The organism is Flavobacterium sp. AED, assembly GCF_000812945.1.
In the GTDB taxonomy this organism is placed as follows: Bacteria; Bacteroidota; Bacteroidia; order Flavobacteriales; family Flavobacteriaceae; genus Flavobacterium.
Genome location: NZ_JSYM01000002.1, coordinates 519,043 through 576,713, shown reverse-complemented (window position 1 = coordinate 576,713; position 57,671 = coordinate 519,043). Strand labels below are relative to the sequence as shown.

At 31.7% G+C, this 57,671-nt stretch carries 48 protein-coding genes and 1 other RNA gene (2 of these 49 only partly in view); 18 read left to right on the top strand and 31 right to left on the bottom strand.

Annotated features, from left to right (window positions below):
• The 4 genes from OA85_RS11635 to OA85_RS11620 form a co-directional block, all read left to right on the top strand.
• On the top strand, positions 1–125 hold part of the coding region annotated (locus OA85_RS11635) for a gliding motility-associated C-terminal domain-containing protein (protein WP_039109901.1) (this coding region is incomplete at its 5' end). Its footprint begins 980 nt before the window's first position; 125 of 1,105 annotated nt are visible.
• Between the two features lie 151 nt (positions 126–276).
• Positions 277–1,185, top strand: a complete 909-nt coding sequence (locus OA85_RS11630; RefSeq protein WP_039109900.1) for a type IX secretion system membrane protein PorP/SprF — start codon at positions 277–279, stop codon at positions 1,183–1,185.
• A gap of 11 nt (positions 1,186–1,196) precedes the next feature.
• The gene (locus tag OA85_RS11625) at positions 1,197–1,601 is read left to right on the top strand and encodes a hypothetical protein (protein ID WP_039109899.1); all 405 of its coding nucleotides are present in this window, start codon (positions 1,197–1,199) and stop codon (positions 1,599–1,601) included.
• Between the two features lie 36 nt (positions 1,602–1,637).
• The gene (locus OA85_RS11620; protein WP_039109898.1) at positions 1,638–3,578 is read left to right on the top strand and encodes an OmpA family protein; all 1,941 of its coding nucleotides are present in this window, start codon (positions 1,638–1,640) and stop codon (positions 3,576–3,578) included.
• 333 nt (positions 3,579–3,911) lie between these two features.
• Here OA85_RS11620 and OA85_RS11615 read toward each other — a convergent pair whose 3' ends face one another.
• The 7 genes from OA85_RS11615 to OA85_RS11585 form a co-directional block, all read right to left on the bottom strand.
• Complete coding sequence (locus OA85_RS11615; RefSeq protein WP_039109897.1) at positions 3,912–4,418, bottom strand: CAP domain-containing protein; 507 nt, start codon at positions 4,416–4,418, stop codon at positions 3,912–3,914.
• Between the two features lie 166 nt (positions 4,419–4,584).
• A complete protein-coding gene (gene pdxH / locus OA85_RS11610) occupies positions 4,585–5,229 on the bottom strand; it encodes a pyridoxamine 5'-phosphate oxidase (protein ID WP_039109896.1) in 645 nt (214 codons plus the stop codon).
• 101 nt (positions 5,230–5,330) lie between these two features.
• The gene (locus tag OA85_RS11605) at positions 5,331–6,236 is read right to left on the bottom strand and encodes a ribonuclease Z (protein ID WP_039109895.1); all 906 of its coding nucleotides are present in this window, start codon (positions 6,234–6,236) and stop codon (positions 5,331–5,333) included.
• Positions 6,237–6,308: 72 nt separating this feature from the next.
• Complete coding sequence (locus tag OA85_RS11600; protein WP_039109894.1) at positions 6,309–6,641, bottom strand: hypothetical protein; 333 nt, start codon at positions 6,639–6,641, stop codon at positions 6,309–6,311.
• Positions 6,642–6,715: 74 nt separating this feature from the next.
• Positions 6,716–7,642 (bottom strand): aspartate carbamoyltransferase catalytic subunit, encoded by a 927-nt coding sequence (locus OA85_RS11595; RefSeq protein ID WP_039109893.1) that lies wholly within the window; start codon positions 7,640–7,642, stop codon positions 6,716–6,718.
• A 55-nt stretch (positions 7,643–7,697) separates the two neighbouring features.
• On the bottom strand, positions 7,698–8,237 hold the full coding sequence (gene pyrR, locus OA85_RS11590) for a bifunctional pyr operon transcriptional regulator/uracil phosphoribosyltransferase PyrR (protein WP_035672748.1): 540 nt from the start codon (positions 8,235–8,237) through the stop codon (positions 7,698–7,700).
• Positions 8,238–8,322: 85 nt separating this feature from the next.
• The gene (locus OA85_RS11585) at positions 8,323–9,507 is read right to left on the bottom strand and encodes a DUF418 domain-containing protein (protein ID WP_039109892.1); all 1,185 of its coding nucleotides are present in this window, start codon (positions 9,505–9,507) and stop codon (positions 8,323–8,325) included.
• Between the two features lie 211 nt (positions 9,508–9,718).
• Here OA85_RS11585 and OA85_RS17495 point away from each other — a divergent pair, with 211 nt between their 5' ends.
• Both OA85_RS17495 and OA85_RS11580 read left to right on the top strand, forming a co-directional pair.
• Positions 9,719–9,892 carry a hypothetical protein gene (locus tag OA85_RS17495; RefSeq protein WP_197056077.1) on the top strand — a complete coding sequence of 58 codons (174 nt, stop codon included), beginning with the start codon at positions 9,719–9,721 and terminating at the stop codon, positions 9,890–9,892.
• A 198-nt stretch (positions 9,893–10,090) separates the two neighbouring features.
• Positions 10,091–11,926: a T9SS type B sorting domain-containing protein gene (locus tag OA85_RS11580; protein WP_039109891.1), complete on the top strand. Its 1,836-nt coding sequence runs from the start codon at positions 10,091–10,093 to the stop codon at positions 11,924–11,926.
• Between the two features lie 68 nt (positions 11,927–11,994).
• Here OA85_RS11580 and OA85_RS11575 read toward each other — a convergent pair whose 3' ends face one another.
• The 5 genes from OA85_RS11575 to OA85_RS11555 all read right to left on the bottom strand — a co-directional run bounded on the left by OA85_RS11575 (position 11,995) and on the right by OA85_RS11555 (position 22,903).
• Positions 11,995–13,614 carry an ABC-F family ATP-binding cassette domain-containing protein gene (locus tag OA85_RS11575; RefSeq protein ID WP_039109890.1) on the bottom strand — a complete coding sequence of 540 codons (1,620 nt, stop codon included), beginning with the start codon at positions 13,612–13,614 and terminating at the stop codon, positions 11,995–11,997.
• A gap of 221 nt (positions 13,615–13,835) precedes the next feature.
• On the bottom strand, positions 13,836–15,902 hold the full coding sequence (locus tag OA85_RS11570) for a beta-N-acetylhexosaminidase (RefSeq protein ID WP_039109889.1): 2,067 nt from the start codon (positions 15,900–15,902) through the stop codon (positions 13,836–13,838).
• A 29-nt stretch (positions 15,903–15,931) separates the two neighbouring features.
• Entirely contained in the window at positions 15,932–17,869 is a 1,938-nt protein-coding gene (gene nagB / locus OA85_RS11565; protein WP_039109888.1) for a glucosamine-6-phosphate deaminase, read from the bottom strand.
• A gap of 413 nt (positions 17,870–18,282) precedes the next feature.
• Positions 18,283–19,863 (bottom strand): RagB/SusD family nutrient uptake outer membrane protein, encoded by a 1,581-nt coding sequence (locus OA85_RS11560; RefSeq protein WP_039109887.1) that lies wholly within the window; start codon positions 19,861–19,863, stop codon positions 18,283–18,285.
• A gap of 10 nt (positions 19,864–19,873) precedes the next feature.
• On the bottom strand, positions 19,874–22,903 hold the full coding sequence (locus tag OA85_RS11555; protein WP_039109886.1) for a SusC/RagA family TonB-linked outer membrane protein: 3,030 nt from the start codon (positions 22,901–22,903) through the stop codon (positions 19,874–19,876).
• Positions 22,904–23,179: 276 nt separating this feature from the next.
• On the opposite strand from OA85_RS11555, the gene OA85_RS11550 reads away from it, so the two are divergent.
• From OA85_RS11550 to OA85_RS11540, 3 genes are all read left to right on the top strand, one after another.
• The gene (locus OA85_RS11550; protein WP_039109885.1) at positions 23,180–24,232 is read left to right on the top strand and encodes a sensor histidine kinase; all 1,053 of its coding nucleotides are present in this window, start codon (positions 23,180–23,182) and stop codon (positions 24,230–24,232) included.
• Positions 24,222–24,923 (top strand): LytTR family DNA-binding domain-containing protein, encoded by a 702-nt coding sequence (locus tag OA85_RS11545; RefSeq protein ID WP_039109884.1) that lies wholly within the window; start codon positions 24,222–24,224, stop codon positions 24,921–24,923. Before OA85_RS11550 ends, OA85_RS11545 begins: the two co-directional genes overlap by 11 nt.
• A 194-nt stretch (positions 24,924–25,117) precedes the next feature.
• A complete protein-coding gene (locus OA85_RS11540; protein ID WP_039109883.1) occupies positions 25,118–26,779 on the top strand; it encodes a glucose transporter in 1,662 nt (553 codons plus the stop codon).
• Positions 26,780–26,898: 119 nt separating this feature from the next.
• Here the strand turns inward: OA85_RS11540 and fsa are convergent, their stop codons facing one another.
• The 3 genes from fsa to ffs form a co-directional block, all read right to left on the bottom strand.
• A complete protein-coding gene (gene fsa / locus OA85_RS11535) occupies positions 26,899–27,555 on the bottom strand; it encodes a fructose-6-phosphate aldolase (RefSeq protein ID WP_035672771.1) in 657 nt (218 codons plus the stop codon).
• Between the two features lie 165 nt (positions 27,556–27,720).
• A complete protein-coding gene (locus tag OA85_RS11530) occupies positions 27,721–28,524 on the bottom strand; it encodes an SDR family oxidoreductase (RefSeq protein ID WP_039109882.1) in 804 nt (267 codons plus the stop codon).
• Positions 28,525–28,635: 111 nt separating this feature from the next.
• Positions 28,636–28,733, bottom strand: an RNA gene (ffs, locus tag OA85_RS17230) — signal recognition particle sRNA small type.
• Positions 28,734–28,821: 88 nt separating this feature from the next.
• Here ffs and OA85_RS11525 point away from each other — a divergent pair.
• Together OA85_RS11525 and hutI are read left to right on the top strand one after the other, a co-directional pair.
• Complete coding sequence (locus OA85_RS11525; RefSeq protein ID WP_039109961.1) at positions 28,822–29,871, top strand: glutaminyl-peptide cyclotransferase; 1,050 nt, start codon at positions 28,822–28,824, stop codon at positions 29,869–29,871.
• Between the two features lie 7 nt (positions 29,872–29,878).
• The gene (gene hutI / locus OA85_RS11520) at positions 29,879–31,117 is read left to right on the top strand and encodes an imidazolonepropionase (protein WP_039109881.1); all 1,239 of its coding nucleotides are present in this window, start codon (positions 29,879–29,881) and stop codon (positions 31,115–31,117) included.
• Positions 31,118–31,165: 48 nt separating this feature from the next.
• On the opposite strand, the gene OA85_RS11515 is transcribed toward hutI, so the two are convergent.
• Positions 31,166–32,050: a hypothetical protein gene (locus OA85_RS11515; RefSeq protein ID WP_039109880.1), complete on the bottom strand. Its 885-nt coding sequence runs from the start codon at positions 32,048–32,050 to the stop codon at positions 31,166–31,168.
• Between the two features lie 105 nt (positions 32,051–32,155).
• Between OA85_RS11515 and OA85_RS11510 the strand changes: the two genes are divergently transcribed.
• From OA85_RS11510 to OA85_RS11495, 4 genes are all read left to right on the top strand, one after another.
• Positions 32,156–33,193: a formimidoylglutamase gene (locus OA85_RS11510; RefSeq protein ID WP_039109879.1), complete on the top strand. Its 1,038-nt coding sequence runs from the start codon at positions 32,156–32,158 to the stop codon at positions 33,191–33,193.
• Positions 33,194–33,305: 112 nt separating this feature from the next.
• Complete coding sequence (locus OA85_RS11505; RefSeq protein ID WP_039109878.1) at positions 33,306–34,559, top strand: DEAD/DEAH box helicase; 1,254 nt, start codon at positions 33,306–33,308, stop codon at positions 34,557–34,559.
• 179 nt (positions 34,560–34,738) lie between these two features.
• Positions 34,739–35,191: an Hsp20/alpha crystallin family protein gene (locus tag OA85_RS11500; protein WP_039109877.1), complete on the top strand. Its 453-nt coding sequence runs from the start codon at positions 34,739–34,741 to the stop codon at positions 35,189–35,191.
• Between the two features lie 154 nt (positions 35,192–35,345).
• The gene (locus OA85_RS11495) at positions 35,346–35,540 is read left to right on the top strand and encodes a hypothetical protein (RefSeq protein WP_039109876.1); all 195 of its coding nucleotides are present in this window, start codon (positions 35,346–35,348) and stop codon (positions 35,538–35,540) included.
• A 98-nt stretch (positions 35,541–35,638) separates the two neighbouring features.
• Here the strand turns inward: OA85_RS11495 and OA85_RS11490 are convergent, their stop codons facing one another.
• The 3 genes from OA85_RS11490 to aroC all read right to left on the bottom strand — a co-directional run bounded on the left by OA85_RS11490 (position 35,639) and on the right by aroC (position 40,460).
• Positions 35,639–37,843: a response regulator gene (locus tag OA85_RS11490; protein ID WP_039109875.1), complete on the bottom strand. Its 2,205-nt coding sequence runs from the start codon at positions 37,841–37,843 to the stop codon at positions 35,639–35,641.
• A gap of 200 nt (positions 37,844–38,043) precedes the next feature.
• The gene (locus OA85_RS11485; protein WP_039109874.1) at positions 38,044–39,327 is read right to left on the bottom strand and encodes a dicarboxylate/amino acid:cation symporter; all 1,284 of its coding nucleotides are present in this window, start codon (positions 39,325–39,327) and stop codon (positions 38,044–38,046) included.
• Between the two features lie 68 nt (positions 39,328–39,395).
• Positions 39,396–40,460 (bottom strand): chorismate synthase, encoded by a 1,065-nt coding sequence (gene aroC, locus OA85_RS11480; protein WP_039109872.1) that lies wholly within the window; start codon positions 40,458–40,460, stop codon positions 39,396–39,398.
• Between the two features lie 194 nt (positions 40,461–40,654).
• On the opposite strand from aroC, the gene OA85_RS11475 reads away from it, so the two are divergent.
• Positions 40,655–41,494, top strand: a complete 840-nt coding sequence (locus tag OA85_RS11475; protein ID WP_039109871.1) for a UDP-2,3-diacylglucosamine diphosphatase — start codon at positions 40,655–40,657, stop codon at positions 41,492–41,494.
• Positions 41,495–41,611: 117 nt separating this feature from the next.
• Positions 41,612–42,115: a hypothetical protein gene (locus OA85_RS11470; RefSeq protein WP_039109870.1), complete on the top strand. Its 504-nt coding sequence runs from the start codon at positions 41,612–41,614 to the stop codon at positions 42,113–42,115.
• A 53-nt stretch (positions 42,116–42,168) separates the two neighbouring features.
• Here the strand turns inward: OA85_RS11470 and OA85_RS11465 are convergent, their stop codons facing one another.
• The 12 genes from OA85_RS11465 to OA85_RS11410 form a co-directional block, all read right to left on the bottom strand.
• The gene (locus OA85_RS11465; RefSeq protein ID WP_039109869.1) at positions 42,169–42,597 is read right to left on the bottom strand and encodes a protease complex subunit PrcB family protein; all 429 of its coding nucleotides are present in this window, start codon (positions 42,595–42,597) and stop codon (positions 42,169–42,171) included.
• Between the two features lie 46 nt (positions 42,598–42,643).
• Positions 42,644–43,777, bottom strand: a complete 1,134-nt coding sequence (bshA, locus tag OA85_RS11460; protein WP_039109868.1) for an N-acetyl-alpha-D-glucosaminyl L-malate synthase BshA — start codon at positions 43,775–43,777, stop codon at positions 42,644–42,646.
• A gap of 76 nt (positions 43,778–43,853) precedes the next feature.
• Complete coding sequence (locus OA85_RS11455) at positions 43,854–45,860, bottom strand: heavy metal translocating P-type ATPase (RefSeq protein ID WP_039109867.1); 2,007 nt, start codon at positions 45,858–45,860, stop codon at positions 43,854–43,856.
• Positions 45,844–47,043: an MFS transporter gene (locus OA85_RS11450; protein ID WP_255350538.1), complete on the bottom strand. Its 1,200-nt coding sequence runs from the start codon at positions 47,041–47,043 to the stop codon at positions 45,844–45,846. Before OA85_RS11450 ends, OA85_RS11455 begins: the two co-directional genes overlap by 17 nt.
• Before the next feature lie 48 nt (positions 47,044–47,091).
• The gene (locus tag OA85_RS11445) at positions 47,092–47,712 is read right to left on the bottom strand and encodes a phosphatase PAP2 family protein (RefSeq protein WP_052257229.1); all 621 of its coding nucleotides are present in this window, start codon (positions 47,710–47,712) and stop codon (positions 47,092–47,094) included.
• 128 nt (positions 47,713–47,840) lie between these two features.
• Complete coding sequence (locus tag OA85_RS11440; RefSeq protein ID WP_039109866.1) at positions 47,841–50,837, bottom strand: glycoside hydrolase family 3 N-terminal domain-containing protein; 2,997 nt, start codon at positions 50,835–50,837, stop codon at positions 47,841–47,843.
• A 14-nt stretch (positions 50,838–50,851) separates the two neighbouring features.
• The gene (locus OA85_RS11435; protein WP_035672808.1) at positions 50,852–51,334 is read right to left on the bottom strand and encodes a hypothetical protein; all 483 of its coding nucleotides are present in this window, start codon (positions 51,332–51,334) and stop codon (positions 50,852–50,854) included.
• 33 nt (positions 51,335–51,367) lie between these two features.
• Entirely contained in the window at positions 51,368–52,087 is a 720-nt protein-coding gene (locus OA85_RS11430; protein ID WP_231557100.1) for a phosphatase PAP2 family protein, read from the bottom strand.
• An 87-nt stretch (positions 52,088–52,174) separates the two neighbouring features.
• Complete coding sequence (locus OA85_RS11425; RefSeq protein WP_039109865.1) at positions 52,175–52,966, bottom strand: (Fe-S)-binding protein; 792 nt, start codon at positions 52,964–52,966, stop codon at positions 52,175–52,177.
• A gap of 178 nt (positions 52,967–53,144) precedes the next feature.
• Complete coding sequence (locus tag OA85_RS11420; protein WP_039109864.1) at positions 53,145–54,476, bottom strand: (Fe-S)-binding protein; 1,332 nt, start codon at positions 54,474–54,476, stop codon at positions 53,145–53,147.
• Positions 54,477–54,480: 4 nt separating this feature from the next.
• Complete coding sequence (locus OA85_RS11415; RefSeq protein ID WP_039109957.1) at positions 54,481–55,446, bottom strand: MlaD family protein; 966 nt, start codon at positions 55,444–55,446, stop codon at positions 54,481–54,483.
• 48 nt (positions 55,447–55,494) lie between these two features.
• A complete protein-coding gene (locus tag OA85_RS11410) occupies positions 55,495–56,661 on the bottom strand; it encodes an N-acetylmuramoyl-L-alanine amidase (RefSeq protein ID WP_039109863.1) in 1,167 nt (388 codons plus the stop codon).
• Positions 56,662–56,744: 83 nt separating this feature from the next.
• Between OA85_RS11410 and OA85_RS11405 the strand changes: the two genes are divergently transcribed.
• Positions 56,745–57,671 carry the 5' portion of a putative LPS assembly protein LptD gene (locus tag OA85_RS11405; RefSeq protein WP_039109862.1) on the top strand. Its footprint extends 1,818 nt past the window's final position, so the window shows 927 of its 2,745 coding nt (coding positions 1–927); the start codon lies at positions 56,745–56,747; its stop codon lies off the right edge, out of view.

Here is a 57,671-nt window from a genome sequence, read left to right as displayed (position 1 = left end):
CTATTAGTCAATCGTCTGGCTTACCTACTGGAACCTATTTTTATATCTTAAATTATACTTCTATAGACGGTAATGGTAAAGTTCAAACTAATAAAAAAGACGGATATTTGTACCTTAATAAGTAAAAAAAATCCTGAGGACTCTTTATAGTCCTCGGGTTTAATGAAAATAGCAGCAACAGCCCTATTCTTGAGTGATAAACTCTAATCAAATTTATCAACTGACCTGCCGAACTCTTTGGAGTGCGATAGATAATTAAAATAATAAATATCTACTATGAAAACAAAATTATTTTCTTTCGTTTTGATGTTTACAGCCATTGTAAGTTTTGCGCAACAAGATGCACAATTTACTCAATACATGTACAACACAATCAATATTAATCCTGCTTATGCAGGATCTAGAGGTGCTCTTAGTATTTTTGCATTACATCGTACACAATGGGTGGGGCTTGACGGAGCACCAGTAACTAACGCTGTATCCATGAATACACCTCTCAACGGAAGTAATCTGGGATTGGGAGTATCAATTATAAATGATAAAATTGGCCCAACTCATGAGAATACGATTTCGGCTGATCTATCGTATACTATTCCTACTTCAGAGACTTTTAAACTTTCGTTTGGAATTAAAGCAACTGCAAACATATTTGATTTGGATGTCTCTCGCTTAAATCCTGTTGATGATGATCCAAGCTTGCATGATTTCAGTAATAAATTCACTCCAAATATTGGTGCAGGCGTATATTTGCATTCTAATAAAGCCTATGTAGGGTTTTCAATACCTAATTTCATAGAAAGCAATCGGTATGATGATAATGAAGTAGCTATTTTTAAAGAAAAAATTAATTATTACTTAATTGCAGGTTATGTATTTGATATGAATGATTACATAAAATTCAAACCCGCATTATTGACAAAAGTCGTAGGAGGTGCTCCACTTCAAGTTGATGTATCAGGAAATTTCATGTTCAATAACAAGTTTATAGTTGGAGTAGCTTATAGATGGAGTGCCGCAATAAGTGCCATGGCTGGATTTCAGGTTTCGGATGGAATGTATATAGGATACGGTTATGACCATGAAACAACCAATTTAAAACATTATAATTCTGGTTCGCATGAGATTTTCTTGCGCTATGAATTATTCAAAAATAACAATAAAATTACAACCCCAAGATTCTTTTAAAAATAAGTTTTATGAACAAAAACAGGTTTATTTACATAACAATTATAACTATTTTTTCTTTTAAAGGGTATGCACAAAATTCAAAATTTTATGTAACCGATAAAATAAATGACAAGTATGCTTACGTAGATGTCATAAAAACCTATGAAAGAGTCGCTGAAAAAGGATATAAATCAGTAGATCTATTTAAAAAACTGGGAGATTCATATTATCAGAATGCAGAGTTAGACAAAGCCGCTAAATGGTATTGTGAATTATTTGCCATGAACAACACGGATTTAGAACCTAAATATTATTATCAATATGCTATGTCTTTGAAATTTATTGGTCAAATTGACAAAGCCAATGAAATGTTAGTGAAACTAAAACAAAAATCAGAAGCGATAGCAGAGAAAAAAAATCAAAAACAACGATAAAATCACAACTCCAAAATTCTTCTAAAAATAATTATTATGAAAAATAATATACTCCTTTACTTAACAATAATAAGTATTTTTTCTTTTAATACTTATTCTCAAAAAGCAAAATTGGCTACAGCTGATAAAAAGTATGACAACTATGCCTATGTAGACGCTATAAAAACCTATGAAAGGGTTGCTGAAAAAGGGTATAAATCAGCTGATATGTTTAAAAAATTAGGGAACGCTTATTACTTTAATGCCGAGTTAGACAAAGCAGCTAAATGGTATGGAGAATTATTTGCCATGAATACCCCTGATTTAGAACCTGAATATTATTATCGTTATTCTCAGTCTTTGAGATCTATTGGTGAAAATGATAAAGCTAATGAAATGCTGGAATTATTCAATCAAAAACTAGGAAACGACAATAGAGGAAAACTTTTCAAAAAAAATACCAATTATTTAGAAGCGATTAAAGCCAATTCAGGAAGATATCAAGTGGAAGATGCGGGTATTAATTCTAAATACTCTGATTATGGAACAACGATCTATTTAAACAAAATAGTATTTGCTTCAGCAAGGGATACTGGAAGTTTAGGACATAGAAAACACACATGGACCAATCAATATTTTACTAATTTATATTCTGCTGATTTAGGCGATAACATGACTCCTAGCTCTCCTCACAAGTTTAGTGCAACTATAAATTCAAAATTTCATGAATCTACCCCAGCCTTTACAAATGATGGAAAAACCATGTATTTTACCCGAAACAATTATCTTGATGGTAAAAAAGGTAAAGATGGAAATGAAATTACTCTAGTAAAAATATATAAAGCCAGTTTAGAAAACGATAAATGGTCAAATATAACTGAATTACCTTTTGACAGTAACAATTACAGTACAGCACATCCTGCTTTAAGTCCTGATGGAAAAATATTATATTTTGCTTCAGATATGCCTGGAACATTAGGACAGTCTGATTTATATAAAGTAAAAATAAATGATGATGGCACTTTTGGAACACCAGAAAACTTAGGAAATACAATCAATACCGAAGGAAGAGAAACTTTCCCTTTTGTAAATGATGAAAATGAAATTTATTTTGCCTCAGACGGGCACCCCGGTCTTGGAGGTTTAGATGTTTTTGTATCCAAAATAAATCCAGATGGTACTTTTAGCGAGGTTCAGAATGTGGGCGAAAATGTCAATTCTCCTAAAGATGATTTTGCTTATTTAATAGATACAAAATCAAGAAGAGGTTTTTTTAGCTCCAATAGAGATGGTGGACAAGGATACGATGATATTTATAAATTCTTAGAAACCAAAAGGCTTATTTGTGAACAACTTTTATATGGTGAAATTACTGATTTAACTACAGCAGAATTACTTTCAGATGCTAAAATTACTTTATACGACAGTCAATTTAATTTGATAAGCACTACTACTTCTGATGCAAAAGGGAATTATTCTTTTACTGTTGAATGTGGAAAAACCTATAATGTAAGAGCTGAAAAACCAGAATACACCACCAAAGAACAAAAAATCACTATTACTAACGATAAAGGAAAAACATATTTACCGATTGCATTGGAAAAAGAAAAATGTAAAGTAACAGTTGGTGATGATCTAGGTAAATGCTTTGGTATAAAAATGATTTACTTTGACTTTGACAAATCGAATATCAGAATAGAAGCAGCTATCGATTTAGAAAAAATATTAGATGTAATGAGCCAATATCCAACTATGAAACTTGATATACGCTCCCATACTGATAGTCGTGGAACTTTTAAATACAATGAAGCTTTATCTGATAGAAGAGCTAAATCTACTATAAACTGGTTAATCAAAAACGGGATTGATTCAAGCAGATTGACTGGAAAAGGATTCGGTGAATCACAATTAGTGAATAAATGTAGTGATACTGTAGAATGTACTGAAGAAGAACATCAACTTAACAGACGAAGCGAGTTTATTATTACTGCTTTGTAAAAGCAATCAAATCTAAAGGAAGTTGTCTCGATAAGACAGCTTCTTTTTTTATAAAAAAAAGATAGACTTACTTATGCAAAGATGTTATTTAAAATATAATTCTTAAACCTGATTAATAAAATTTACTTTAAATACAAGTTCGTAATTAGAACCATACCAATTCAAAATAAAAAAGTCTAATGAAATAATTTCCATTAGACTTTTTTATAAATAGCAATATGTTTTAATATTTTAAAGTTTACTCTTTTTAGCATTTTTATCTTCTTAATTAAAAAGAGGCTGCCTTTTGGGGGAAAACAGCCTCTAAATACCAAAAATAAACAAAAAATTAACTTATATTTTTGCAAAAATGTTTGTATAATATTTTTTTCCTGTTACTGGGTTTTCTCGAATTGAGATACCAAAATGAGTAAAATTACCTTCAATATTTTCTTTGTGTCCTGGACTAGCTAACCATGCATTTAAAGCAGCTTGAGGCGTACTATAATTATAAGCAATATTTTCGCTTACAGTTTTTGCACCTAATACTTTAATTATATTTTCAGAGCGAGCAACAAAATCATCATGATTAACTACATTATTAGTAATCATATAATTGTCATGTTCTTCTGATTTATAAGAGATATGATTAATTTTTTCTAAAGAATTTAGACCAATACTAACTCTGTAAGCATTAATCAAGTTCATCGTTTCAATTTCAGATGTACTATATGTATAATTAACAACCTTTTGTGTTGAAGCAGCATCCGTCTCTGGTGTTGCAGAAGTATCTGAAGAACAAGAATTCATAGTGCATATCACAGCCACGAGCAATAATGCGCGAAGTAATTTTAGTTTCATAAAGTAGTAGTTTAAGTTTAAAGTAGATTGTGGGGCAAACTTCTTTAATGTATTTACAAATATTGTGCTTTAATTATATTTTAAAACTACACATTTTATCGCTAAACTACCAAATAAAATCGATGAAATGCACAATAAATATTTTTATAAATGTATTTTTCTTACATTATGGAGATAATCGATCAATTTTCCAAGAGAAATCTTTTTGACTTGTGTACCTAATTCTATCATGCAATCTGTTAGGTCTTCCTTGCCAAAATTCAACTTCTAAAGGAGTAACCAAAAATCCTCCCCAATGCTTGGGTCTTGGAATAACCATACTATCAAAATCTTTTTCTAATTGTTTTAGATTTTCTTCTAAAAATTCTCGAGAAGGAACTACTTCGCTTTGGTTTGATACTATCGCTCCTAATTTACTTCCATCAGGTCTGGATTCAAAATAATTATCTGAAATGGCTTCAGTTGTTTTCTGGGCAATCCCTTTTATGATAACTTGACGTTCCATTGTGTGCCAAAAAAAAGAAAGACATACTTTAGGATTTTCGATAATAGCCTTCCCTTTTTCTGAATTATAATTGGTATAAAAAATAAATCCTTCTTCATTGAATTTTTTTAACAAAACAACTCTGGACTTTGGGAAGCCATCCAAACCAATTGTAGAGACCGTCATGGCATTAACTTCTTCGTTAGCACCAAAATCTTCTGCTTCATGAAACCATCTATTAAATAGGTTTATTGGGTCTTCCGGAATATTGGATTCCAGTAACTCACTCTTTTCGTAGGATTTTCTATAATTGCTTAAATCACTCATTTTTTTTATTTTAAGATTGTTCGATTTTAAGATTGTTCGATATAGAATAATCTTAAAAATACGGTATCAATTTTATAGTGCAACAAATAAATTTTCTTTACTTAAAACTCAAAACTTTTTCCATCATCAGCTAAAAGCACTTCTGGAAAAATTGTTTCGGCTTCTTCCTCAAATAGTTCGATGTTTTGATATCTTGTAGAATAATGCCCTAAAATTAATTGCTTCGTATTAGATTTCAAAGCAATCATTGCCGCTTCTTTTGCAGTAGAGTGCAATGTTTTTTTAGCCAGATTTTCTTCTGATTGCAAAAAAGTAGATTCATGGTATAATACATCTACATTTTCAATAATTGGAAGAATGGATTCATTATAAGCAGTATCAGAACAAAAAGCATAGGTTTTAGCAGGAATAGGATCGAATGTTAATTTATCGTTCTCAATGACTCTGCCATCTTCTAGAGTGATGTCTTTGCCGTTTTTTATTTTCTGATAATAACACGTATCGATTTCATAATTTTGAACGGCATCTAAATTTAGTTTCCGCTCCCCTACTTTTTCTTGGAACAAAAAACCATTGGTATAAACACGATGCTTTAACGGAATCGTTTTCACCAAAACCTTTTCATCTTCAAAAATTACTTCACTTTCAAGAGATTCCAATTCATGAAAAACCAATCCATAATTAGTCCAGGAATTAGACAATCGCAATTGTAACTTAATGATTTCTTGAATCCCTTTAGGTCCGTAAATATGTAATTCATTGACTCTGTTAAGCAAGGTAAAAGTCGAGATTAAACCCACTAATCCAAAAAAATGATCCCCATGCAAATGCGAAATAAAAATATGATTGATCTTAGAAAATCTGATTTTGTTTTTGCGTAACTGCACCTGAGTTCCTTCACCACAATCAATCAGAAAAAGTCTGTTTTTTATTTCTAAAATCTGTGCGGTAGGATTGGTAAACGTTCGAGGTGTTGCGGCATAGCAACCAAGTATTGTTAGTTTCAAGTTTTTGTGTATGTGTTATAGCGTATTTGGTTAAATCAATTAAACGGTTAAATAAATAACCGAATACATAATTTAAAAACCTAATTCTCTTTCAATCTCTTCCATCTCAATTATATCATGTGCTTCTAACAAGGAAGGAACTACCGTTAATTTAGCAGGAACTGCATTATAATCAAAATCTGAAGTGACAATAACAAATGACTTTTCACCTTTTTTATGTTGTTTTGATAATGGCAAAAATAACTTTATACTGTCTGTAGATAAATCTTTATAAAGTAAAAGATCAATAATCAAGTTATGCTTTTCAAATGTTTTGTATTGATGCGTTACCTTCATTAAAAAAGAAGTAAAATCACCTTGTGTATCTTTAATTGTAATTGTGTGGCCTTTTTGATCTACTTTCATTTTTTTAAGTTTCAGAAGCTGCGTAACGGCAGACAGGTTACCAAGTAGCTAAGTTACTAAGTTTTTCTTTGAAATTACTGAATTTTTGAAGCCAAAAGATAAATAACAGCCATTCTAATCGCCACACCATTTTCTACTTGATTCAAAATAACTGATTGACTTGAATCGGCTACTTCGCTGGTAATTTCGACACCACGGTTGATAGGCCCCGGATGCATAATTATGATTTCTTTATTCAGTGAATCCAGTAATGTTTTATCAACTCCATATTGTTGCGCATATTCTCTTGTTGATGGAAAATAATTAACATCCATTCTCTCGTTTTGAACACGTAACATATTGGCTACATCACACCATTCAAGCGCTTTTCTCAAATTAGGTTCTACAGTAACTCCAAGGGATTCAATATGCCTTGGAATTAGCGTTTTTGGTCCGCAAACTTTTACCTCTGCCCCTTGCATTTGCAAAGCATATATATTAGATAATGCCACTCTGGAATGCAATACATCACCTACAATGACTACTTTTTTTCCTGCTACTTCTCCTAATTTTTCTCTAATTGAATAACTGTCTAATAACGCTTGTGTAGGATGTTCATGCGCTCCGTCACCAGCATTTACGATACTGGCTTTTACGTTTTTGGATAAAAAATAAGCTGCACCAGGATTAGCATGTCGCATCACCACCATATCCACTTTCATCGAAAGTATATTATTTACTGTATCGATTAGTGTTTCTCCTTTTTTTACTGAAGATTGTGCCGCCGAAAAACTAATTACATCAGCAGATAAACGTTTTTGTGCTAATTCAAAAGAGAGTTTTGTTCGGGTACTGTTTTCGAAAAAAATATTGGCAATAGTAATATCTCGTAAAGAAGGTACTTTCTTAATTGGTCGGTTGATGACTTCTTTAAAATGATCGGCAGTTTCAAAAATTAAGTCAATATCATTCTTGTTGATGTATTTTATTCCTAATAAATGATTTACGCTTAATTCTTTCATTTCTTTTTTACGATTATTAGTTTTTTTAATAGTTAGATTTCAAATATAATGTTGTCTAACTTGTAATTAAATACACGCCATCTTCACCATCATTTTCTTTCCAACTCACTTTCACTTTTTCGTTATTTATGGCATCTACCTGTCTTCCTCTATAATCCGGTTGAATGGGTAAATTACGACTGAAACGTCTGTCAATCAAAACCAGTAATTCAATTTCAGAAGGTCTTCCAAATGATTGAATAGCAGTCAAGGCAGAGCGTATGCTTCTCCCAGTAAATAAAACATCATCAATAAAAATAACTTTCTTATTTTCAACAATAAAATTAATCTTGGTTTTATTTGCTTCTAATGGTTTATCCGTTCTGCGAAAATCATCTCTAAAAAAAGTAATATCCAGATAACCAAGCTTGATTTCAGGAGTTTGGTATTCTTTTTCTAATATTTCTTTCAAACGTTCCGCTAAAAAAACACCTCTTGGTTGGATTCCTACCAAAATAGTGTCTGAAAAATCTAAGTGTTTTTCAATTAACTGACAGGCCAAACGATGTAATATGATAGTAACTTCTTTTGCAGTAAGTAATACTTTTTGACTCATGTTAAAGTGTGTTGTTTGGTTTTGCAAATATACGAATTCCACTTTATGATTTTATAATTATAAAGAGAGAAAATGGTTGCACATATTATTTACCGAATGAAATCCATGTTGCTTTGTGCCAAATATATTCTAAAGGCCCTTGCTTATGGGTTTTAAGCCACCAAGTACAGAATGATAATTGAATAATAAATAATACAATCCCTATCAATAAACAGTATGTTGCACCTGTATATTCAAAAAGACCAAGGCCATACCTATAATAAATAAAGGAACCAATCATGGATTGCATGATATAATTCGTCAAACTCATTTTTCCAAAAGGAATCAATTTAACAAGGACTTTATTAACCGAATCCTTTTGATACAGTAAAACAAAAGTAGAAACGAGTACTAACATAAATGCAACATTTGACCATGAAGCAAAGATTACAGTCAACTTATTGGATAACGTTGCTCTTTTTACTAAGTCGATCATATTGGTCTTTAAAAAATACAATGGAATAAAGAAAACAATCGCATATCGTAATACTTTGCTCCAAAATTGAATATTTTTAACGGTAGTTGTGAAAAGTTGTTTTCTCCCTAATAACATTCCAAACATAAATAAAGCTGGAGCTTGGAAAAACCTTCCATTTTCCCATGACCATAATAAAGAGGCGGTTTTTCCTAATGTCAAGTCTCCAATTACATAATCAACGAAAGATCCATTTTTCATATAATACCCAATGCTTTCATAATAGGCATTAGACAAATTAGGTGGAGCTACATAATCTGGATTTAAAATATAATAAATACATCTTCCCCATTCTAATGGTTGCAACATTAAAATAACGGCAGTAATAAAAACTGCTTTATTGCTCCAATTTACAACCGGTATCAATAAAAGCCCTAAAAAAGCATATAAAGTAAGAATATCACCTTGATAAAATGCCGTATTGATAAGTCCAAAAACCAATAATAGCATCATTCTCCAAAAAAATCGCCCTCTGAAATCATTTCCTTTTTTAGCTTGATTATCATTTTGAATATAAAAACTAAAACCAAATAGCAGTGCAAAAATGGCATACGATTTACCCCCAAAAAGGAAAAATAAAGAATCCCAAACAATTTTATCCAAAGCCACCAACCAAGCTGGGAAATTTTCCGGTAAATAATAATATTCAAAATGTTCAACATTATGAAGTAACATAATTGACATTATTGCAAAACCACGTAAGGCATCGACTACGTCTATCCGAGGAGTTTTTAAATTGAAAGTAATGTTGGTCATTTTATAAATTGGGTTTAAATAGAAATAGTAAAACTCAAAAATATATTTTTTTTGATATAAAAATTAGTTTAAAAAAAATAATTACTAATTATGAACTAACATTTTGTTGTTTTTTCGATAATTATAAAAATTTCACAAGAAACTACAGAAATTATATAACTAATCACTATTCTATTTCTATACTTTTATAATAATCTAAAAACATAAAATCATGCAAAAAGAAATAACAAGATTAATGGTACTTTTTATAATATTACTTTCATTTACAAGCTGTTCTGTAGTAGAAGGAATATTTAAAGCCGGAATGGGCGTAGGTATCTTTATAGTGATTGCTGTAATTGCAATCGTAGCTTTTATTATAAGTAAAATCTTTGGTAAAAAATAAGAAACAATTAAATGTAGTTTAATTAATAATTTAAGGTCATTAAATTAAGGTTGCATAAAATAAAAGTTGTCCAAAATTTCTTTTAGAACAGCTTTTATTATTGCAACTAAAAAATTACTCCAATTCATTGTAGCCACTTATTTTTTTATTTAATAAAAATATAATTATTTTCTTATATTTGAGTAAATAATCATTTTTATGAAGATAAGTTGTTTCTATTTGCTATTTTTCATTTGTTTCTTATCATTTAGTCAAGAAAATTGCAATAATGGTATTGATGATGACGGTGATGGAAAAATTGACTTAAATGATTCTGATTGTATATGTGATACCACTTCAGTTCGCTCCATAATCCCAAATCATTCGTTTGAAGAATTCGATGATTGCCCATACAAATACCCACAGAATTTTATTACAGCTACTTCTTGGACACAAGCCAACAATTCCAGAGTTAATTATATGAATTGTGGCATTGATTTATTAGAAAATGAAATTTATAAATCAGGACTAATGCCGTATCCCGATGGTAGTGGAATTATAGGAAGTCTTTTTACCGGTAATAAAAAAGGGTATGTAGGCACCTGTCTATTATCACCAATGATCGCAGGAGAAGAATACCAACTCACATTAGATATAGCAGCCTTAATCGTTTCCGGATATGCTTCATTAGGCGAGCCAACTAAGAGCGCAGCAGTGAAGAATCATGAACAGCCCTCTTTGGACGAACTCGATTTAGAACCACTTAATATCACTTTATATGGGTCTAACAGCTGCTCAAATCTGCCATTAACTTCTGATGTTTATTATAATATTTTTCAAAGCCCTCCTACTTATGGTCCTAAGTGGATAGAAATAGGAAGTGCGACATATACCCCAGCTTCTAAATGGGAAAAATTAACAATCACTTTCATTCCAACAATAGATATCGAGACTATTATTATTGGTAGTCCTCAAAAATTACCCCTGAGCTATCCCTATGAACCATCGAGAGGACCATATGAAGCACCTATGTTTTTATTTGATAATTTAATATTAAATAAATCCACATTGTTTGGAGTTAATATAAAACGAAGTGGGGCATTTTGTGAAAATAATTTAGTCTTGACAGCCAATCCAACAATAAAAGTTAGCTTAAATGTACAGTATCAGTGGTACAAAGAAGGAATCGCTATTCAAGGAGCAACAAAATCTACCATTTCGATTCCAAACAACACCATTAATTTTGGAAATTACATTATAAAAATAACGGACCATTTAAGTTGCATTTTAAGTTCTCCATACAATGTAAATAATACAATTCCAGAACCAACTGTTTCTATTATTCAGCCAAGTTGCTTCATAAATACAGGTACAATTACGATTACATCGCCTGCAAAGGAATACAGTTTTGATAATGGGAAAACTTGGACAACAAATAATACAGCAACACTTTTAACACCTAAAACCTATTTTATAAAAACAAGAAATGTAGCGAATTGTGAAGCCTCAAAACTAGTAGTGATTAATGATCTTATCAGTTTTCCTGCCATGTACATTGTTAGTCCAATTACGTATGAGCAAAATGCAATTTCTAAAGAATTAACAGCTGGGGGAAGCAATTTATTATGGTACAGGAGCGATTCAGGAGGAATTGGTTCCGAAACTGCTCCTATTCCACAAACCGCAATTCTTGGATCAACTAATTATTATGTAAGTCAATCACTAAATGGTTGTGAAGACTCTAATAGAAAAAAAATAACTGTAGACGTAATTCCAATACCATATTCATTTAAGTATCCGCATTATTTTACGCCAAATGACGATGGGATAAATGACTTATGGAATATTACTGAGCTTGTAAAGCAAAATGAAGCAGTAATCTATATTTATGATCGATATGGAAAATTATTAAAATTAATAACACTTGATGATTTAGGTTGGGATGGAAAATATAATGGGCTTCCATTACCTTCAAGTGATTACTGGTTCAAAGCAGTCTATAAAGAAAATGGTAAAATAACCGAATTTAAATCACATTTTACCTTAAAAAGATAAACCATCATAAAATAATTTCATGATGGTTTAAATAATTATAGCTCTAAAATTTATTAATTTTCAAGAACCTATACGGTATACATTTTCGTTCTCAATTCCTGTACTTTTTCATCATCAAGATAATCATCAAAGGTCATATAACGGTCAATCGCACCATTTGGAGTCAATTCAATAACTCTATTGGCTACCGTTTGAGAGAATTCATGATCATGAGTAGTAAAAATCACAGATCCTTTGAAGTTCTTCAATGAATTATTAAAGGCCGTAATGGACTCTAAATCCAAGTGATTCGTAGGTTCGTCAAGCATTAAGACATTGGCTCTTTCCATCATCATTCGAGATAACATACAACGTACTTTTTCTCCTCCTGATAATACTCTACACGTTTTCAAGGCTTCTTCTCCAGAGAAAATCATTTTCCCAAGGAAACTACGAATATTAACCTCATCACGCTCTTCTTCGGTTTTTACCCATTGACGCAACCAATCTACAAGCGAATAATCACTTTCAAAAAAAGAATGGTTTTCTACTGGTAAATAGGCTTGGTTTGTAGTAACTCCCCAATCGTAAGTTCCTGAATCCGCTTTTTGATTTCCGTTTAAAATTTCGTAGAAAGCTGTTGTTGCACGGGAGTCTTTTGAGAAAAGAACTATTTTATCGCCTTTCGCCATATTCAAATCTACTCCTTTAAACAAAACATCCCCATCTATTGAAGCACTTAAATTTTGTACGTTTAAGATTTGATCTCCAGCTTCACGCTCTTGGTCAAAAATAATGGCAGGATAACGACGACTTGAAGGTTTTATCTCAGAAATATTCAACTTACTAATCATTTTTTTACGAGAAGTAGCTTGTTTTGACTTGGCCACATTCGCACTAAAACGACGAATAAATTCTTCTAATTCCTGTTTCTTTTCTTCCGCTTTCTTATTCTGTTGTGCGCGTTGTTTTGCTGCTAATTGACTTGATTCATACCAAAAAGTATAATTTCCTGAATAATGATTTATTTTACTGAAATCAATATCCGATATGTGGGTACAAACTGAATCTAAAAAGTGTCTGTCGTGAGAAACTACAATTACTGTATTTTCATAATTTGCCAAGAAATTTTCTAACCAAGCGATGGTTTCAAAATCCAAATCATTGGTAGGCTCATCCATAATAAGCAAATCAGGATTTCCAAAAAGTGCTTGTGCCAAAAGGACACGAACTTTTATCTTTCCTTCTAAATCTCCCATTAAAGTATAATGATGCTCTTCTGTAATACCAAGATTAGACAACATTGATGCGGCATCAGAATCAGCATTCCAACCATTCATCTCTTCAAATTGCACTTGCAACTCCCCTATTCTGTCTGCATTTGAATCATTGTAATCTAAATACAAAGCATCCATTTCTTTTTTAATGGCATACAATGTTTTATTCCCCATCATTACAGTCTCAAGAACGGTACTCTCATCAAACATATTATGGTTTTGGTTCAAAACCGACATACGTTTACCTGGCTCTAAATGAATATGTCCTGATGTAGGATCCATTTCTCCAGCAATTATTTTAAGAAAAGTAGATTTTCCAGCACCGTTGGCTCCAATAACTCCGTATATATTACCGTGTGTGAAGGTAGTATTTACTTCGTCAAACAAAATTCGTTTGCCAAACTGAACTGATAAATTATTTACTGTTAACATGAATATTATTTTTTATAAAATTTTTGCAAAAATACGAAAAAAATACTGATTTTTTTTATTCGGAAAATACATTTTTATGAATTGTAATTTGCTTAACATTAAAGTGCTAATCAAAAAAATCCTGACAGAATAATACCTGTCAGGATTGCAATATTAATTTTCTTTAAAACAAACCATTAACCAAATAGAAAAGAAACTAATATTTTATATCGATTTAAAACTTAAAGTAACTTTTTTAAACTATTGTAAACTGCTAATTCTACATCAGCATTCTTCTTAGAATTACATTGTACTAATAAATCATTAATTGTAGCTTGATTTACAGTTTGCTTTTTCTCGATAACAAGTAAAAGTTGTTCTGAAATATCACTTAAACTTTTAGACAAAGGTAAAAGCGGTTGAATTAATGGAGCATTAGCGCTTAAAGTAATTAAGTCCATATTCATGGCCATCCATTTTTTCAAATAATTAGTTACAACAGTTTGATTTTCTAAGCTTTTATTCTCTAAATATTTGTTCACTGCTGTATCAAAATCAAAAACATCTAATGCATCAGCTGTACATGCATCAGCAAATAAAGTAAAAGGAGAATACATGCGATATTTTATTCCATGACTATTACGAGTATATAATTTCAATGGTTCGCAAACATTTGAAAAATCATTCAGAGCACTAGTTTGTTGATTGTTACTAATGTTTCTTAAAATCACCTCCTTATTTCTTATATGTGTAATTCCAAGTTCTTCTAATCTAAAAGAAACCGTTTTTAGTCTTTTATGAAGGCTATTCATATCGGTAACATTTTCATTAGACCACAATCGTTCCGCAATAGCAGCTGTTCTTGGCCAAATTCTTGAATCTATGTTTAAAGGTGTTGCTAGTTCGCTCCACATAGCTGCTTCTCCACCAAGAATCCTTGCTTTTTCTTCAGGAGTCAGGATACTGTTTTTGGGGATTGGATCATTTAGATAATGACTTTCTACACCTAACATTAAATCAATGTAATAGCCATTTGACAAAACTGTTTTATAACCATTTTTTGCGGCTTTGATTAATGACCCTCCCGCCGAAAGCCCTTCATTGGTTCCTCTCCAGGCATGAATAATGGCATCTTTAGACATATTTTCAGTCATTATTTCTTCCCATCCCATTAATTTTTTGTTATGCTTTTTTAACATTGGAACTAACTGCATGGTGAAATACGTTTGCAAATCATGATTATTTGCTAATTTATTTTTCTTCTTGAATTCTTGTATTTTAGGATTTGCATCCCATTCTTTTCCATTGTTTTCATCTCCACCAATATGAAAATAATCACCTGGGAATAAAGGACAAACTTCATCAAAAATTTCACTCAACAATTGATATGTTTTGGGATTTATTGGATCTAATGTTGCATCAAAAATTCCTGATCTTCTTTCGATAGCATAATTTGCAATTGCAGCACTTTGTTTTTTACTTTCAACTGAATTAGATTTTAAATCCACCACTTTGCTGCCTAATTCCGGATATGCCGTTAGTATTGCTGATGCATGTCCTGGAACATCAATTTCTGGAACTACCATAATTCCTCTATCTCCGGCATATTTTACAACATTCTTGATTTCTTCTTGAGTGTAGAACTCTCCGTCTGAAGCCATTTGTGTAAACTTTGGATGGTTTTTCATTTCTATTCGCCATCCTTGATCATCTACTAAATGCCAATGAAAAACGTTCATTTTCATTGAAGCCATAGCATCCAGATTTCTTTTAATCACAGCTACAGGCTGAAAATGCCTTGCGGCATCTATCATCAATCCTCTCCATGTAAACCGTGGTAAATCTGTAATTTCAACTGTTGGAAAATTATATGATTTACTATTATTTTGCAATAATTGCAATAATGTTTCCAAACCATGTAGAGCTCCTAAATCAGTTGTAGCATTAATTTTTATTTTATTGGATTCAATACTAAGTTGATAACTTTCATCTTCATACAATCCTATTTTTCCGTTGCGAACACAATTAATTTGCAATTCAGCTTCTGGATTTTCGTTAATTTTTGTTGAAAAACCTTGCTCAAAAAACAAACCTGTTCTTCCGTCTAATCTTCGCAAGAAGTTAGTTGCTCCTACGAATATTCGAGGATTTGGATTACCGGTAATATTTACTTTAAATCCTTTGCTTAAAGCAAAAGTACCAGCAGTCAAATTTATATTTTGAGGCCACGGCATAAGATCTAATTGTTCTTTTTGTATTTGAGCATTAGAAACAAAAGCACTGAATAATAGGATTAGAATGAATTTCATATTTTTTATCCGTTTTTTAAAAGTATTTTTTAATAGTCAAAACGCTTAAAAGCTTCAATAGCTTCGTATTCAGCAAGACCTAAATCATCGTATAGTTTTGCCGTACTCTTATTACGGTCTTCGGCTCTTACCCAAAATTCTCTAGAGTCGTTCCCTTGAAACATTACTCTGTCTTTTTGAGATTGATGGTATAAAATAGCATGTCTTTTGAGTAAAACCTCATCAGGACTTAATGGCACTGCCATATCAATTTCGTGGATATCCCATTCATGCCAAGCACCGCGGTATAGCCATAACCAACAGTCATTCATGTATGGCTGTGGTTTTAATGCGGCCATAGCAGCAAAAATAGCATTCAGACAAACTTCATGGGTACCATGTGGATCAGCAAGATCGCCAGCGGCAAAAACTTGATGTGGTTTAATTTTAGCAATAATATCTTGAACAATAGCAATATCTTCTGGACCTAAAGGGTTTTTCTTTACTTGTCCTGTTTCATAAAATGGTAAATCTAAAAAATGAGTGTTTTCATCTTTTAATCCAATATATCTTGTAGCAGCATAAGACTCTCTGCGTCTAATCAATCCTTTCAATTTTCTAACCTCAACCGAGTCAACTTCATTTTCTGATTTATTATTTAAAAAATCAATAACTGCTTGAAAATTAATTTTAGTTTTATCATCTCCAACAAAATCGTTACAAACCTCCGCAAATTTGAGTGCTTCATCATCTGTAACTGCAATGTTTCCAGAGGTTTGATAAACCACATGAACATCATGTCCTTGTTTTATTAATTTCGAAAAAGTTCCTCCCATAGAAATCACATCATCATCAGGATGCGGACTAAAAAGGATTACTCTTTTCTTATCAGGATTAGCCCTTTCCGGTCTATGAGAATCGTCAGTATTAGGTTTACCTCCTGGCCATCCGGTTATGGTGTGCTGCAATACATTGAACATATTTATATTCAAGTCGTAAGCAGATCCTTCTAATGCTAAAAGATCAGACATTCCGTTATTATTGTAATCTCTGTCGGTCAATTTCAAAATCGATTGATTGGTACTTTGACACAGCCAAACAATCGCTTTGCTTTTTAATTCTTGAGTCCAAATACACTCACCAACTAACCACGGTGTTTTGAAACGGGTTAATTCTGAAGCTGCCGATTGATCTAAAACGAAAGTGGCATTAGTATGATTTTGCAAAAATGTAGCTGGAACTTCAGAGCTAATATCCCCTTGAATCGTTCTTTTTATTATATCGGCTTTATTTTGGCCCCAAGCCATTAATACAATCCTTTTAGATCTAAGAATCGTAGAAACACCCATGGTAACGGCTCTTTTAGGAACATTATCAATCCCATTAAAATCTGATGAAGCATCGACTCTTGTAATGTGATCCAAAGTAATTATTCGAGTACCTGAGTTGATATGAGATCCCGGTTCATTGAACCCAACGTGACCCGTACGACCAATACCTAATAATTGAAAATCAAGTCCCCCAGCATTTTTAATATTCATTTCATAATCAATGCAATATTGATTCAGCTCTTCAATAGCTATAGTTCCGTCTGGAATATGTACGTTTTCAGGCTTAATATCAATATGATTAAAAAGATGCTGATGCATAAAATAATGATAACTCTGATTGTTCTCTTTAGTCATTGGATAGTATTCATCCAAATTAAAAGTGATTACATTACTAAAACTAAGTCCTTCTTCTTTATGCATTCTAACTAGTTCTTCATACACTTTTATAGGTGAAGAACCTGTAGCCAAACCAAGAACACAAGATTTATTTTTCTCTTGCTTGGATTTAATTAATTCAGCAATTTCTTGAGCTACAATTATAGAAGCTTCTTTTGAGTTTTTGAAAATTTCGTTGTGAATTTTTTCAAATCTAGTTTCTTCAAATTTACCGGCACTTTTATAGCTAATGTCTGGTTTAATTTCTAAAGCACTTTTCATTTTTATTTTATTTATTCGATTTACTTACTTCGTTGATATTAATCATATTACAAATATAAACTGTTGATTTATTCTGCCACAAAAAACTTATTTAAATTATATAAGTCTTTTAGAAACTAAAAAATATTTTTTTTTTAGTAAAATCTATTGATTTTGGTTTTATTTGCTTATCGTGGTATAAAGCTAACTAAAACGTTTTACCTAAAAAAATAAAATATACCAACAGTCAAAAAATTTAAACAAACGACATCATTTATTCAATAATCCGTTCTTAAAAATAGGTCTTATTTTTATAACACCAATTTTAAATTCTTTTATAGAGACTCATTCTCTAAAAAAATTATGATATAAAAAATGGCGTAAATAATAGGAATTACTTACACCATTTTTATTTTCAATCTATACTTATCTTTTTAGAAGTTAGGTCCGGTAGTATCCCACCAAAGTCTAGTTCCTCCTGTATCAGCTCCACCAAGTTTTGTTAGTCCAGTAGCTACACCACCTGCATTTCCATCTTTTTCAGACTGCACAAAGTTTACCCTTCTTACCCCTAAATTAGAATCAATTTTACCTCCACTTGTGTTTTTAAGAACCGGTAATAATTTTGGATATCCTGTTCTTCTGTATTCAGACCAAGCTTCTTGCCCTTCCGGGAAACCTGCAATCCATTTTTGAGTAATGATTTTTTGTAACTTCACTTCATTTGTGGCAGCAACATCCCAAGCAACAGTCACATTATTTAATGCTGCACCATTATTTGCCGGAAAATTAGGATCTACATACGCTTTTGCTGTTTTCACATTATCAGCAATGTAAGCCGTAGCGCCTGAAACTCCATGTTGATCGAAAGAAGCAGTTATACCCATTTCATACAAACTTTGAGCTGTCCCACCCATATTCCAACCTCTTAAAGCTCCTTCAGCTCTTAATAAATATACTTCGGCTGTATTCATCAAAACAATCTCTTTTGAATTGACAATTGGGCCAATCGCTGAAAAATCAACATGATCAGCTTTAGCAGCAATTTCTATTCCAGTACGAACTCCTTTGAACTGACCAGGAAATTGAACTGATGTATTAAAGAAAATTGGTAACCTTGGATCAGCATAACCACCCATTATTGATTCCATATCTGCTGACATACGAATGTCTCCCCAAGCTGCACTAATTGTAGCAATTGGATTGTTGTATGTAGGAGATACCACTTTGAAAGTATCAGCATTTACAGTCATAACTCCATATTTTTGAGTAATGGCTTTTTCTGCTTCCGCTTTCGCCAAAGTTGGATTCTTTTTAACGATACGCATGGCTAATCTTAGACGTAATGAATTAGCAAATTTAACCCATTGTTTATAATCCCCTTTATAAGATGAAAGATCAGTAGTTACAAATGTAGAAGCTTCATTTGCATCTACTCTTTTTGTCAATTCAGCAACTGCAATATCTAATTCTTTGAACATTTGATTGTAAACTTCGTCTTGAGAATCATAAGCAATTACCGGATCAGTAGTTCCAAATTTTGAATATACAATAGGTCCATAAGTGTCCGTTATCCTATGCATCCCTTCAACTTTCAAAATCAAAGAGAGCGCATAAAACTGATCGTATTTCCCTTTTGCTTTTTGTTCTACATTGTATGCATTAAACATTACATCTCCATAAGCGGATCCCCAAGCAAAACCATTCCAACCGTCTACAAGATCATAAGTAGTATTGTTTGTTCCTCCTCTAAATGCAGTTCCTGTAGCCATATAACCTGACCAAATATCTCCTTGTAATCCTTGTTGGACTTGGTATTTCCATTCTGGTGTAAGAACTATTATATTATTGAACATTGGTCCAAATGAACCTTTTATATGATTAAAATCTTGTTCTAATAATTCTTGGGTAATACCGTTTGGATTAGTATTTATTTCTTCAAAATTATCTGTACAACTCACTGCAGCAAGCAAGGAAATACAAATAGCTGTTCTTTTTATAGTATTTAATTTCATGATTTTTTGATTAGAAAGTTACGTTTAAATTAAGACCGATACTTCTTGTAGATGGCATTCCGTAAACATCAATACCTTGTAAACCTTCCCCAGTGCTTAATGAAATATTAGGATCAAATGGAGCATCTTTGTAAATAAAACCTAAATTTCTGGCAATTAATGACAAACTGGCTGTTTGTAAGAAAGGCAATCTTTTAGTATTAAAGGTGTACCCTATTGAAACTTCTCTTAAGCTTACATTGGTAGCACTATAAACATATTCTCCTGTTGCTCCTGCTCTACCGCCGGTTTGTTTGTAATAACTTTCTGCTGGATATTTTCCTGCATAAGCAGAACCATCAGGATAAACTGCATTAATAGCAACTCCAGCAGCATTTCTAGCATCTCCTGTAGCTTTTGATACTCCAAATTCGTCATTTATAGCTTCAGTTAAACTCATTACGTTCCCACCAAATCTTCCATCGATAAGTACATTTGCAAAGAAAGAACCAAATTTAAATGAGTTAGAAAAACCTAACATAAAGTCTGGATTTGAATTTCCTACTTCTTCAAAACCTGTTTTTTGAATTGTTCCATCAGCATTTAACAGTACTCTACCTTGAGCATCTCTTTTAATATTTACACCTTCAATAACACCATAGGGTTTTCCTTGTTCTAAAACGTAACGGTAGTTATTCACTCCAGCTTCAGTTAAAATTACTTTTCCTCCTAATTCAGCTGGAATTTCTTTAACTGTATTTTTATTTTGAGAATAATTTACCGTTGCATCCCAAGAGAACTTATCGGTTTTAACAATTTTTCCGGTAACTACAGCTTCAAAACCTACGTTTTTAATACTACCTGCATTAATACCGTAGTACTTTACACCAAGCGGATTTGTTAGTGGAGCAAGAATTTGTAAATATTGATGTTTAGTTTCTGAGTTATAATAAGACAATTCGAATCCAAGTCTGTTATTAAACATTCTCCATTCTGTTCCAATTTCAACTTCTGATTTTAATTCTGGACGCAATGACGTTCCAGGTTTTGGAGCTGCAATTGCAGGCTTATTACCTTCTGAAGTAAAACCATTAGTTGGAGAAGTAACAAAAGGAAAAATATCATTCCCTACTTGTGCATAAGTGGCACGAACTTTTCCGTAATTAATAAAATCTGGCAAAGTTGTCATTTCGCTAATAATAGCAGTTACACCCACAGACGGATAAAAGAAACCGGAATTATTTGTATTTACTAATGTAGAAGACCAATCATTTCTTGCCGCAAGATCTAAAAACAACATGTCTTTATATCCAAAAGTAGTAGCTGCAAAAACAGATTGTACTTCTTTCGAAGAATCTAACGTTTGTAAATTTCCTGCATTATTCACAAAATTACCCAATGTAAACCAGTTTGCAATTTGTAAACCTCCGCCAATACCAGAATCCAAAGTTGTTCTTTGATTTCCAATTGTATTGGTAATGCTTGTTCCTACGTTAGCATTAAAACTAAAATCTTCATTGAATTTTGTATTAATTGTAGCAATCAAATCACCATAGCGTTGTGTGCTTAAAGTATTCACGTTTATGTATCTTCCGTTTGTGTGAGATAAAGTACCTTGTGTAGTGGCATATATCTTTTTATCAAAACCACTTTCTACACGATTGTAACTGTATCTTGAAGCAACACTTAACCAGTTATTTACTTTGTAATCTAAAGCAATCGATCCGTTAAAAAATTGATTGGTATCTTCTGACTTATTTCTATTGATTCCCCAATATGGATTTTGAAGAATGTCTCTGTTAGTCATCCAGTTTTGAACCATCATATTTCTTGAAGGATCAAAAACTTCGAAGTTTTCTTTGTAGGCATTAAAATCATTCCCTCTTGGCATCAAATAAACGCCGGTCAAAGGATTGAAATACAGTCCATTTACGGGTCTATTGATGACTTTTTGAGTAGTATAATTTGCATTAGCGGCAACATTCAATTTATCATTGAAAAATTTTGCGGTTTGACGAATCCCAAAATTATTTTTCTTTAAACCACTTCCTGGTATAATTCCAGATCCACTAGTATTAGCATAAGATAAAGTAGTAGATGATATTGCTGAAGCCGAAGAAAAAGCCAATGAAGTAATTTGTGTGTTTCCAGTATCAAAGAAATCTTTCACATGGTCATTAGAAGCTCCTTTTGCTCCCCAAGTTTCTTCACCTCCTGCTACAGCAACATATTCATTTTGAAATTTTGGCAAATATGCCGCCGACTCAAAAGTAGTTACTGACGAAGCTTTAAGATTTGATTTTCCTTCTTTTGCTTTTTTAGAAGAAAGTAAAATTACTCCATTTGCACCTTGACTTCCGTACAATACAGATGCAGCAGCTCCTTTAAGAACTGTCATCCCTTCGTAATCATCTGGATTAATAAGAGACACAACGTCTCCTCCATCACGGTTTCCACCTGCTGTATCTCCAAAAGCACTATTAGGCTGTCCTGAAGTTCCATTAAACAAAGGAATACCATCAATTACATAAAGTGGCTGGTTGTTACTCACAGAAGAATTTCCTCTAATAACCACTTTTGTAGAACCACCTGTACCACCAGCACTTTTTGTCACGGCAACACCCGCAATTTTACCCGCAATAGTATTAATGATATTTGCATCTTTAACACGTGTCAATTCCTCTCCTTTTAATTCTTGAGCGGAATACGTTAATGATTTTCTGGTTTTCTTGATACCAAGAGAAGTTACCACTACTTCTGTAAGTGCTGTAGAAGCAGCTTCTTTCAATTGTACTTTAATAGTACTATCGTCACCCACTAGAACTTTTTGGGTTTCTGAGCCAAGGTAAGAAATCACCAAGGTCTTTCCTTTTTGCACTTCAATAGAAAAATTACCGTCAAAATCGGTAATAGTTCCTTTTGATTCTCCTTGTACTGTAATAGATGCCCCAGGCAATGGTGAACCGACAGCATCGGTCACTGAACCTTTGACAGTTTTTACTTGTGCAAGCATAACTTGCGAAGTAAAAATAATCATAAAGATTAAGATAATTTGTTTCATTTTGAAAGGTTTTTGTTAGTTATGGGGTAAATTTATCTTTAAGGGTATTCTAAAAAAAATAATTTATACCAACTGTACTTTATTTTAAACCAACGACATAATTTTGTCAACAATACGTTTTTCAAGTACGCTTTTTATGTGTTTTTTTTACCTGTTTTCTATTTTTTGATATTTTTATTTAAAAAAAGGTGTTTTTTATTGTCAAATTGATTAAAGTTGTAAAAAAATTAAGAACCCCTATTTTAATGTATAAACCATTAATTATTAAGTAAAAAAGTGCGCAAAAAAAAAGAAATAAAATTCGATATCAGACTTCAGAACCATTTTTGGTTTTGGGGATTGTTTTTTTTAATGAACTTTCTTCGTTGGGGCGCTTATTTTAATGATTATGGATATTCATTAAAATCTAATATTTTAGAATTTTCACTTCACATTCCATTAGTATATTTCAATTTATATTTCCTTATACCTCGCTATGTATTAACTTCAAAATATTTTAAATATAGTTTAGGATTACTATTGAGTTTAATGGTGGTTTATTTATTGAAAACTGAATTAACCTATTATATCATTTCTGAAGATATTTGGCCAGAAGCCAACAGAGAATACAAACCTTTTGAATTGAATCATATTGTAGCTGTATGCATTGGTGAAATTTATGTGCTTGCAATCGCATCTTCGGTATATTTAACTTTAATCTGGCTTAAGGAAAGGGAACGAAATAGAGCTATAAAAGAGAATCAATCTAAAATTGAATTGAAATATTTAAAAAATCAAATTCAGCCTCATTTCTTCTTTAATACTTTAAATAATTTGTACGCTTTATCGCTTGAATCCTCTGATAAAGTTCCAGATGTGATTATAAAGCTTTCAAAATTGATGGAATATGTTCTATACGATATTGAAGGACCTAAATTTGTTCCTTTGATAAATGAAATTAATTATATTCAGAATTATATTGAAATCGAAAAACTTCGTTTTGAAAACGTAGAAGTAGCCATAAATATAGATTCTAATATTGATGAAATTAAAGTTCCACCTTTACTTTTTATATCTCTTGTTGAAAATGCGTTTAAACATGGTGGCATAAATAATGACAACCTTAAAATAAAGATTAACTGTAAAGTCATTAATGGAACTGTCTTGAGTTTTGAAATTCTGAATAATTTTGTACTTTCACAGCATACAAAAACAAAAAAAGGTATCGGTCTAATAAACACTAAGAAGCGGTTGAAATTAATTTTCAAAAACCAATACACTTTCGAACATAAAGTAAAGTTCAATTATTATATCATCTCTTTACAAATACCTATTCATAATGAAGATTAAATGTGTTTTAGTAGATGATGAACCATTAGCTATAAAAGTCCTTCAGAATTATTTTACCAATTTTGCGGATTTTGAAATTATTGGCACGTTTAGCAATGCACTGGAAGCACTGGAGTTTATCAATAACAATAGTGTAGATGCCGTATTTCTCGACATCAACATGCCTATGATGACAGGTTTTGAATTGATCCGATTAATAGAGTATAAAACTAAAATTGTAATCACCACAGCCTTTAGGGAATTTGCTGCCGAAAGCTATGAATTAGACGTTTTAGACTATTTAGTAAAGCCAATCCCATTACCCCGATTTATTAAATGCATCAATAGGATTTCAACAGAAATCAATTTAAAGAATAATATTAAAACGGAGATGCATCGAATCGAACCCCATATTTTTATCAAAGTAGATAAAAAAATGGTAAAAATAACAATAGATGAAATTCTGTTTATCGAAGGAATGAAAGAATACATAAAGGTTGTGACTATTGACAAAACCTATATTACACACAAATCATTAACTTCATTATCCGAGGAATTACCATTGGATCGATTTGTAAGAATCCATAAATCATATACTATTGCTATTGACAAAATAAAATCTATTGAGGGGAACCGAATCCAAATACTTTCTTACACTTTACCTATAGGACGAAATTACAGTAAAGATGTAAAAAGTAAAATTTTAGAATAAAAGTGATTTCAATATTTTATTTGAAATTGCAAAAAATCTAAAAAAAAAGCATCATTTTTTAATAAAACGTGATTATTCTATAATTTTAAGAATATTTATTCTAAATAATTTTTTTTTAATTTACTTAACAAATATATTTACTGTCTTACTGCAAAAAAAGAAATAATTAAACTAAAAAAACCAAAAAAAAAATTATGAATTCAGAACAGACGAAGTCGAATAATTCGGCTCTTTATACCTTAATTACAGTATTCTTCTTTTGGGGATTTATTGGAGCATCAAATGGTGTTTTTATCCCTTTTTGTAAAGCCAAATTTGGCTTAGACCAATTTCAAAGCCAACTTATTGATTTTGCTTTTTATGGAGCTTATTACATAGGAGCTTTACTCCTTTTCATTTTTAGTAGTTTAGCCAAAAATGATATTCTAAATGCTTGGGGATTCAAAAAAGGAATTATATACGGATTATTGATTAGTACTTTTGGAGCTGCTTTAATGATATTAGCTGTTACACAAGGAAGTTATTTATTCATTCTAGGTGCTTTATTCATAGTTGCTTTAGGTTTCTCTTTACAACAAACTTCCGCACAGCCTTTTGCTGCTTCGTTAGGTGAGCCACACAGCGCATCAAGCAGATTGAATCTTGCTGGAGGAATCAATTCATTTGGAACTACAATAGGACCAATAGTTGTTTCTTTTGCTTTATTTGGCGTTTTTTCTGGAGTAAGTATTGAAGAATTCGCTCAAAAAGCAAACTCATTGGATTCTATGAGAATTCTATATGTATTTGTTGGCGGACTTTTTTTATTGGCTGCAGCATTATTCCATTTTTCTAAAAAATTACCATCAGGAAAAAGTGATTCTACTTTTGAAACAGCTCGTAATGCAATGAAAACACTTATTGCTATTACAGTAATATTAGTAGCTATTTTTGCTTATATCTTCTCCCGTTATGAAGATCCTGAATTTATAACTCGTTTTATAGATAATAAAGAAAAAGATTATTTAGGTTTAGGGCTATCTGTAGCAACCTTATTAGTTGTTGTTATTGGCTTATTATTCTCTAATGTAACCGCACAAAAAAATGCTGAAGGCTGGGGTGCAATGAGATATCCTCAATTAGTTTTAGGAATGTTAGCACTATTCACTTATGTAGGTGTAGAAGTAACTATTGGTAGTAATCTTGGTTCATTATTAGAAACTGATGTTTTTGGTAAAATTACAGGGCCGGCTTTAGCTCCTTATATGTCTATGTATTGGGGAAGTTTAATGATTGGTCGTTGGGCAGGTGCAATTTCTGTATTTAACCCATCATCTCAACTTAAAAAAATATTATTGATCGTTATTCCTTACGTAGCTTTTGGTGTAGTTTTGGCTGCTAATGCTATTTCAGGACAAGATGTTACGCCATTATATGGTTATGCTTTCGTAATTATTTTCCAAATTGCTGGTTTCTTTTTAGGTAAAGATCAACCTTCTAGAACCTTAATGATTTTTGGTTTAATGGGAATGATTGCCATGTTAATTGGTTTATTCACTACAGGAACAATCGCTATTTTTGCTTTTATGAGTGGTGGTTTATTTTTAAGCATCATGTGGCCATGTATTTTCTCACTAGCAATTGCAGGTTTAGGAAAATATACATCTCAAGGATCTGGATTCTTAGTAATGATGATTTTAGGTGGTGGAATTATTCCTCCATTACAAGGAAAACTTGCTGATATCATTGGAATTCACGCTTCATATGCCATCCCAGTGCTATGTTTTGCTTTTATAGCATTCTACGGTTGGAAAGTAATTGGAATACTTGAAAAACAAGGAATCGGACACGAAATAGAAGTTGGTGGAGGACACTAATTTTAATACAATATAATACCAACCAAAAAACAAACCAAATAAAAAATCCCATTCGCTGCGGCGAATGGGATTTTTTTATTTAATTCATCGAGACAGAAAACTGCTCTCTGATTTTTTTTTTATTTATTTCCTTTCTCGAAATCAGCAACAAACTGTGCCAATCCAATATCAGTCAATGGGTGTTTCAATAAACCATAAATTGCAGAAAGTGGTCCAGTCATAACATCAGCACCAATTTTTGCACAGTTTACAATGTGCATTGTGTGACGAACTGAAGCAGCAAGAATTTGAGTTTCATAACCATAGTTATCATAAATCAATCTAATTTCTTCAATCAAAGCTAAACCATCTGTAGATACATCATCCAAACGACCAATGAATGGAGAAACATAAGTAGCTCCAGCTTTTGCAGCCAATAAAGCCTGACCAGCAGAGAATACTAAAGTTACATTCGTTTTAATACCTTTATCCGAAAAGTATTTAGCAGCCATAACTCCTTCTTTAGTCATAGGTAATTTCACAACGATTTGATCGTGCAAATCAGCTAATTCTTCCCCTTCTTTAATCATTCCATCGTAATCCAAAGCATTAACTTCGGCACTTACATCACCATCAACAAGATTACAAATATCAACGTAATGTTTCAAAATGCTATTTTTCCCTGTGATTCCTTCTTTTGCCATCAATGATGGATTAGTTGTAACACCATCCAAAACGCCTAATGCTTGTGCTTCCTTAATCTGAGCTAAATTAGCCGTGTCAATAAAAAACTTCATAATATATCTATTTAATTGTGTGTTTTTATAATTTGGGCGTGACCCTTCGTAAAAAACTTCGGGTCGGGCTTTCCGTTACAATCTTTTACTTTTTAAAGAAAAAAGTAAAAGGATTTTCGCTGCAATCCCTCACGCAAGCGTAAAATCAATAAATTCGGTGCAAAATTACAACTTATAATGGTTCATAAGCATTTTTTCATATACTTTATCCGGTAAAATTCTCTTCAAGACAATCGAGAATTTTTGCATGAAAACACCCACTTTATAATGGATTTTAGGCTCCGGAGTTTGAATGATTTTATACACTGCTTCTGCCATTTCATTTGGATTACTGCCGCTATCCACATGTTCATCCATAGTTTTTAATGTATTTCCATACGGACTTTCATATGCAGAACCTTTAATAACCGGAGCATGAAAACGTCCCGAAGCAATATTTGTGGCAAAATCACCAGGTGCCACGTTCGTAATATGAACGCCAAACGACTTCACTTCCATACGCAACCCTTCCGTGATGAGTTCAAGAGCACCTTTTGAAGCTGAATAAACACTTCGGTAAGGCAAACCCATATAAGCGGCAATCGAAGTAATATTGATGATTAAACCTGATTGTTGCGAACGCATTTGTGGCAACACCGCTTTCATCACTTCAATTGGTCCAAAGAAATTAGTCTCAAAATTATTCTTGATCTCATGCATTGGAATTTCTTCCAGCGGTCCAGTAATTCCTACACCCGCATTATTAATAACTACATCCAGTCTTCCGGAAATGGAAATTACTTTGGCTACAGCCGCATGAATCGAATCCGTATCCCGAACATCTAAAGCTACTAAAGGAAAAACAGAATTTAAGATTCGTTCCGGATTCCTGCTGGTTCCGTAAACGACAAATCCTTTATGGTGCAAAAACTCTCCGATAGATTTTCCTATTCCCGAAGAACCTCCTGTAATTAGAACTACTTTATTCATGGTTATTGATGTTTATGATACGAAAGGTCCAAAAATAAAAAAATCCTCCCGAAGGAAGACTACTTATTTGTGTGAATTTGGAAAATAATCTGAAATAAATTCAGATTTAAAAAATGGCAAGCGACCTACATCGCACCGCTCAACCACGTACCCTTGCTATGTTCCCATCCTGGGGGAGTCTGCAGGAGCTGGTCGTGTAGGACTTGCCGGTGCAAATATACAAACTTTTTATATTTTTGCAAGTGCTTTGTAGCTATAAAAATAACGTTGTATATTGGTGCATCAAAAAATCAAACTATGAGAAATTATAACTTCCTATCTTTCATTTTATTAGGAATCACTTTAGCAAGTTGCAACGATACAAAAAAAGGTGAAAATACAGTATTTACCTTCGATATTTCTAAATTTAAGGAACAATATCAACCACAAGAAGCAATAGAATTAGGAATTTCGAACCCAAATTCGAAAGCAGTTGACAGCATTATCTATTACGCAAATGATAAAAAAATAGCTTCAAAAAAAGGGCTTGACAAACTAACATTTGAATTGAAAGACCAAAAATTAGGGTACCAAAACCTAAAAGCTTTAGTTTATTACGAAGGAGAAAATTCAGAAGCTACTGCAAGAGTGGAACTAGTTTCGAATGTACAGCCAAAATTATTGAAATACAAAATTGTAAATACCTTTGCTCACGACACAACTTCTTTCACTGAAGGTTTAGAGTTTTACAAAGATACCTTATACGAAAGCACAGGATTAAAAGGCAATTCATACTTTAGAAAATACGACTATAAAACTGGAAAAATTTTCAAACAAATTAATCTTGACACAAAATATTTTGGAGAAGGAATCACTTTCTTGAACAATAAAATGTATCAATTGACTTGGCAAGAAAAAACAGGTTTTATATACAATGCAACCACATTAAAACTTGAAAAAAAGTTCTCTTACGACAAAGACATTGAAGGATGGGGAATGACAAATGACGGTAAATACATTTATCAAACGGATAAAACGGAAAAAATTTGGAAAATGGATCCAAACACCCAAAAAATGATAGATTATGTCAATGTATATTCTGGAGAATCAAAAATTCCAAGTATAAACGAATTGGAATGGATTAACGGAAAAATTTACACTAATGTGTGGCAAAAAGATGCAATCGCGGTAGTAAATCCTTTAAATGGAGCTGTTGAAGGTATTTTAGATATGTCAGGTTTGAGAAAATTTGTAAAAAATAAAACAGCTGAAGTATTAAACGGTATCGCTTACAATCCGAAAACTAAAACCATTTTTGTAACCGGTAAAAACTGGGATAAAATATTTGAAATAACAGTTTCTGAATAATTTTAAAATGACGACACTCTTCATCAATATAAAGGAGTTACTTCAGGTTCGAGAAACAGCTATTGCTAAAGTTTCCGGTGCTGAAATGGCTATTCTCCCGACAATCAAAAATGCTTTTTTAGTAATTAAAGACAACTTAATTGCTGATTTTGGCTCGATGAATAATTTGCCTAAAATAAATACTGATAAAACGGTTGATGCAACAGGAAAAATGGTTTTACCTTCTTGGTGTGACAGTCATACCCATATTGTTTATGCAGGTAATCGGGAGCAGGAATTCGTTGATAGAATAAATGGTTTGACTTATGAAGAAATTGCCAATCGTGGTGGTGGAATCTTAAATTCGGCAAAAAAACTCAACGAATCCACTGAAGAAGAAATCTACAACCAATCAAAAGATCGACTAGAAGAAATCATGCGTTTAGGGACTGGTGCTGTCGAAATCAAATCAGGATACGGATTGACAGTTGATGGAGAACTAAAAATGCTTCGTGTTATTCAACGCCTTGCTCAAAACTATCCTATAACCATAAAAGCAACTTTTCTGGGCGCTCATGCATTCCCATTGGAATATAAAGGAAACCATCAAGGATATATTGATGTAATCATCAACCAAATGCTTCCTGAAATTGCCAAAAATAAATTGGCAGATTTTATAGACGCATTTTGCGAAACTGGTTATTTTACCGTTGAAGAAACGGAACAAATCATGGAAGCTGGAATCCGTTTTGGTTTGAAACCAAAAATCCATGTCAACCAATTTAATTCTATTGGAGGAATTCAGGCTGGAATAGAGTATAACGCACTTTCTGTAGATCATCTTGAAATTATGACAACAGCAGATATTAATGCCTTAAAGAATACGGAAACAATGCCTGTTGCTTTACCATCCTGTTCTTATTTCTTGAGTATTCCTTATACTCCTGCAAGAGAAATGATTACTGCAGGACTTCCATTGGCATTAGCAACAGATTATAATCCTGGTTCTACTCCATCTGGAAATATGAATTTTGTGGTTGCTACTGCTTGTATCAAAATGAAAATGACTCCTGAAGAAGCCATAAACGCTGCTACAATAAATGGAGCATATGCGATGGGAATTTCAGAAACTCATGGAAGTATAACTATTGGCAAAAAAGCAAATCTTATCATCACGAAACCTATTCCCTCCTATTATCAATTGCCTTATGCTTTTGGCAGTAATCTTATTGATGCTGTACTAATAGAAGGTGATTTTTTTGAATAAAAAAAGAGGAACATAATGTTCCTCTTTTTTATTTGAAGCTTGAAAATATTATTTCAAAGTAAAACTTGTTTTAGAAACCAATTCACCTTTATCAAAAACATTCACAACATAATTTCCTTTTTCGAAATTTTTACCTTTTAAATCTTGTGAAACATTAACCGTTTTATTTTCATATTTAACATTAGTTGCAAAACTGTATGTTAAAGTATTATCTCCAAAAGTCTCCGATTTTTTATCTCCTACAACATTGTTTTTACTATCAATAACTTGAACGTAATACGTCTTATCACCTGATTGTGCAATTTGATTTTCAGCAATTGTAAAACTAACTTTAAGTGCATCTGCTCTACTTGCTTTGTCAGTTTCTATTTGTTTGCCAGAACTTCTCAATTTGAAAGCGGAACCTTTTGTGTTTAAAACAGTCAATTTTGACCCTTTTTCAACAGCTTTTGCTAATTCTTCGTTTTGCCCTGTTAATGCTTCAACATTTTTCTTAGTTTCCCCTAATACTACAACTGTACTATCACGTTGCGTAGTTAAAGTCGTATTTTGTTTTTTCAAACCTTCATTCTCAGCCATTAAAACTTTCATATTCCCTTGCAAAGCAATGAATTGTGTTTTATATTTTGACATAGAAGCTACATCACCTTTAGATTTACTTAAATCAGACATTAAGTTAACTACTTTATCTCTTTCTTGAATTAACTCATCAGACATTGATGTATTTTCTGCAATTGCAGCATCATAAGTAGATTTTAATTCTTGTAAATCTTTCATAACCGATTCTTTTTCGGTCATTGTAGTTTTCAATTCTGTTTTTACGATTTCAGTATCAGAAGTCATTTTAAAAATATACACTAAACTTCCCACTAGTAAAACGGCTAAAACTGCTATAACTGCTTTTAGACCTGAACTGCTTTTTTGATTTTCCATATTCAATTTAATTTAATTTAACTTTTTACAAATTTAACAATATATAACCACGTTATAACGTAAGTTAACACAATTATATTATTTTTGGGAAAAATATTTTTTTTAATGGAAAAAATTATCCCGTTTACAATCAATGATCTTGCAAAAATTACCAATCACAGAAGTGGTGAAATAAAATTTGGAGAAAAAATGATAACTGTTCCAAAAGGAACAGATCCTATTGCATTTCTAAAAACTTGCGAAGCTAAATATGTACTCTTTGGAATACCCGAAGATATTGGTATAAGAGCAAATTTTGGAAGACCCGGCGCCGCATCGGCTTGGGATAGCGCAATAAAAAGTATTGCGAATATTCAGCATAATCGTTTTTGTAAAGGAAGCCAACTAATCGTTTTAGGACAATTAAACGTTAGCGAGGAAATGAAAGAAGTGGAACATTTAGATTTTAATGATATTGATGATCGTTCTAAATTAAGCCAATTAGTAGAAAAAATCGATAAAGATGTTTCTCATATAATTTTCAATATAGTAAAATTAGGAAAAATACCTATAGTCATTGGTGGTGGACATAATAATGCCTACGGAAATATAAAAGGATCTGCTTTAGCAAAAGGCAAACCAATAAATGCAATAAATTTTGATGCCCATTCTGATTTTAGAATTTTAGAAGGTCGCCATAGTGGTAACGGTTTTTCATACGCTTATGAAGAAGGTTTTCTTAAAAAATATTTCATTTTTGGCTTGCACGAAAATTATACTTCTAAAAGTGTTTTGGATATCATAAAAAAATTAGAAGACCGCGTGCGCTATAATACGTATGATAGCGTAAATATTCGAAAAGAAAAAGAGTTTAATCAAGAAATGACTCAAGCTTTAGAATTTATAAATGATGATTTTTATGGTGTTGAAATCGATTTGGATGCAATTCCAAATATTGCATGCAGCGCTATGACTTTAAGCGGTTTTTCAGTAGAACAACTTCGTCAATTTGTTTCGTTTTTTGCAAAAAATAAAAATGCTACTTATTTACATATTTGCGAAGGTGCTCCTGATTTAGGAGAAGAAAAAAACAATCACCTAATAGGTAAACTTATAGGGTATCTTGTAACTGATTTTATAAAAGCACATCAACAAATTGTTTAACTGTTTAATCGATAAATCGGCTAAACGAATAACCGATTAACCTAATCGATAAATAACACTACCTTTGCAGCACTATCTATGTCCTTAATACAAGATATTTAATATCAAAAATATGTTATTCGAAGATTTATCACTTTCAAAAAGTATACAAAAAGCCGTATTTGAACAAGGCTACACAAACCCAACTCCTATTCAAGAACAATCAATTCCGCTAGTATTAGCTGGACGCGATTTAATAGGTTGTGCACAAACGGGAACAGGAAAAACTGCGGCATTTGCTATTCCTATTATACATCAATTGCACCGAATTGTAGGTTCTTCAAAAAAAGCCAAACAAATTCGTGCTTTGGTAGTTACTCCAACAAGAGAATTAGCGGTTCAAATTGGGCAAAGCTTTGATTTGTATGGTAAGTATACCAACTTAACGCAACTAACTATTTTTGGTGGAGTTTCACAAAATCCACAAGTTGAAACACTAAGAAATGGTGTCGATATTTTGATAGCAACACCAGGAAGATTACTTGATTTACACAAACAAGGTTTTATCGATTTAGATCATTTACATACTTTAGTACTTGATGAAGCAGATCAAATGCTTGATATGGGATTTGTAAATGATGTAAAGAAAATTGTAAAGCTTACGCCAAAAAACAGACAAACATTATTTTTCTCTGCTACAATGCCAATTGCCATTAGAGAATTAGCCGAAATGTTTTTGACAGATCCAGCAACTGTAACCGTTTCCCCAGTATCCTCTACTGCCGAAAATGTTGAACAACGCGTTTATTTTGTTGAAAAAACAGAAAAAAGAAATTTATTATATCATTTGATTAAAAATGAAAATTTATCGGATGTATTGGTTTTTTCCAGAACTAAACATGGTGCTGATAATGTTGTTAAAGCGCTACGAAAAAACAACATAGCAGCTGAAGCTATTCATGGTGATAAATCACAAAATGCAAGACAACGCGTTTTGGATGCTTTCAAAAATAAAGAAGTGGGCGTTTTAGTAGCCACTGATATAGCAGCCAGAGGAATTGATATTGACCAATTACCATTTGTAATCAATTTTGATTTACCAAATATTCCAGAAACTTACGTCCACAGGATTGGTAGAACGGGTCGTGCCGGAAATGGAGGTATTGCCATTTCTTTTTGTAGTAAAGATGAACATGCGTATTGGAAAGACATCCAAAAACTAATAAAAGTGGATGTGAAAACTGTAAATGACCATCCTTATCCTTGGCATTCAGGAAGTCCGGAAACGGCTCCTGCTGCTGCACAAAAAAACTCAAATCGTAGCGGTGGAGCACATAAATCAAGAAAATCAGAAGTTTCAAAACAAAACAAAAAACGCTGGTATTAATACTTTCTCCAGCACTCAATTTTACACTGTAAGAAATGCCTTTTTAACTTTGGTTAAAAAAGCATTTTATCGTTAATAGGTTTATTTTCAACGTTTTAAGTGTTAAATGCGTATTTTTGAGTAAATAATTTCATTAAATTTGATTTAACTTATTTTAAACAACTTAAAAATACAAAAAAATGGAAACTCTAGTTAAAAGAAACAGTTCATTGCCAACATTGAATACTTTTTTTGATGATTTTTTTACAAAAGATGTATTCGATTGGAGTGATAAAAATTTTGCTACAATAGGCAGTAATTTGCCTTCTGTAAATTTAAAAGAAACAGATGATAAATTAGAGGTTGATTTGGCAGCTCCTGGTATGAAAAAAGAAGATTTTAAAGTTGAAATTGATAATAATATGCTCATGATTTCTTCTGAAAAAGAAGAAACTAAAGAAGAATCCAGAAAAAAAGACAATTACCTCCGAAAAGAGTTTAATTATCAATCTTTCTACAGATCTTTCTATTTACCTGAATATATCGATGAAAGCAAAGTAGAAGCCAGTTATAAAGACGGAATTCTGCATGTTGCCATTGCTAAAAAAGAAAATGGCAAGAAAAAAATACATAAAACTATTGCCATAAAATAAAAATTTGTCCCTTTTGTTTTTATTAAACAATAATTTAAAATCGTTAAGCCATTTCCTTAAAATAGTTTAACGATTTTAATTTTGAATTATTACCTAACTCCCTAACCAACTTTTATTGGAAGACAATTATAAATAACATCAAAAAGTGATAAATATGAAGACGTCAAAATATTTTTTCAAAAAAAATCAATCTTTAATAGATTCCAGAAACATAGAAAATAAAGAGTATCAGTTGACTCATCCAAAACTTGAAATTGCAATCACTCTTGATGCTTTGGGGAATAAAAAAACACCTCACCCATTATTAATGATAATGTATTCTAAAGAAAATGAAGTGCTTTTTATTTAAAAACACTTTAAAAAAATAAAAAATGAAGTTTTAAAAAACTTCATTTTTTATTTTCCTCCACATCTGAAATAATACCAATATTAAAAGTAAAACTACTTTTAAACTGCCATTTTAGTTTTCGAAATTAAAACATTGATAACTTTAAATAGCTTGACCGAATCAAAAGGTTTTACTATAATATCATTTATTCCTGCCGAAATAGCTTCTTCGGTAATTTCTTCTTTATCAAATGCCGTTAGCGCAACTATAGGGATTTTTATCCCTTTATGGCGAATTCTTCTTGACGTTTCAAAACCATTGATTAAAGGCATGTTAATATCCATTAAAACAATATCAAAGTTCTCTTCTTCTAATATTTTAATAGCCTGATACCCATCATCTACTAGAGTACAGGTATAATTATTTTTTTTTAGTATTTTTTCAGTAACAATTTGATTGATCTTATTGTCCTCAACGACCAGTACTTTTAATAGCTTATTTGTAGATAAATCTACTGGAATATTATTTATTATTTCATTAGTCTTTTCAGGATCATATTCAAATGCAATTGTAAAAGTAAATTCTGTTCCTACTCCAATTGTACTTTGAAGCGAGATATCACTATCAAACAACCTCAATAGACGTTTCACAATCGATAAGCCAAGGCCTGTCCCTTGATAATCTACTTCTTTTCTTCCAACCTGAACAAATTTCTCAAAAATCTTTTCTTGATCTTCAACAGCTATTCCTACACCTGTATCTTTTATCTTAAACTCAATAAAATGCATTTTATCAGTAACTTCAGATAAATTCACATTAATGAATACTTCTCCATTCTTTGTAAACTTTAGTGCATTACTCACCAGATTTATAATTATTTGGGAAAGTCTTAATTTATCTCCAATTAAATATTCTGGAATTGTTGGGTCAATATTGACAAATATGAAATTATTATTATTCTTTGCAATAAAAGACAAAGAGTTCTTAATCATATTAATTTCATCAGAAATATTGAAAGTCAAATTTTCAAGAACGATTCTATTTTCTTCAATTTTATTTATTTGCAGCACATCATTGACCAGTGACAATAAATACCTTGCAGAGAACTTAAGAGAACTTAAATGAGGACTGTTAGCAAGTTCTTTATGTTCATCTAATAGCATATTAGTAATTCCAACTACACCATATAAAGGTGTTCTTAATTCATGGCTAATAGTAGAAACAAATTGTGATTTTAGTATAGATGCTTCTTCTGCTTTTTCTTTTGCAATAAAAAGTTTTTCATTAGCAAGAGACAAGTCTTTATTCGTTTTTTTCTTAAAAATATTGTTTTTATAAAGTGTATAAACAAGAAGTAATAAGACAAATAATACAATCACAAATAACAAAACAATTACTCGTGATTTTTTTAAACTTTGATATTGTAAATCTTTCTCTGTTTCAATTTTATCTATCTCACGTTTATATTCGTCAAGTTCTAGATTAATACCAGCCATATTGGCTTTTTTAATCATTTCTTTATTATTGAGTTCTTCAGTAATTTCATCATAAAGAACCAGATTTTCGTATGCCTTTTTATAATCTCCGTTTTTCAATAAATATTTAGAATACTCTTGATGTGTATATGACAAATCCGATTTTTCTTTTCCTTCGTTTCCTAATTTTATGCCGTTTAAAAAAGAAGCCGTTGCTTTTTCACGCTCCTCTTTAAAACCATAATACATTCCATTAAGCATATTTAAGGCAACTACTGTAGTCTCATCACCATATTTTTTTTGATATTTATTAATAAATTCTAAATAAGGAAAACCTTCATTAAATTGACCATTATCAAAAAAAGCCCAAGTGATATTCAATTTTGTAAAATAAATTTCTGATGGGTCTGCAATTTTTTCACCAAACTTTAATGCATTTTTGTAATAGTTTATTCCTTCTTTATATTGCTTTTTTTGAAAGCAATATATGTTTCCTAAATTATTATTTATCCAATCTTTAATGGTGTCATTATTAGTTCTACTGGCGTAAATTAATCCTTTTTTATAAAAAAAGATAGCTTTATCATACTCTGATAAATTATCATAATTTCTACCAATTATATTATAGGATATGGCTACAAGGTTATCATTTTTAGCGTCAATCGCATAATGCAATGCAAGCCTTGAAGCTATTAAAGATTTTTCATAATTTAATTCATGAATATATTTAGAAGCTTGCTCTGTTAACTTTACAATTTGCTTTTTTGAGGGAGTTGGAGTTAAAGAATAACAATTAATATTAAAAATGTTAAGTGCTAATATTAATAAACCGATTCTGATTTGGGACATATCTTGCTATTCTTAAACCAAATATACAAATATATTAATAAAAACATGGGTGTATCTATTAATATATTACAATACCCGAAAAACTCTAAATTTCAAAACTAAAAAATAACTAACATTAAGCGGACTATTTGTTAAATAATTTAGATTAAAAAAGCCTATTTGAAAAATCAAATAGGCTTTTTTAATATTTAAATAAATAATTATTCTACTGTTATTACAGTCTCATTTTCGTTCTCAGCTTCCCATTGTCCAACAACTGATGTAGCTAATGCATTTCCTAAAACATTTGTTGCACTACGAAACATATCACAAAAATGATCAATCGGTAAAATTAAAGCAATTCCTTCAATAGGAATTTTAAACATTCCACAAGTTGCCGCAACAACGACTAAACTTGCTCTTGGCACTCCTGCAATTCCTTTGCTAGTAAGCATCAATACTAAAAGCATTGTCATTTGTGTACCTAAATCTAAATGAACTCCGTAAGCTTGTGCTATAAATATACTGGCAAATGTCATGTACATCATACTTCCATCCAAATTAAAAGAATAGCCTAATGGCAACATAAAAGAAACAATTTTATCTTTCACACCAAAACGTTCTAATTCTTCCGTAAGTTTTGGGAAAACAGCTTCGCTACTTGTTGTTCCAAAAGCAATAATTAAAGGTCCTACAATTCTTTTAAGCAAAATAGTCATTCTACTTTTAAGAAAAATATATCCTACAAGTATTAATACAACCCAAAGCGATGAAATTCCAATTAGAAAAGAACCAAAGAATTTGAAATACGTGATTGCTAATTCCTGAAAATCTCTCACAGCAAATACGCCTGCAATGGCACCAAAAACACCTATTGGAGCAAACTTCATTACGTAGTTTACCATTTTCAAAACAATATGAGATGTTTTGTCTAAAGCGTTTATAACTGGTTTTACGTGGCTGCCCAAAGATGCTGCCGCTAAACCAAAGAAAATAGAAAAAATAACAATTTGTAAAATCTCATTAGTTGCCATCGCTTCAAAAATACTTTTGGGAACAATATGCTCTATGAAATTTTCAAAGGATAAACTCTGAGTTTTCGCAGTTACTTCTGAGGCTGAAGCTAAATCAACATTTGATAAATTAAGTCCAACTCCAGGTTTAAGAATATTTACAAAAAACATTCCTAACAATAAAGACATGAATGAGGCCGTAAAAAACCAACCTAAAGCTTTACCTCCAATTCTCCCTACTGCTTTTATATCTCCTAATTTAGCAATTCCCACAACAAGTGTAGTGAACACTAATGGAGAAATTATCATTTGAACCAATCGAATAAAAACTGTTGCCAGCATTTTTATTTTACCACTAAAGGATTGGGCAGCTTCTGCTGAAATTGAATTATGAATAATAATTCCTAAAACAGCACCTAAAAACATTGCTATTAAAATTTGGCCGGTTAAGCCTGAAAAAAATGATGGTTTCTTGGTTGTAGTTGTGTTCATTAAATTAACAAATTGATTTCAAAGTTATGGCTCAGGATTTAGCTCGTCAAAATACTGAGTATGCAATTCTATTTTAAATAGGTTTTATTAATCAAATAAAAATCAGCTAAAACTATAGCGGCCATAGCTTCTACAATAGGAACTGCACGGGGAACCACACAAGGATCATGACGTCCTTTTCCTGTCATTTCAGTAATATTTCCTTGATTGTCCAGTGATTCTTGTTTTTGCATAATGGTTGCCACAGGTTTGAAAGCCACACGGAAATAAATGTCCATTCCGTTGCTTATTCCGCCTTGAATTCCACCTGAAAGATTAGTTTTAGTTGTTCCGTCAGGATTGTATAAATCATTGTGTTCGCTTCCTTTCATTTTAACACCTTCAAAACCGCTTCCAAATTCAAATCCTTTTACGGCATTTATAGAAAGCATTGCTTTACCAAGTTCAGCATGAAGTTTGTCAAAAACTGGTTCTCCTAAACCAATAGGCACATTTTGAATCACACAACTTACAGTTCCACCTACGGTATCTCCTTCTTTACGAATTTCACGAATGTACTCTTCCATTGTAACTGCCATTTCTTCGTCTGGACAGCGTACTGGGTTATTTTCAATTTTTGAAAAATCTAATTCTTGGTATGGTTTTTCTAAAAAGATAGGGCCTACAGAAGAAACGTAAGCATTAATTTTTATTTCGGGTAACATTTGTTTTGCAACTGCTCCTGCTACCACTCTACTGGCAGTTTCACGAGCAGAACTACGTCCACCACCACGATAATCACGTACTCCGTATTTTTTTTCATACACATAATCAGCATGACTAGGTCTGTAATTATCTTTTATATGAGAGTAATCATCTGATTTTTGATTGGTATTGGGAATGATGAAACCAATTGGAGTTCCTGTAGTTTTTCCTTCAAAAATTCCAGAAAGAAATTGTACATCATCCGGTTCTTTTCTTTGGGTAACAATAGCCGATTGACCTGGCTTTCTTCTTGACATTTCAAATTGAATTGCTTCTAGATCTATTGCTATTCCAGATGGACAACCATCGATTATTCCGCCTAAAGCTTCTCCGTGTGATTCTCCAAATGTTGTTATTCTAAATAGTGTTCCGTAGCTATTTCCTGCCATTATATTAAGTTTTGAACAAAAGTACTATTTTAGTTTAAAGTTTAAAAGCTTATACGGAGATTTCAGGATAAACTTTTAAAAAACAAGGCCTATTTATTGACTTTAAATTCATATTAAAAACTATTTCTTAACCTTAAGTTGTATTTCACTTAATAGTAATTACATTAATTTGTTAAACTTCAAATTATAATACATTGAAAAAAAGAAAAGTCGAATTAGTTGTTATATCAGATGTACATCTAGGAACTTATGGAAGTCATGCTAAGGAACTTTACAATTATCTATCGGCTATTAAGCCCAAAACATTAGTCTTAAATGGCGACATCATTGACATTTGGCAGTTTAGAAAATCTTACTTCCCAAAAACACATTTAAAAGTAATACAAAAAATTATAAGTTTTGCTTCCAAAGGGACCAAGGTCTACTACATCACAGGAAATCATGATGAAATGCTCCGAAAATTCAGCGACATGAACATGGGTAATTTTGCTTTGGTTGACAAACTAGTATTAGACCTAGATGATAAAAAAGCTTGGATATTTCATGGCGATGTTTTTGATGCTTCGGTACAACATTCAAAATGGATTGCAAAACTGGGTGGTCTTGGTTATGATTATTTAATCCTTTTGAATCGTTTTGTAAATTGGTGCTTGTTACGATTAGGAAAAGAACCGTATTCTTTTTCGAAAAAAATAAAGGCAAGTGTAAAAAAAGCGGTGAAACACATTTCGGATTTCGAAGAAACAGCTACCGAGTTGGCTATTGAAAAAAAATATGATTTTGTTATTTGTGGTCATATCCATGAGCCAAAAATGGTTTTGAAGGAAAATAAAAATGGTTCAACTATGTATTTGAATTCAGGAGATTGGGTCGAAAATTTAACTGCATTGGAATACAATAAAAAACGGTGGAAGTTATTTCGTTACTCAGAAGCTAATTATAATGAAGAAGAAAATCTTTTCGAAATGGAAGATATTATTAGTAATCAACTTGTTGCTTCCATATTATTTTCCAAACAAAATATTTTACTTTAATTTTCGTTATTAAAATCTTAAATATTCTAAAAGTGGGAATTATATAACATTTCATTAAAATTTTATAAATCCATTAATGGACTTTAACAATACCTTTGTAAGAACAAAAATTTACTTATGAAAAAAATTATTTTATCGGCTATCATGTTAATGGGATTAACATTTGCCGCACAAGCACAAGATATTTCAAAAAACGCTTTAGGTTTACGTTTAGGAGGTAATAATGGTTTTGGTGGAGAGATTTCTTATCAAAGAGCGTTAGCTACTGATAATCGTTTGGAATTAGACTTAGGTTGGAGAAACAGAAGTAATTATAATAATAATGGTTATGATGATAGAGCAATAAAATTAACAGGGTTATACCAATGGGTATGGAACATTGATGGTGGTTTCAACTGGTATGCTGGTGTAGGTGGTGGTGTAGGAAGCTACAGTTATGATGATAATAACACTTCTTACAATGATACTTTTGCATTTGCAGCTGGAGACATAGGTCTTGAATATAACTTTGATTTTCCTTTGTTGATTTCATTGGATTTCAGACCTGAATTTGGTGGAAATGGGTACTACAAAAACAATTATGGTTCTGATGTTGCTTTAGGTCTTAGATACCAATTCTAATAGTTAAGTAACTAAAATATATTAAAAATGCCACTATAAATAGTGGCATTTTTTTATTTAATAATGATTTCTTTTTTAGAATTTATTCGAACTACACAAAAGGGATTTGTTATTGCTTGAGTAGTCATTTCATTAGGTCTGGGAACAGTTTCTTTTATTGTAACGATTATATTTTTATCTGTTTCAACAGCATTTTCGACTCCTATTTTATATCCTCCGGAGTTTTTATTACCCATATTCAAAATTATAAAGTTTGAAGTTTGAATATCATTTGAGCTAATTTTATTTTTTAGGTTCTCATCATTTTGCAACATTTTGATTTCATTAGGCTCCGAAAGAATCTCAAAAAAACGAATACTTGCTCCACCATCATTTTGTTGGGTCAAGACTTCAAATAATGGTCTTTTAGCTGTACTTTTAGTAGAAGAAGCTCCACATGAAACTAATAGTAAAACCAAAAACAAGGAAGGTAATTTTTTCATTTTTTATTGATTTTTTAAGTATAAAATTAATTTGAAAAAGTGATTCCTATAAGTATTTATTTATAGCCTTTTGGTATAAATTCTCATATAAAGGTAAGATGTTTTTAATATCAAATTTTTTAGCAATTGAAAGTGCATTTTCTTTAAATTTATTCAGAGTAGTATCGTCTTTCAATATTTTCAAGGCATTCACAGCCATTTCATCAGTATTACCTACATCACTCAAATAACCCGAAATGTCATCAAAATTAACTTCTGACAATCCTCCTGAATTACTGGAAATTACAGGAACTCCCCAAGCCATAGCTTCAAGAGCAGCAAGACCAAAACTTTCGGTTTCAGATGGAAGCAAGAATAAATCTGTATAACTTAATATTTTATCGATTTCATTGCTATTCCCAAAAAAGATCACTTTGTCTATAATTCCTAATTCCTGACATAAATATTCCGCTTTTTCTTTTTCAGGGCCATCCCCTACCATCATCAGTTTAGCTGGAATTTCTTTTTGAATATTATAGAATATTTTAATGACATCCGGAATTCGTTTTACTTTTCTGAAATTACTGATATGGGTTATTATTCGCTCATTTTCTTTTGCCATTACAGAACGATGACACGGAATGCTGGGATCATTAACGTTTTTATCCAATTCAATAAAATTAGGTATTACCTCAATTTCATTTTTTATATTAAATAATTTAAGGGTGTCATCTTTCAAACTTTGGGAAACCGAAGTAACAAAATCAGATTTATTGATACTGAAGGTTACCGCAGGTTTATAAAAGGGATGATTTCCAACTAAAGTAATATCAGTTCCGTGAAGTGTAGTTACCATTGGAATATTAATGCCTTCATCTTTCAGCATTTGTTTTGCCATATAACCGGCATAAGCATGAGGAATGGCATAATGCACATGCAGTAATTCTATTTTATAAAGCTTAACCATATCGACTAATTTGCTCGACAAGGCCAATTCATAAGGCTGATAATGAAACAATGGATATTCAGGAACATTAACTTCGTGGTAATGCACATTTGGATTTAAAAGCGCCAAACGTACGGGCTGACTGTAGGTTATAAAATGTATTTCGTGACCTCGTCTTGCCAATTCAAGACCTAATTCTGTAGCGACTACACCGCTTCCCCCAAAGGTAGGATAACAAACTATTGCAATTTTCATGTATATATTTTAATGAAACGAAATTAATAAAAATAGGAATGGGTTTTATGGAAATTTAAGTTAAATACTTTCAAACTTAAAATTTCATTCGTTGAATTCTTACGGCATTTAAAATTGCCAATAATGCCACACCAACATCTGCAAAAACTGCTTCCCACATTGTGGCTATACCGCCAGCTCCCATAACAAGAACTATAAACTTAACTGTGAATGCTAAGCCAATATTTTGCCAAACGATTTGTTTAGTTTTTTTTCCAATATTGATTGCTGTAAAAATCTTAGTGGGTTGGTCGTTTTGAATTACTACATCAGCAGTTTCAATAGTAGCATCACTTCCTAAACCGCCCATTGCAATTCCTACATCGGCCAAAGCAATAACCGGAGCATCATTGACTCCGTCACCAACAAATATTATTTTTAAATGCTGCGCCTTTAGTTCTGAAACTTTTTGAACTTTATTCTCTGGCAATAAATCTCCAAAAGCCTGATCAATATTTAACTCCTTGGCAACAAGCGAAACTATTGCTTGATTGTCACCTGAGAGCATAATCGTTTTTACATTTGATTTATGTAAACTCTGAATTGTTTCTTTTGCATCTTCTTTGATTTCATCAGCAATAAGAAAATAACCCACATATTTTTGATTGATGGCTACAACAATAATTGTAAATGGAATAGCGTCAATTTCAGTATCATAACTGATGTCAAATTTCTTCATCAATTTAGCACTTCCTACTAAAATTTCTTTTCCATCAACGAGTCCTTTTATTCCATGACCAGCAATTTCATGCGCTTCAGTAACAGTTGTATCTTTCACAATATCCTTAGCATATTCAATTATAGCTGAACCAACAGGATGTGTCGATTTAGTTTCAATTGCTGCAGTATATTTTACTAAATCAATTTCTGAAATTCCAACGGCCACTACTTTTTGAACTTTAAAAATACCTTTAGTTAATGTTCCTGTTTTATCCATAACCACAACTTGAATTGTTGCCAAAATATCAAGAAACGTAGACCCTTTAATTAAAATTCCATTTTTACTTGCTGCGCCAATTCCTCCAAAATAACCCAATGGAATCGAGATTACTAATGCACAAGGACATGAAATTACCAAGAAGATTAATGCTCTGTACAACCAATCTTTAAAAACATAATCCGCTACAAACAATATCGGTAGTAAACAAATCGCGATTGCCAGATAAACAACTATTGGTGTATAAATTTTGGCGAATTTTCGAATAAACAACTCAGTTGGTGCCTTTTTAGCTGAAGCTTCCTGAACCATTTCAAGAATTCTGGATAATTTGCTATCGTTGAAAGCTGTGGTAACTTCAACTTGTGCAACAGCATTAAGATTAATCATTCCAGCGAGAACAGCTTCTCCTTTTGATTTGGTATCTGGTTTGCTTTCCCCTGTCAATGCAGCAGTGTTGAAAGTGGCATGTTCTGAAAGTAGTTTCCCATCCAAAGCCAATTTTTCTCCCTGTTTTAATTGAATGATTTCTCCAATAGTAACATCCGAAGCTTTTTTAGAAACAGTCTCAAATCCTTCAATAACGTTTGCAGTATCCGGTCTTTGATCCAATAATGATTTGATATTAGATTTGGCTCTTTTTACTGCTAACATTTGGAATAACTCCCCGATAGAATAAAACAACATTACGGCAACACCTTCAGCATATTGACCAATTCCAAAAGCGCCAAGTGTAGCAATACACATTAGAAAAAATTCAGAAAAAACAGCGCCTTTTCGAATACTTTCAAAAGCTTCTTTCAATACAGGCAAGCCCACAGGAATATAGGCTATACAAAACCATACAATTCTAATCCAGCCTACAAACCAGGCTTGAGGGAAAAAATTATCAAATGAAATAGCTACTAGTAATAATACTAGACTTATTATTGAAGGCAAAAACATTTTAAAAACACTATCACTTCCATTTGAATGATCATGATCATCGTCATGAGAATGATTTTCTGAATCATCGTGAGAACAACATCCAGAATCATGAGATTTTTTTTTAACTGTTTTTTTTTCTAAAGCACAACAAGATTCTTTGTCGTCATGTTTGTGTGTCATTTTTAATAATTTTATCCTTAATAAAAAAAGAGAAATAAATAATAACTAAAACTGTCATTATTCCTGTAATCATAAATGTTGCATTAGCTCCAAATTGATACCAAATTAGTCCTGCCAGAGAACTAGCAATTAAAGTACATATACTTTGAAATCCCGAATAGGTACCTATTGCAGTAGCTGTATCTTTTTTATCGGAAATATTACTAATCCAAGCTTTTGATATTCCTTCGGTAGCGGCTGCATAAACGCCATAAATAAAAAAGAGAAGCGCAATTGTGTAACTATTTTTACTGAAAGCCATCCCAAAATAGACAATTGCAAATAATGAAATTCCGAATAGGAACATTTTCTTTAAACCTATTTTATCTGCTAAAATCCCTATTGGAAATGAGCAAAGAGCATAAACCAAATTATAAAAAATATAAATTCCAATTACATTAGTATCATTAAGACCTGCTTGCTTCGCTTTTAATAATAGAAAAATATCAGAGCTATTAAATAATGTAAATGCCAATAATCCAATTACCACTTTTCGATATTGTGCCGGACTTGTTTTCCAATAGTTTAGAAAAGAGAAAAAGGGTGTCGACTTTTTTTCAGTTAAATATTTTTTAGTTTTGTCTTTGAGCAAAAAAGAGGCAAATACAGCCAATAATCCCGGAATAAAAGCAATATAAAAAAGTGTTTTATACTGTTGTGGATAAAAATAAAGATAAATTAAAGCGATCACTGGTCCTAAAACAGCGCCTAAAGTATCCATTGACCTATGAAATCCAAAAATTTTTCCTTTAGTTTCAGGTGTTGCCTCATCAGATAATATTGCATCTCTTGCTCCAGTACGGATTCCTTTTCCAAATCGATCAATCGATCGTGCAAAGAAAATCCACATTGGAAATATAAAAACTGCCATCATTGGTTTTGAAATAGCACTTAAAGTATATCCCAATCGAACAAAAGGAACTCGTTTACCCGAATTATCGGATAATTTTCCAAAATATCCTTTGCTTAATCCCGCTAACGCTTCGGCAAAACCCTCTAAAATACCAATTAATACAATTGAAAACCCAATTGATTTAAGATAAATAGGCATTATTGGGTAAAGCATCTCGCTTGCTGTATCCGTAAACAAACTAACTAGGGATAAGACCCAGACTGTTTTGGAAATATAATTTAATATTTTCACCTTAGATTGTCTTCTTTTTTTAAATAATCATTTCATAAATGCAAACAGTTATTTTTCCTTTTTAGATCGTTTTTTATTAATCCATTTATTAGCTTTATAGGTAAGATACGCAGAGCCAGTTCCTAAGATAGCACCCGCAAAAACATCCGAAGGATAATGAACCCCTAAATGCATGCGGGAATACCCTACAGCACTCGCCCACACAAATGACGGCGCAATTACATACCATTTAGGATAAGCCATACTCAATGCTGTCGCTGTTGCAAAAGCTATAGATGTATGACCGGAAGGAAATGAATAACCTCCTGCGGAAATGGCTTGATCGATATCAGTATAAGAATCAAAAGGCCTTTTTCTTTTTACAACTTGTTTTAATGCAGTTGTAACAAAAGCATTCACTAAGAATGTTTCACCAATAAAAATAGCCTGTTTTTTGATTGCACTATCTTTCTTTATCAAACCAACTGAATAGATAATAATAGGAGCGGCAATACTTATAGGAAGAGCACTTTTACTAACTAACTTAAAAGTGGGATCTAAATTCTTGTTTCTATTAACATTAATGTCTCTTAAAATATTTATATCAATATTTTGAGCATTTACAATACTTACACAAAAAAGAAATATAGTTAAACAACTAGTTTTAAATACTTTAATTTTATTTTTCATAGTATTGGTTTACGTATCAAATATACTATAATACAGCCTGTTATTTATACTGAAATATTGAAAATAAAAAGCCAAAATAAAATTATTGAAATTTCATTTTGGCCTATAAATAAATTTACTTAAATATTTTATTTTATAATTGCATTATAAATTACTTCTTGAATATCCTCTCTAATATTTTCTTTTGATAATTTGTTTTCAGTAGCCAATGGAAAAGTTCTATTAGATAAAAATACATACACGATTTGTGTTTCAGGATCAGCCCAAGCCATAGTTCCCGTAAAACCAGTATGTCCAAAACTTGTCATTGAAGCACAGCCGCATGTAGGTCCTTCTGCGCCTAATTGTGGTTTATCAAAACCAACACCTCTCCTATTCCCTGCTGCACAAAAATAACAGGTGTTGAAATCATTGAATGTTTTCTCTGAAAAATACTGGTGATTTCCATAATTTCCTTTTTGCAAATAGAGTTCCATCATTTTAGCTACATCCATTGCATTAGAAAAAATACCGGCATGTCCCGAAACTCCGCCTTCTAAAGCTGCCGAAAGATCATTTACATACCCTTGCAAAATTTGATGACGAAAATAAGTGTCTATTTCCGTTGGAGGAATTCTGTTTTTATCAAACTTTCTCAATGGATTAAAAGTTGAATTATTCATACCCAGTGAATGATAAAAATTCTCTTGAATTAAATCATCCAGTTTTTTACCTGTTGTATTTTCTAAATAATCTTTAAGAATCATGAAAGTCAAATCACTATACTTATATTCTTTTTTTAATGATAATTTACTTTTAATTATCATTTTCATTATTGTATCATGAAAATCATTTCTCACAAAAAGACTATCCCCCAATTGTTTAGAAAACTGTTCTTCTGAAACTCTTCTGAAATATTTTTCAGAAGGAAATTTAGATTTGTCCATGGTAGCCTTATAAAAAGGAATCCCAGCAACAAGCCCGGCATAATGAGACAATAATTCTTTAAAATGAATATCTTGTTTATTCGTATTTTTAAAAATTGGAGACATGTCACCTAATGTAGTTTCCAAATTAATTTTTTGTTGGTCATACTGCAGCATTACATTAGGTAATGTGGCAAGAATTTTAGTCAATGAAGCCACATCATAAATATCCGAATCTTTAACTTTTAAAGTAGAATCATACGTATGATAACCGAATGATTTCTGATAAATAACTTTTCCATTTCTTGCAACAAGAACCTGAATTCCCGGTGCCATTTTTGCACTGATGGCTTTTTGGGCAAGTGCATCAATTTGTGATAAAATGGCTGAATTCATTCCAACATTCTCCGGAGTTGTGAATCCCAATCGGTTTAATTTTTCAGTTGTTAAACCATCATTTACTTTGAAATTTGTATTTATGGATACTGGTAATTTCCCTTTGGCTTCAATAGCCCCAAAAATTAATTCTGCAGAAACTATTTGTGCAATATCACTATTCTGATAAGAAACTACTAATCCTTCAATATCATCAAAATTTGTAATGGGTAATAATGAATACGGTTTAGCAAAAATATCCAGAATGACATTATTGTTTTTAGCTAAATAATTTATCTTAAATAATTCATCTGATTTTAAGTCGCTATTTTTAAAAGCTACATCTGATTTATGATACCCAACAATTACAGTTGTGAATGGTTTCAATTTCATTTGCAAACTATCCAAATTAGTATCTGAAATTACGGTTATATCGGCATATTTCTTTAAGGTTGAAACAAAGGAGTCATTAGTATCGTCCCCTATTTTTACATAAGCAATTTTTTGACTTTCTAAATTCTTAATAGGTAAAACCAAAGTAGTATTTTTCAAAACAGTAATTGCATTTTCATACAATTCATAGCTTAGCGTTTCGTTTTCAGGAGAATTTAATTCGTTATATAAATTACTGGTTACAATAGGTTTAAAGGAATTCAAACCTGCTTTATATTTAAATTTCAATATTTTTTTAACCGAAAAAACCAAACGTTCTTCTGTTATTAAATTAGTCGAATAAGCCAGTTTAAATTTTTCAATTGCTAATGGCACATTTTCAGGAAATAACAAAATATCATTTCCGGCCATAAAAGCTTCAAAATTTATTTCACTAGGTATATTAAAACTGCTTATCCCTTTCATATTCAAAGCATCAGTAAATATAAGTCCTTTAAACCCTAATTCTTTTTGGAGAATATTGGTTACCACATTATAAGAAATTGATGACGGAAAATTTGGTCTTAATTCTAAACTGGGCACATTTAAATGTCCCACCATTACAGAAGAAAGTCCTTCATGAAACATTTTTTTGTAGGGATAAAACTCTACTTTATCTAATCTTTCTTTCGAAAAATTTATTGTTGGCAATCCTTTATGAGAATCTGTTTCGGTATCGCCATGACCAGGAAAATGCTTTCCCGTTGAAAATATACCTTGGCTCTGAACACCTTTCATCAATGCAATGGCTCTTTCAGTAACCTTATATTTATCCTCTCCAAAAGAGCGAAAACCTATAATGGGATTTCTTGGGTTCGTATTAATATCAAGAACTGGAGCAAAGTTAAATTGGATTCCTAATCGCTTGCTTTGTTCCCCCATTTGAGCGCCCACTTTTTCTATTAATTTCATGTCTTGGATGGCTCCAAGTGTCATGTTCCAAGGATAACGATACGTAGAATCGAGTCGCATATTCAATCCCCACTCTGCATCATTACCAATAAATAATGGAATTTTTGATTTCGATTGAAAACGGTTAGTGAGATTTGCTTGACGAACAGGTCCACCTTGAAAGAAAATCAATCCTCCAATTTTATTTTCCTTAATCAGCTTGTCAATTGCGTTGAAGTGTACGGTATCTTTATTAGAATAAGCGGCAACCATAAATAATTGCCCTAATCTTTCATCAAGATTCATTGCATTATAAACACTATCTACCCATTTGTTACCTTGGGTAGATAATTCAAAAAGAGTTGGAACATTACTTGATTTTTCATTATCAAGATTCTCTATTTCAGACGGAATGTCAGTTAAAATTATTTTTGGCTTATTAATTTTTGTTCCGACACAACTAGTGGCAACAAAGAAAAATAAGACATAAAAAAAAACAATTTTGATGCCTATTTTTTTCATTGAACTATTTTTATTTAAAAAAAGCGACTATGCCAGCTATCGATGGCTGGAACTTCCCAAGATTCATTATATTCTTCTATATTATTAACCAAGTTATTGAAAACGATTGTATTTTCAGTAACGGCTTTATCTTTAACCATTTTCTTAAAATCAATTAGAGGCTTGTGGGCAATATGCTCCCCTAATTTAAAAGTCACATTCATTTTATCCAACAAATCAACATTGTATTTTTGCTCTAAACTTTGGATAAATTCTACAGAGGAATCTATAGAACAACCTGTTGCAGCTTGAACATCTTGATTTACGGCAATAATAATAAACCGATTGTATTTTAATTGGTAAGATGACTCTAAACTTGTACCATGTGCAGCCCAACTTTCAAGAAAAGATTGTAAAGCCGTTTCAATTTCAGAAAACTCTTCATCCGAAAATTTTCTGTTCGATTGATAAATCCATATCTTGGATTCTTCTGGTAAATTTTCAAATGGAATATACATACTATTTTTTTATAATTAATTCTACTATTATGATTAAAAAACAGTTACAAGACCAAATCCTACTTGCTTTCCATCATAATAAGGTATAAATGTTGATTTTTTATTTGTGTTCTTTTTAGATGCTAATAATTTATTTATCGTAGGATATAACCAATAGGCTGCTTTTGTACTCAATATCCCAATTCCAGCTCCTGCAACGACATCAGTAAACCAATGACGGTTATTATACATTCTAAAGACTCCCGTCCCTGTAGCAACAACATAACCGGAAATTCCATACCAAATGGAAACATCTTTATATTCTTGATATAATAATTCTGCTCCCATAAAAGCTGTTGCAGTATGTCCTGAAGGGAAAGAATTAAAACTGGAACCATCAGGCCGTTCCACTTTAGTTATTTTTTTTAGACTATTCACAGTTAATCCCATAATTAAATAGGAAGTTGCAACAATAATAGTTTTATCTCGAAAATTATTTTTTCCTTTAATTCCTAAAGCACCTAAAGCATACACTGAGGCAACAGGAACGTATTGAGAAAAATCATCAATTGAAAATTTTCTATCTATATTTTCTTTTACCTCTTCTCTAATTTCAAAATTAAATGCTTCTAATTGATCACTACCAATTCCAATTATCCCATACCCAATTAAAGCTACAGGAATAATCAATTGCTTAGCCTTAAACTGTATTTGACTGTTGTTTTTAACTTTTAAACTAGCTATCGAATCTGTTTTATCTATGGTTTGCGCCATTGAAACTAAACTCGCAAACATTATTATGAAAAATATATTTTTTTTGTAAATCATAATAAAATAGGTAAACGTTAAAATAATATAACCCTACAAATCTTGCGCGTTTGCGATTAATTCCGCAATGTCCATCACTTTTACATCCGCTTCTCTTTCCTTATTTTTAATACCATCAGTCATCATAGTATTACAAAAAGGACAACCGGCAGCAATAATTTCTGGTTTTGTTTCTAATGCATCTTCCGTCCTCTCAACGTTGATTTCCTTATTACCAGGTTCAGCGTCTTTAAACATTTGCGCACCGCCAGCACCACAACATAATCCGTTAGCCTTAGAACGTTTCATTTCTACTAATTCGGCATCTAATTTTAGGATTAGATCTCTTGGCGCTTCATATACATTATTTGCTCTTCCTAAGTAGCATGGATCATGAAAAGTAATTCTTTTCCCTTTGAATTGACCTCCTTCAATAGTTAATCTTCCATCATCTAATAGCGATTTTAAAAACTCTGTATGATGAACCACTTCATATTTTCCACCTAATTCAGGATACTCATTTTTCAAAGTATTAAAACAATGCGGACAAGCAGTAACAATTTTTTTAGCTTCATACGCATTGAGAACCTCAATATTCATCATGGCTTGCATTTGAAACAAAAATTCATTACCCGCCCTTTTAGCTGGATCTCCCGTACAACTTTCTTCTGTACCAAGAACTGCAAAAGACACATTGGAACGATTCAAAATTCGTACAAATGCCTTCGTTATTTTTTTTGCTCTATCGTCAAAACTTCCTGCACAACCTACCCAAAATAAAACTTCAGGTTGTTTTCCTTGAGCTAGCATTTCGGCCATGGTTGGCACTATTAAACTTTCTGACATATTTTATGTTTAATCGGTTATTTTCCCCACCCCAGCCCTCCCCAAAGGGGAGGGAGCCGAGATTGGAATGTGTTACTGGATTTTTTTTGTATTGCTTAAATTATTATTGTATTGTTATTATTTACTCCTACTTTCCAATTTCAACTCCCTCCCCTTCGGGGAGGGCTGGGGAGGGGAACTATTCATTTTTCCAATTCAAACGATCTTGCTGATTGTATTGCCATGGTGCTCCATTATTCTCTATATTGGTCATCATAGCATTTATTGGCATTGGTGCGGCACTTTGTTCCATTACTAAATAACGTCTCATATCCATAATAATAGATAAAGGACTTATACTTACTGGACATTCCTCAACACATGCATTACATGAAGTACATGCCCAAAGTTCTTCAGAGGTAATATAATCGTTTAATAATGATTTATTATCTGGAACGAAAACACCTTTATTGGCATCTATATTTCTTCCTACTTCTTCCAGTCTATCTCTAGTGTCCATCATGATTTTACGAGGAGACAATTTTTTCCCTGTAATATTGGCAGGACAAGAAGAAGTACAACGACCACATTCAGTACACGTATAAGCATTCAATAATTGTACCCAATTTAAATCCTGAACATCGCTTGCTCCAAACTTAGCTGGTGCCTCACTTTCGTTAACCGGCTCTGCTGCAAATGGATCAGCATTAGGGTCCATCATCATTTTCACTTCTTTAGTAACTGATTCTAAATTATCAAATTGACCTTGTGGGTTTAAATTTGCAAAAAAGGTATTTGGAAATGCCAATATTATATGCAAATGTTTTGAAAAATAGAGATAGTTCATAAAAATCAAAATCCCGGTAATATGCAACCACCAAAAAATTTCTGAAAGAAGCATTACCAACTCATTTGACATTCCATTGAACAAAGGTTCTATAAATTGACTTACAGGAAATGAACCTGCTTTAATAAAATGAGAAAAACCTCCAGGTATATTTTGCAAATGCAAATCAGAAGCATTCATTAATAAAAACAATGTCATCAAAACAACTTCAAAATACAAAATATAATTTGCATCTTTTTTAGGAGAACCATTCAAATCGGCACTTGAAAATCGTTTCAACTTAATTATGTTTCTTCTTATCCAAAAAGCAAAAACAGCAACTAAAACTAAAAGAGCCAAAATTTCAAATGAAGCAATCAGTATATTATAAGCAGTTCCTAAAAAAGCAAAAATTCTATGAGTACCAAAAAGACCATCAATAATTATTTCCAATAACTCTATATTGATAATTATAAATCCTAGGTAAACAACAATATGAAGTGACCCTGCAACAGGTCTTTTCACCATTTTAGATTGTCCAAGAGCAATCATAGCCATATTTTTCCAGCGCTGTTTAGCATTGTCTTTACGGTCTATTGCTCCACCAAGATTTATATTTCTAATGATTTTTTTTACATTACTATAAAAATAGCCAAAACCAATCCCCAATAATATAGCAAATAATATATTGTCTAAATAGCTCATACTACTAGTTTTTTACTTTTATTAAAGTATCATTTTTTGGAGCAACATAAGGTTTATTTTTCTTTCCAAACAAAGAAATATTAACATACCTAGTAGGAGAAAGTCTTACATCCTGAAGTAATAATTCTAATTCTTTTGTCGTTGCTTTAATGTTTTGGTAGAAAGCATCATCATTTAATAATTTACCCATAGAACCTTTTCCGGATTGTAAACCAGTCATAATAACATCAACTTTGGCTAATGTTTTGTTCAGGTTTTTTACGGTTTTTCCAAGATCAGCTTTATTTAATGAATCCGATATTTTAGAAAAATCACCAGATATTTTATTAAAATTGGTTACTGCGCCTTTTATTTGAGCTTTATTATCATCCAATAAAGCATTAACACCTACAGTAGCTTTATGAAATTGCTCCATAGTTTTACTTAATTCCGCTAAACTAACTTTTAAATTTTCTTGTCCATTTTTATCTAAAACATTGTTAATCCCTGATATTAATTTATCAGTGTTAACCATTATTTTTTCTAGCTTTTCCTGAAGAGGAGCTAATTTGTCTGCAACTTTATCGGTAAGTCCTAATTTAGTTTCTCCTTGTAATTTCTGTCCATCAACAGCCAGCGTTTTATCATTAAAATTTGGGTAAATTGCAATTTGCTTTCCTCCGATGAATCCTGGTTCGTAAATAGAAGCAGTACTGGATTTAGAAATAGGAAAATCAGTTTTCAATTGTAATTCAACCAATAATTTCCCTGTATTTTCATTTAATGCAATACTATTTACCTTTCCTATAATCAAACCGTTTAGAGTTACTGGCGCAGATGTGGCTAATCCTTCTACACTCTCATATTCTACATAAAATGTTTTGTAATTTGTAAAAAGGTCTCTTCCTTTTAAAAAACTATAGCCCCAAATGAATAATAAAATTGATGCAATGACTAATATGGCAGTTTTGATTTCTCTAGTTATTTTCAAAATATAATTTTTTTTCAAAATTAATATAAAATATTCAACTTGTTATTATTATTTGAGTGCTTCTTGAACACTAATTTTTTCTCCATTTCTAAATGCAATTAAAAATGCAGAATTATAGCCTTTATCTTTTGCTTCTTGTAATTGTTTTTTTGCCTCATCATAATCTGAAGTTTCTCCATACATATATTTATAAACTCTGTTATCATATGAAATAGATATATTTTTCAACCCTTTAAAATTTTTAGGGGCTAACTCCACTTTTTTCACACTGGCCGAAAGTTGTACCTTAAATAAAGGTTGAGAACTATCCGTACTTTTTATTGTTTTTTTGAGTTCTGAAGAATTTAAAATTACTTTTGGTTTTACAGGAGATGAAGTGTCTTTTATTGGCTTGTCAAAAATTTTCTGTGACGGTTTTACATCAATAATTTCAGTTTCACCATTTCCATAATAATCTCTTTTATAACTTACAATGGCCTCTGCTATAGCTTTAGCAATTTCATTTTGACCATCTTCTGAATCTAAAAGATTTCCTTCCGTAAAATTAGAAATAAAACCCATTTCAATAAGGACTCTAGGCATATATGCTTTATGAAGCACCATATAAGGCGCTTGTTTAACTCCTCCTCCTCTTATTTTTTTACCCAATAACTCAAATGCATCTTCCACTTTACTTGCCAGTGAAATACTATTATCTAAATATTCCTCTTGCATCAAGGTCATACCTATCATTGTTTCAGGAGAATTAGGATCAAATCCCTCATATTTTTGTTTATAATCTTTCTCTAAGGTTATTACGGAGTTCTCTTTTTTAGCCGCTTCTAAGTTTGAAGCAACTTTTGTCATACCCATTACATAGGTTTCCGTCCCATATCCTTCAGTATTTCTATTTGCATTACAATGTATCGATACAAAAATATTAGCATCGGCTCTATTCGCAATATTGGCTCTTTCTACTAAGTCAATAAAAACATCCGTTTTTCGGGTATATATCACGTCCATTTTAGGCATGGATTCTAAAATTTTCCCTACTTTCAGTACTACTGCAAGCGCAATATTTTTTTCTACATGTCCATTGTAAACTGCACCAAAATCATGAGCTCCATGACCTGCGTCCAATGTTACTTTAAAAATATTTGATTGAGCATAAATACTAAATGAACCAACTGTAAAAAGAAGGGTAAATATTATTTTAATTTTATATGAAATATGCATAAATTTAAAAGTTAATTTTAATTAAAACACTAAGGTTATAAATTCTTTATTTGATTATTTTTGACAAAAAATAATATGTAAGTTTGACATGTCAAAAAACAAGCCATAATTTTACAAAAATAGCATTTAAACCTTTGCATACAAACTTATTTAATATCGTTTTATTATCAATTTTCCTAACAATAGGAGCTGGTAAATTATATTCTCAAGATACAACAAAAAAAGCAACAGCTATAGCTACTAAAAAACAAACAGATAGCTCCAAAACCGTTGTTACTAATACTGGAAAATCGACTACAATTATAAAAAAGGAAACTGATTCGATAAAAAAAGACACTATCAAACCCCAAAAAGCATTTCTTGACGGTAAAGTAAAATACAAGGCTGAGAAATATGTAAAAATTGATCAAAAGAAAAAACTAATCACTTTATACGATAAAGCAGAGCTATATTATCAAGATGTCGAATTAAAATCTGGCATTATTGTCATGGATTATGAAAAGAATGAAGTTTATGCTGGCCGGATAAAGGATTCGACAGGAGCTTACAAACAATATCCAAACTTCAAGCAAGGAACTAATGTAGTCGAACCTGATTCAATTCGTTTTAATTTTAAAACAAAAAAAGCATTGATATGGAATTCCAGATCAGATCAAGGGGAATTTAAAATAAAAGCAGCTATTACTAAAAAAGAAAATGATTCTGTATATTTCTTAAAAGGCGCTCGCTTTACCACATCCAAAGATGTTGATAATCCAGAATATTATTTCCAAACCAATAAAGTAAAATTTATTCCAGGTAAAAAAGTGGTTACTGGCTTGACCAATATGGTTATTGCCGATGTACCTACACCAATAGCTTTACCATTCGCATTTTTCCCAATGAGTAAAGAGACCAGCATTTCTGGATTGATTTTACCAAGTTATAACGATTCAAACACAAGAGGATTTTCTTTACAAAATGGAGGGTATTATTTTGCACTTAGCAATAATTATGACTTAACTATTTTA

Excerpts from the sequence above, each read along its gene's own strand:
- OA85_RS11630 (WP_039109900.1), top strand. The coding sequence starts at position 277 with ATGAAAACAAAATTATTTTCTTTCGTTTTGATGTTTACAGCCATTGTA.
- OA85_RS11625 (WP_039109899.1), top strand. The coding sequence starts at position 1,197 with ATGAACAAAAACAGGTTTATTTACATAACAATTATAACTATTTTTTCT.
- OA85_RS11620 (WP_039109898.1), top strand. The coding sequence starts at position 1,638 with ATGAAAAATAATATACTCCTTTACTTAACAATAATAAGTATTTTTTCT.
- OA85_RS11615 (WP_039109897.1), bottom strand. The coding sequence starts at position 4,418 with ATGAAACTAAAATTACTTCGCGCATTATTGCTCGTGGCTGTGATATGC.
- pdxH (WP_039109896.1), bottom strand. The coding sequence starts at position 5,229 with ATGAGTGATTTAAGCAATTATAGAAAATCCTACGAAAAGAGTGAGTTA.
- OA85_RS11600 (WP_039109894.1), bottom strand. The coding sequence starts at position 6,641 with ATGAAAGTAGATCAAAAAGGCCACACAATTACAATTAAAGATACACAA.
- OA85_RS11595 (WP_039109893.1), bottom strand. The coding sequence starts at position 7,642 with ATGAAAGAATTAAGCGTAAATCATTTATTAGGAATAAAATACATCAAC.
- pyrR (WP_035672748.1), bottom strand. The coding sequence starts at position 8,237 with ATGAGTCAAAAAGTATTACTTACTGCAAAAGAAGTTACTATCATATTA.
- OA85_RS11585 (WP_039109892.1), bottom strand. The coding sequence starts at position 9,507 with ATGACCAACATTACTTTCAATTTAAAAACTCCTCGGATAGACGTAGTC.
- OA85_RS17495 (WP_197056077.1), top strand. The coding sequence starts at position 9,719 with ATGCAAAAAGAAATAACAAGATTAATGGTACTTTTTATAATATTACTT.
- OA85_RS11580 (WP_039109891.1), top strand. The coding sequence starts at position 10,091 with ATGAAGATAAGTTGTTTCTATTTGCTATTTTTCATTTGTTTCTTATCA.
- OA85_RS11575 (WP_039109890.1), bottom strand. The coding sequence starts at position 13,614 with ATGTTAACAGTAAATAATTTATCAGTTCAGTTTGGCAAACGAATTTTG.
- OA85_RS11570 (WP_039109889.1), bottom strand. The coding sequence starts at position 15,902 with ATGAAATTCATTCTAATCCTATTATTCAGTGCTTTTGTTTCTAATGCT.
- nagB (WP_039109888.1), bottom strand. The coding sequence starts at position 17,869 with ATGAAAAGTGCTTTAGAAATTAAACCAGACATTAGCTATAAAAGTGCC.
- OA85_RS11560 (WP_039109887.1), bottom strand. The coding sequence starts at position 19,863 with ATGAAATTAAATACTATAAAAAGAACAGCTATTTGTATTTCCTTGCTT.
- OA85_RS11555 (WP_039109886.1), bottom strand. The coding sequence starts at position 22,903 with ATGAAACAAATTATCTTAATCTTTATGATTATTTTTACTTCGCAAGTT.
- OA85_RS11545 (WP_039109884.1), top strand. The coding sequence starts at position 24,222 with ATGAAGATTAAATGTGTTTTAGTAGATGATGAACCATTAGCTATAAAA.
- OA85_RS11540 (WP_039109883.1), top strand. The coding sequence starts at position 25,118 with ATGAATTCAGAACAGACGAAGTCGAATAATTCGGCTCTTTATACCTTA.
- fsa (WP_035672771.1), bottom strand. The coding sequence starts at position 27,555 with ATGAAGTTTTTTATTGACACGGCTAATTTAGCTCAGATTAAGGAAGCA.
- OA85_RS11530 (WP_039109882.1), bottom strand. The coding sequence starts at position 28,524 with ATGAATAAAGTAGTTCTAATTACAGGAGGTTCTTCGGGAATAGGAAAA.
- OA85_RS11525 (WP_039109961.1), top strand. The coding sequence starts at position 28,822 with ATGAGAAATTATAACTTCCTATCTTTCATTTTATTAGGAATCACTTTA.
- hutI (WP_039109881.1), top strand. The coding sequence starts at position 29,879 with ATGACGACACTCTTCATCAATATAAAGGAGTTACTTCAGGTTCGAGAA.
- OA85_RS11515 (WP_039109880.1), bottom strand. The coding sequence starts at position 32,050 with ATGGAAAATCAAAAAAGCAGTTCAGGTCTAAAAGCAGTTATAGCAGTT.
- OA85_RS11510 (WP_039109879.1), top strand. The coding sequence starts at position 32,156 with ATGGAAAAAATTATCCCGTTTACAATCAATGATCTTGCAAAAATTACC.
- OA85_RS11505 (WP_039109878.1), top strand. The coding sequence starts at position 33,306 with ATGTTATTCGAAGATTTATCACTTTCAAAAAGTATACAAAAAGCCGTA.
- OA85_RS11500 (WP_039109877.1), top strand. The coding sequence starts at position 34,739 with ATGGAAACTCTAGTTAAAAGAAACAGTTCATTGCCAACATTGAATACT.
- OA85_RS11495 (WP_039109876.1), top strand. The coding sequence starts at position 35,346 with ATGAAGACGTCAAAATATTTTTTCAAAAAAAATCAATCTTTAATAGAT.
- OA85_RS11490 (WP_039109875.1), bottom strand. The coding sequence starts at position 37,843 with ATGTCCCAAATCAGAATCGGTTTATTAATATTAGCACTTAACATTTTT.
- OA85_RS11485 (WP_039109874.1), bottom strand. The coding sequence starts at position 39,327 with ATGAACACAACTACAACCAAGAAACCATCATTTTTTTCAGGCTTAACC.
- aroC (WP_039109872.1), bottom strand. The coding sequence starts at position 40,460 with ATGGCAGGAAATAGCTACGGAACACTATTTAGAATAACAACATTTGGA.
- OA85_RS11470 (WP_039109870.1), top strand. The coding sequence starts at position 41,612 with ATGAAAAAAATTATTTTATCGGCTATCATGTTAATGGGATTAACATTT.
- OA85_RS11465 (WP_039109869.1), bottom strand. The coding sequence starts at position 42,597 with ATGAAAAAATTACCTTCCTTGTTTTTGGTTTTACTATTAGTTTCATGT.
- bshA (WP_039109868.1), bottom strand. The coding sequence starts at position 43,777 with ATGAAAATTGCAATAGTTTGTTATCCTACCTTTGGGGGAAGCGGTGTA.
- OA85_RS11455 (WP_039109867.1), bottom strand. The coding sequence starts at position 45,860 with ATGACACACAAACATGACGACAAAGAATCTTGTTGTGCTTTAGAAAAA.
- OA85_RS11445 (WP_052257229.1), bottom strand. The coding sequence starts at position 47,712 with ATGAAAAATAAAATTAAAGTATTTAAAACTAGTTGTTTAACTATATTT.
- OA85_RS11440 (WP_039109866.1), bottom strand. The coding sequence starts at position 50,837 with ATGAAAAAAATAGGCATCAAAATTGTTTTTTTTTATGTCTTATTTTTC.
- OA85_RS11435 (WP_035672808.1), bottom strand. The coding sequence starts at position 51,334 with ATGTATATTCCATTTGAAAATTTACCAGAAGAATCCAAGATATGGATT.
- OA85_RS11430 (WP_231557100.1), bottom strand. The coding sequence starts at position 52,087 with ATGGCGCAAACCATAGATAAAACAGATTCGATAGCTAGTTTAAAAGTT.
- OA85_RS11425 (WP_039109865.1), bottom strand. The coding sequence starts at position 52,966 with ATGTCAGAAAGTTTAATAGTGCCAACCATGGCCGAAATGCTAGCTCAA.
- OA85_RS11420 (WP_039109864.1), bottom strand. The coding sequence starts at position 54,476 with ATGAGCTATTTAGACAATATATTATTTGCTATATTATTGGGGATTGGT.
- OA85_RS11410 (WP_039109863.1), bottom strand. The coding sequence starts at position 56,661 with ATGCATATTTCATATAAAATTAAAATAATATTTACCCTTCTTTTTACA.